Genomic DNA, 57125 nt, shown 5'->3' on the forward strand with positions numbered 1-57125 from the left:
TGCGGGGCGTCTATGCAAATGTCATCCCGAAACAGCTGGTCTTAGACCCGATTCACATGGACATGGAGCGCCGGACCGTATCTGAGGATATGGCGGTCAGCCTGAAAGACATGATCGAAGAGCTGAATATGTTCACAAACACAAGAAATCCCGGCGTCTGACGCCGGGATTGTTTTATGTCAGCATGGCTAATTGATCTTCATAAGCGAGCTCTGTCGCATGATCAATATACCCGAGAAGGGAATACAGCTCTTTTTCAAGCACGGCATGATCATATTCGAAATGATACGCGTGCAGAAAGTGCTCAATACGCTTTGATAATAAATCATCTTTTGTACGAACCATCAAAATTAATAAATTGTCCCATTGAGACCGGTGTGTGTAATACAAGGCTTTATCATAATCGGCATGATCCATCTTACGCTTCTCCTTTCAATGAGAAGTTCTCCGTTAGTTTATGCCGCCGAAGCCCGGATGCAACGGGGGAAAACTTGGTGTCCTTATCACTGCGGCATAGCAATATGAGGGAGACATAAAATAAAACCGCATATCCGTCTCTTCTTTGGACACGCTAAGATTGACAAAAAACGACTCAGGAGAACATAAAGATGAAATCCCTTCCATTTGCGCTTGCCCTCTTGTTTTGCGGCATTCTCATTGCCTCTATCGCTGAAAAAGGGCATACAGAACACCTCGATCCGTCAGTTGAAAAATGGGAACAGCTCGCATGGAACCAGCTTGAACGTGAATACAAAGGGGCCGAGCTTACCGATTATTCGTACATGGGCCGTACAAAAGTGAACAGGGAACAGACGAAAGACGTGTTTCGCGTAACGGTGCAAACCGCAAAAGAAACGTTTTCATCCCGTGCTGAAGTGTATTTCCATCCCGTAACAAAACACGTGATCAGCATCAATATTTTCAGACTGTAAAAAAGCTGCACAGCCTTATGCGGCCGTACAGCTTATCAGGTATCAGAAGAAACGTTTTGCGCCGAGGTAGCGCTGTTTCCAATAGGAATTGTTCATGCTGGAAATAACGACTCCCGAATCGTTGGCATTAATAAACTGGCCGTTCCCGAGATAAATACCGACGTGGGAAGGTCCGGCTTTATAGGTTGAGAAAAAGACAAAGTCACCGACCGCCGGTTGGCTGACTGATGTCATCGTATTCCAGTAGCCTGCGGCTGAAAGTCTGGATACAGAAGTGACCTTATTGAGAACGTAATAAATGAAACCGCTGCAGTCAAAGCCTCTCGGCGTCGTCCCGCCCCATACATACGGTACGCCCAGCTGAGCTTTTGCGGCATCGATCATTACATTAATCTTTGCGCTTGTTGAACCTGTGCCGCCTGTGCTGCCGGACTGATTCGGTGTCGTGTTTGTCTGCTGCCCGGTAATCGTCAGTTTCTGTCCGATTTGAAGAACATCTGTTTTCAGATTGTTTTTCTCGCGGATCTGCTGGGCTGTCACATTGAACTTTTGGGCGATCACCCATAAAGAATCCCCGCTTTTCACGGTATATGTAGTGGTTTTCCCTGTATTTCCGGACTGGTTCGGAGCTGACGGTGAAGACGAAGAGCCGGAAGAAGACGTTTTGGTCAGCTTCAGCACTTGTCCGACCCGCAGCATGTCTGACGTCAGTTTGTTGATGCTTCTGATTTGCTGAACCGTCATATTGTATGCGTTTGCGATTTTCCAGAGTGAGTCTCCGCTTTTTACTGTATAGGAGGACGTTTGCGTCTGGTGTTGATTTTGGTTTGAATTGTCTTTTGACGGCGTGTTTCCCGAAGAAGACGTTCCTTTTGTTTTCAGGACTTGGTTTACGTAGATCGTATCCGTTTTTAAGTTATTTAATACTTTGAGTTCCGCAATGGTCATATTGACGCTGTTTGCGATTTTCCATAGTGAATCGCCGAGTTTGACTTTATAGGTCCCGGAAGATGATGACTGCTTTTTGCTGCTGTTTGAGCTGCTGCCAGGAGCGGTTTTTTTCTGATCGGTGCTTGAGGAAACTTTCCCCGTCACTTGCAGCTTCTGTCCGGCGCGGATTAAGTCGCTTGTCAGACCGTTCAATTTTTTCAGTTCCTGTACGGACATTTTAAAATCAGATGCGATCAGCCACAGCGAGTCTCCGCTTTTCACTGTATAGACGCTTTTAGTCGTGCCGCTGTTCTTTGAAGATGGCTTTTTGCTGCCGGAATCTGATTTGCCGTTAGGAATGTTGAGCGTCTGCCCGATAGAAAGAACGGTGGATTTTAGATGATTCGCTGATGTAATGGCATCCACGCTTGTATTGTAGTTTTGGGCAAGCTTCCATAATGAATCTCCGCTTTTGACCTTAATCGTTTGTGCTTCTGCCGGTGTTACAGCTAACGCAGACCCGACGATCGCAGATGCAGTCAAACCGACCGCTACCTTTTTTTTCATAGTGAATCTCCCTTTTCCTGCGATAATTTTTCTATCCCCATTCGTTGCAGCCGCAAGGTGAGGATATCAGTAATGATAATCTTTATATCGGCACTTGTCTGCAATCGTTTATCATATTAATAGAAATAGTCCTTTTTTCTTATGCCGGCATAAAAAAAGAAGGAATGCGGACATTCCTTCAGCTTCTGAGCAGTCTCATAATCTCCTCTTTGTTTTTGACCAGATCCCTTAACGTATATTTGTCTAAAACGGCCAGGTAAGCTTGCAGGGCTTCATTCAGAAGGTTCTTTAAGTTGCAGGCGGGAGATATGATACAGAGATTTTTTTTGGAGTCAAAGCATTCTACGATGTTAAAGTCGTCTTCTGTATGTCGAACGACTTCTCCAATGTTTATGTCTTCCGGTGTCATTCCTAATCGAATTCCGCCTCCCCGGCCCCGGATCGTTTCGACATATCCGAGCTGGCCGAGACGGTAAATGACTTTCATGAGGTGGTTTTTAGAGATGGAATAAGTATCTGCGATTTCTTTTATGTTGGAAAGTTCGTCGGAATGTCTGGAAGCCAAAAAAATCAAAACGCGTAAAGAGTAATCGGTATAGTTCGTTAATTTCATAGAATGACCTCGAAAAAAGAGATTTTGCTTCTGTTACAGTCTATCATATATGAATCTAAAATGAAAAAAAAGGAATTTGCCCCCTTAACTCAAAAAAAACGTGCGCTCCTTCTGAGCACACGTTTTTTTCGTTAAGACATCGGCGGCTTACGATCGTCAGCCGATTGATGTTTTTCAATTTTGCGATCCAATTTTGCGAGATAACGGGAGGCAAATTCTTTTCCGCCAAGACCGAATGAAAGTCCGAAGGCAAGCGCGAAACCGCCCAGAATCAGAATAAACGCGGCATTTACGATCGTGTCGGCGACACCGAGCTGATCCAGCGCCATAAAGATTGAGAGAGTGATAATGGTATATTTCGCAAGCGGCGCCAGGAATCTGAATTCCTTTCCGCTCAGCATGCCGGCAAGCAGCCTGCTGACAAGCTGTCCGGCCAAAAGTCCGATTCCGAGAATAAATACAGCGGCCAGAACATTAGGCAGGTAAGCGATAATACCGGTTGCGATAACGACGAGAAATTCGAGATGAACAAGCTGCAGCGCCTCTGCCGTAAAGAGCAGGACGATGATGATCTGAACAATCATGCCGACCGTCTGAGAAAGCGTCAGCTTCGGGGTGCCCGCCTGTTCAAAGCCCATTTTACCGAGAAGAGAGTCGAAACCGGCCCGGTGCAGGAGCCCGGATACAATGCTGCTGACCCATTTTCCGACCCAGATGCCGGCGATGATCAGCACAATACCGATGATGATATTAGGGAGCATTGTGAAGACCGTGTGCAGCATGGCTGACGCCGGTTCAGAAATACCCGCCACATCAAGCCGGTCAAGCGCAGAGATGATCACCGGAATGAAAATCAGCACGTAGACAATCGTTCCGATGATTGCCGACAGGCTCGTATCCTTCAGATAAATAGAAAGCCCCATACGTGCGGCGAGCCTTTCCGTTCCGATACTCGCCAGAAAGTTTGTGACGATATCACGGACGAGACGGGCAACAAGCCAGCCGATTAAAACAATCAGCGCCGCGGCGAATAATTTCGGTATAAAGGACAAAACGCTTTGAATCATATTTGTAAACGGCCCTGACACTCCGCTGATCTGGAGAGCGGACAAGACGCCGGGCAGGAACAAGAGCAAGACGAAGTAAAAAACGATTCGTGAAGCGGCCGTAACGGATCTGCTCATCTCCGCTTCTTCAGACACCATTGTCCATTTTCTGAGCCGGCCGTTTTCAGCGAGTTTCATGCCCGCTTTTTTGACGAGATAGCTGAAAAGCGAAGCGGCCGCCCAGCCCACGAGCAGAATCAAGCCGGCTTTTAAAACGCTCGGCACAGCCGCCGTTATCGCCGACAGCATGCTGACAAAAGGCGAAGCCACGGTTGTCAGATGCAGAATGTTAAAGAATAGAATAAAAACGATGATTAATGCGATAAAATAAATGACTTTACTGATGACTTTTTCTGAGGAATAGCGCGCCGGCTTTTTTTCGGCGAACAGCCTGTCGTCGATTTTTGTTTTTTGCAGGCCTTTGTATACGGCTTTTTCAATGATTTTGGCAATGCCCCAGCCGATAAGCAGGACGAGCAGTGCAATGATCAGATTCGGGAGTTTGCTGAGATACGTCGTAAGCATGTCTGCTGTATTCAAGTAGAATCGCTCCTTTTCTTTTTGGGGTATGGTGTGTGTTTTACCCACTTACATATAAAGCAAACAGGGCGGATGTGCCGAAAGTTTTCAGTCGGAAACCGGTCTGTTATTTCATCTTTTGAGAGGAGGGGTCATACATTATAAATAAGTCCAAGTAGGGGGGATTCGCTTGAACGCGGAGGAGACAAAAGGTTTACAGCGGGCAATTGAGGAAATAACCGACATTGCAAAGGGTTTCGGCCTTGATTTCTACCCGATGAGATATGAAATTTGCCCGGCTGAAATTATTTATACATTCGGCGCGTACGGCATGCCGACGAGATTCAGCCACTGGAGTTTCGGCAAACAATTTCATAAGATGAAACTCCATTATGATCTCGGTTTGAGCAAAATTTATGAACTTGTCATTAATTCCAACCCTTGCTACGCTTTTTTGCTGGACAGCAATTCGCTGATCCAAAATAAATTAATTGTAGCCCATGTTCTTGCCCATTGTGATTTTTTCAAAAATAACTGCCGCTTTCAAAATACGAACCGGGACATGGTTGAGAGTATGGCGGCTGCGGCGGAGCGGATTAAGCATTATGAAAGAATTCACGGGATAAAAGAGGTGGAGTCCTTTTTAGATGCCATTCTGGCGATTCAGGAACATATCGATCCGTCGCTCGTCAGGCCGAAGCTGCTGTGGAGCGTCGATGACGAAGAGGAGGACGAAGAAGAAACCGCGCCATCGCCTTACGATGATTTATGGGGAATGGATAAGCCGAAACAGGTGAAAAAGAAAAAAGGGAAAAAACCGTTTCCGCCCCGTCCGGAAAAAGATATTCTGCTGTTTATCGAGGAACATTCGCGGGAGCTTGAACCGTGGCAGCGTGACATTTTAACCATGATGAGAGAAGAAATGCTGTATTTCTGGCCTCAGCTGGAAACGAAAATCATGAACGAAGGCTGGGCATCCTATTGGCATCAGCGGATTATCCGCGAGCTTGACCTGACTTCAGATGAAGCCATCGAATTTGCGAAGCTGAACGCAGGCGTCGTTCAGCCGTCAAAAACGGGAATCAACCCGTATTATTTAGGGCTGAAAATTTTTGAAGACATCGAAGAGCGTTATGACAACCCGACAGATGAAATGAAAAAAACAGGAGTAAAGCCCGGTTCCGGACGCGAGAAAATGTTTGAGGTCAGGGAAATTGAATCGGATATATCATTTATCCGCAATTATTTGACGAAAGATCTCGTGATGCGTGAGGATTTGTATTTATTCCAAAAGCAGGGCAGGGACTATAAAGTGATCGACAAAGAATGGAAGGCCGTGCGCGACCAGCTCGTGAACATGCGGGTCAACGGGGGATTTCCTTATCTGACCGTCAATGACGGGGATTACCTGAAGAATAATGAGCTTTATATTAAACACTGGTATGAGGGAATTGAGCTTGATCTGAAATATTTGGAGAAAGTGCTGCCGTATCTGCACCAGCTGTGGGGCAGGAGCGTGCACATCGAATCTGTTCTTGAAGACAGAGAAGTGATGTTTTCGTATGACGGCAAAGGAGTGCACCGGAGATATCTGTAAAAGAAGAAAGGATGCGGGGAAATCCCCGCATCCTTTTTTATTTTCCGTGTTTCAGGATGTGAAAGATCTTTTTGGCCTGGTCCGTGTTGTTTAAAAGCCCCGTAAATGACTCTCTTCCCGGACCGTATGCGTAAACGGGAACTTCTTCGCCCGTATGATCGCCGGTTGTCCAGCCGCTGTTTGTTTTCGCATTAAAAAGCTTAATGATCGCTTTGTAGACGCTCTTGTCAGCATCCTGTTTTGCGGCCGTTTCGATCTGTTTAATTTCCGCTTTTGACCATTTCAGGTCTGTATAACGCGCAAGCACGGAAGATACGGATTTGCCCGCTTTGATTTGGTCAGCCATAAATGCCGGGGTTTTTTTGGCGGCAAGAATCGGTTCAACATGCCAGTTTTTATCGTCATTCGCGCCGATCGTCAATCCGCCGGTGGTATGATCAGCCGTGGCAACGACAAGCGTATGTTTGTCCTTTTTGGCAAATGCGATCGCTGCTTTATACGCTTTTTCAAAATCCTTCATTTCACTCATTGCGCCGACTATATCATTGTCATGTCCCGCCCAGTCTATTTGGCTTCCTTCGACCATTAAGAAGAACCCTTTTTTATTTTTGTTCAGCCTGTCGATCGCCGCCGTTGTCATGTCTTCTAATGAAGGGACAGCGTTTGACCGGTCGATTGCTTTGTCGAGTCCGCCATCGGCAAACAGGCCGAGAATCTTCTTGTTACGGTCCTTTTTCAGCTCCTGTTTTGATGTCACGTAGCTGTATCCCGCTTTTTTGAAATCCTTTGTTACATTGCGGTCTTTACGGATAAAGTTTGATTTGCCGCCTCCGAGGAGCACATCGACTTTTTGTTTTCCGTTGATGCGGTCATCAAAGTAGCTGCTTGCGATCTCATCCATGTTCTTTCGGGATTTGTTATGGGCTCCGAATGCCGCAGGGGTGGCGTGGGCAATCTCCGAAGTTGCGACAAGTCCGGTGGATTTCCCTCTTTGTTTCGCTTCTTCGAGGACGGATTTGACCCGCTTTCCTTTTTTATCGACTCCGATCGCCGCGTTATACGTTTTCACGCCCGTGGCCATTGCCGTGCCAGCCGCCGCGGAATCGGTAATATTGGAATCAGGATCGTCAGGATAAGTCATCATCATACCGGCGAGATTGGGGTCGAATGCCGTCAGTTTCATACCATCCGAAGGCTTTCCTTTGTTAATGACCGAACGGTAGGCGTTCATATAGGGTGCGCCCATTCCGTCGCCGACCATGAAGATGACGTTTCTGATCTCGTTTTTGTCAGGCTGTTTTTTTGCCGCAGCCTGTTCAGAGTGCTGAAACCCCGCGCCCGCAATCAGACCGGCTGTCAGCACGGATACGGCTGCCGCCGGCAGAAGTTTTGATCGAACCTGTTTAAATAGACTCATTCTCACTCGTCCTCCTTTAATCGTGTCTGCATGTCTAATGGTAGGGGGTGTTTGTAAAGAGCGCCTGTTCCTCCTGTAAATTTCAGGTGAAACATTGTTAGAAATGTAAATTCCGGTGTAACTTATGTTTTCAAGAAAGAGTGAAAACCATTCACTTTTTTGAAAAAGACGAGGATTTTTTTAACAAGGAGTTATTTGGAAAGTAAACTGCTTTGTTTTTCCAAAATACGAGGATCACAGGAAAAAAACATGACAAATTGACTCGTTTTTCGTCACGTTTGAAATCAAATTGAAATATTTAATACCCTTAAAAACTTTTTTCAAAAACGAATTAGTAAGAAATTTGTCACGGGAAGTCAAGTCTATTTCTAGTGGAAATTGAACCTTATAATAGGAAACAGATAAAAACTTTAAAAAAGAGACACATAAAATAGATAGAATCATTCAGGGAGGAAAATATGAAAAAGCAACTTGTTACAGCAACAACGGCAGTGGTTTTGGGGACGACTTTGTTTGCGGGCGCGGCGTCTGCGCAAACGATTAAGGTAAAAAAAGGCGATACATTATGGGGACTTTCAAATCGGTATGGAACGTCAATTAATTCCATTAAATCTGAGAACAAATTAAAATCGGATATCATTTACATCGGTCAGACGCTTTCGATCAACGGTAAATCATCTTCAGGTTCAAATTCGGGCAGCAAGTCATCATCGTCTACATATAAAGTCGTAAAAGGCGACAGCCTTTGGAAAATTGCGAATAAATATAAAATGACGGTAAACCAATTAAAAAGTTTAAACGGTTTAAAAACGGACCTGATCCGCATCGGACAAGTGCTTAAAGTAAAAGGATCAACTTCCGGTTCAGCGTCTTCAGGATCTTCGTCATCAAAGAAGCCTTCATCCAGCCATAATATTGCACAGACGAGCCTGAATGTAAACAAGCTGGTTTCTGATGCGCAATCTTTAATCGGCACGCCGTATGTATGGGGCGGAACAACGACTTCCGGCTTTGACTGCAGCGGATTTATCTGGTACCTGTTAAACAAACAGACGAGTGTCGGCAGAACAAGCACTGCGGGATACTGGAGCTCAATGAAGAGCGTATCCAGCCCGTCAAGAGGAGACTTCGTCTTCTTTACAACATATCAAGCCGGTCCTTCACACATGGGTGTATACATCGGAAACAACAAGTTCATCCATGCCGGTTCTGACGGCGTCACAACAAGTGATCTGAATAACAGCTACTGGAAACCGCGCTACCTGGGCGCGAAAAGATTCTAGCAGTGAGAGAAACCCGTTCATCCGAACGGGTTTTTTATTTAGACGGGGCAGAGCTCCATTTGTTTCACCTAAAAATGAAAATGTGATAAAAAATCTAAAAAGGTTTTCTTTTTTTCATTTTCATAGAGGGCGATGGCGTACGCGCCCGCGCTCGGCATCTGGGCGAATTCGCACGGAATTTCAATCATGCTGCCTGCGGCGAGTTCGGACCGTACCGCTGACAGCGGCAGAAATGAGACGCCCAGCCCCTCTTTAATAAATCGTTTCGTAATATGCGTCTGTGTCACCTTCATTGTCCTGACGAAAGGGAACTGTATTCTGACCTGGCGGAGCAAATCATCCCAATAGTCAGGATGGTTATGGGTCAAAAGCAGATATTGTCCGAACAGGTCTTTCACTTCATCCGCCTTCCCTGTCCCGGGTTTTCGGCCGGGTGGCGCGACGAGGACAACGGGGTCATTGTACAGGGGGAGGCAAGTGAGGGAAGATGATTGCACCTTTAAGCAGCTCAGTCCGATATCGGCTGAGCCGTTTCTGATTTGAGAGGCGATTTCTTCCGATTCGAAAATGGTGACCGTCATTTCGGTTTCTTTATTGTCCTCTGTATAACGCTTCATGACAGACGGGAGAACGGTGTCGGCGATAAGCGGCGAAACAGCGAGTGTCAGCGTGTGCGAGTAGCCCTGGCGCACCCTGTGCAGCTCCGCCATGCTGTTTTCATAGTCTTCCAAAAGTCTCATGGCAAACGGCACGTATGCTTTTCCTTCTTCCGTCAATTGTATTTTCCGGCCGCTCCGCTGAAACAGCTTGCAGCTGATTTCTTTCTCTAATAATTTTATATGAACGGTGACGGTCGGCTGAGATAAAAAAAGCGTTTCCGCCGTTTTTCTGAAATTCTCGTATTTTGCCGCGGTGACGAAGGTGTGAAGCCATTTAAAATCCATAGATGCACTCCTCTGATTAAAAGTTTTAATTAATTCCCTTAAAAATATTCATTATTTTTTAAATATTATATTTACTATAATAACAGAAAGAGGATAAGGGGGAATGAAATTGATTTATCGTGGATTGAAAGGGATTACTTGTGCAGAAACGGCGATCAGCCACATTGACGGAGAAAAGGGGCATTTAATATATCGCGGCTATGACGCGAAGGATATCGCATTGCAATTCAGTTTTGAAGAAGCGGCGTATCTCATTTTGAACGGGGCGCTTCCTGATGAGCGGCAATTGCTTGCGTTTCAGGAAGAACTTGCAGCCGAGCGCGGGCTTCCGAAACATTTGATCGGCTTACTGGAAACGCTTCCGGATGAAATGGACGACATGGCGGTGCTGAGAACGGCTGTTTCAGGTTTGGGCACAGATTCATTTACATATCCGCCCAAGCCGGAAGAAGCGATTAAACTGATTGCCGTCACACCGACGATTATTGCGTACAGATACCGCCGTAAACAAGGGCAGGAAGCGCTGTCACCCGAGGCGCGATACGGACACGTTGAAAACTATTTGTATATGCTGACAGGCAGGCAGCCGTCCGCAGCCCAAAAGAAAGCGCTTGAGACGTATATGATTCTGGCGATGGAACACGGGATGAATGCATCGACTTTTTCAGCGAGAGTCACGGTTTCGACTGAATCGGACTTAGTGTCTGCCGTCACTGCCGCACTGGGTACGATGAAAGGGCCGCTGCACGGAGGCGCGCCTTCAGGCGTCACGAAAATGCTTGAAGACATCGGGGAAAAAGAAAATGCAGAAGCGTATTTGACAGCGAAGCTTATGAGGGGAGAACGCCTGATGGGCTTCGGGCACAGGGTGTACAAAACAAAAGACCCGCGGGCGGAAGCGCTGCGCATAAAGGCTGAAGAAGTGGCGGGAAATGATCCGTCGCTTGACTTGGCGCTTTATGTGGAGAAGGAAGCCATCCGCTTGTTAGAGCAATATAAGCCCGGACGGAAGCTGTATACGAATGTGGAGTTTTACGCAGCGGCTGTGATGCAGGCCATTGATGTCGACAATGATTTATTTACGCCGACCTTTTCAGCAAGCAGAATGGCAGGCTGGTGCGCACATGTGCTTGAACAGTCCGCTGACAACATGATTTACAGACCGTCTGCGAAATACACCGGCGCTTTTCCCGAAACGGCTCAGCAGCTTTAATTACCGGCATATTTGTCCGTTTAACTCCCCGCACTGCGTGGTATCGTCTCAGTAATACCAATTGCAGGAGTGTGAGAATATGAATCCGATAGACAGACAGACGGAAGGACAAAAGCCGCAGGTGCAAAACCGCCAGCCCGGCATTGAGTCAGACATGGAGCCAAAACCGCTCTTGGAGGATCCGGATGTAAAAGGGTCGGGCAGATTAAAAGGAAAAGTCGCCGTTATTACGGGCGGAGACAGCGGCATCGGCGCAGCGGCTGCGATCGCTTACGCGAAGGAAGGGGCGGATCTTGCCATCCTGTACCTAGACGAACATGCCGATGCCGAGAGAACGAAAAAGCGTGCGAGAGAATACCAGGCCGATTGCCTGTTAATTCCGGGAGACGTCGGTGATGAGGCGCATTGTCAGAAGGCGGTCCGGCAAGTCTTAGATCACTACGGAAAAATAGATATTCTCGTTAATAATGCGGCTGAGCAGCATCCGCAAAACGGGATTCTTGATATTACGGCTGAACAGCTGGAGAAGACATTCCGTACAAACATGTTTTCCATGTTTCATATGACAAAAGCCGTGCTGCCTCATCTCAAAAGAGGGAGCGCCATCATTAATACAACGTCGATTACCGCTTATCAGGGAGACACATCATTGATCGACTATTCGTGCACGAAAGGCGGCATCGTTTCCTTTACGCGTTCAATGGCGATGTCATTGGCCGATCAGGGGATCAGAGTAAATGCGGTGGCACCCGGGCCGATCTGGACCGCCCTGATTCCGGCAACGTTTACTGAAGAAAAGGTGGAAAAGCACGGTCTGGACACTCCGATGGGAAGACCGGGACAGCCTGCGGAACACGCAGGAGCTTATGTGCTTCTGGCTTCAGACGAATCTTCCTATATGACTGGGCAGACCATTCACGTAAATGGAGGCAGGTTTATTTCAACATAATACGCAAGTTTTATCCCGCGCTTTTAAAAAGGGCGGGATTTTTATTTGATTACATATGAATACGATTTTTAAAAAATAGAAGCCGCCAGCTGAATTACTAATGTTAATATTTCATAGCGGAGAATCCGCTGATTTCTGTTTTATGAAAACTGAAATAATATATAGAATTTTCAAAAAAAGTTATTTTCATTTTTATATTTTTCGCTATAATATGATGTAGGAGAAAGGAATGATGTGCTGAAACATTTCATGCGAAAAATAAGAATTTAGTCATTATTGCTATTGTTATCTGAATATTCTAACATATATTGATTTACAAGGAGTGAAGCAGATGAAGGGGAGCATATTCAGAAAGAAAAGCATTCAGGACCTGCTTGCCGCAACGGGCGGGGAAAAGTCGCTGAAAAGAGAGTTAGGGGCCTTTGATTTGACCCTTCTGGGGATAGGGGCCATCATCGGAACGGGAATTTTTGTATTAACCGGAACAGGTGCTGTCACGGCGGGGCCGGGGCTGACCGTTTCATTTGTCATCGCCGCTCTTGCGTGTTTATTTGCGGCTTTGTCATATGCCGAATTTGCTTCAAGCGTCCCGGTTTCCGGTTCCGTCTACACGTTTACTTATGCGACACTGGGTGAACTTCTCGCATTTATCATCGGATGGGATTTAATCTTGGAATATATGCTCGCCGTCAGCGCGGTTTCGGTCGGCTGGTCCGGCTATTTTCAATCATTCTTGGCGGGCTTCGGCATTCATCTTCCGACTGCATTAACGGCCGCGCCGGGATCCATTAAAGGCACGGTCACATTCTTTAATCTCCCCGCATTTGTTATCGTGCTTGCGATTACATTCCTCCTCTACTTAGGCATTAAGGAATCGAAGCGGGTCAATAATATTATGGTCATTTTGAAGGTTCTGGTTGTTCTATTGTTTATCGCCGTTGCGGCCGTATATGTCAAACCTCATAACTGGCAGCCGTTTATACCGATGGGGTTCGGCGGTGTTTTCAGTGCCGCGGCGCTCGTTTTCTTCTCTTTTATCGGTTTTGACGCCGTCTCTTCCGCCGCTGAAGAAACGAAAAATCCGGCGAAGGATCTGCCGAAAGGAATTATCTTTTCATTAATCGTCTGCACCGTGCTGTATGTGACCGTATCGGCGATTATGACGGGCGTCGTTCCGTTTGCCCGCTTTGAAGGCGTTGACCATCCCGTGTCTCTCGTCCTGCAGATGGCCGGACAGAATTGGGTGGCCGGGATTATTGATATCGGCGCAGTGTTGGGAATGACAACGGTGATGCTCGTCATGCTGTACGGCCAGACGAGGGTGATGTTTGCCATGTCCCGTGACGGTTTGGTGCCGGGGGCGCTTTCAAAAGTCCATCCGAAGCATAAAACGCCGCACGTGGTGACATGGGTGTTCGGCATCCTGTCGGCATTACTCGGCTCGCTCGTCCCGCTTGATGAGCTGGCGAAGCTGGTGAACATCGGCACGCTTGCCGCGTTTGTCCTGATTTCAGTGGCGGTTATCGTATTGAGAAAGAAACAGCCTGATCTGCCGAGAGCTTTTAAATGTCCGGGGGTTCCCTTTATTCCGATATTGTCCATTCTGTTCTGCGTATTTTTGATTATTAACCTTGGCGCCACCACCATATTCCGTTTCTTTATCTGGCTGATCATCGGTCTGGTGATTTATTTCTTATATTCGAGAAAGCATTCGAAATTAAACGGGGATTTGTAAGGAGCGGCACCCGCCGCTCCTTTTTATTTTTCGGAATAATGAAACATATTGAAATGGGCTTAAGTTATCGCAGTGAATAAGGGATAATATAGGGCGGAAGGGAAGTGGAAAGTCGTGTCTGACCAAAAAAGGGTTCAATGGGCCTCAAAAATAGGATTTATTATGGCCGCTGCCGGTTCGGCGATCGGCCTGGGAGCCATTTGGAAGTTCCCTTACGTAGCGGGTACGAACGGAGGAGGCGCTTTTTTTCTTGTATTCGTCCTCTTTACCGTGCTTTTAGGCTATCCGCTTTTGCTCGGTGAATTTATTTTCGGAAGACGGAGCCAGACAAATGCGATTGATGCCTACAAACAAGCCGCGCCGAAGTCGGTATGGCACCTCACGGGTTATGTGGGTGTGGCGGCCTGTTTTTTAGTTTTGTCTTTTTACAGTGTTGTCGGCGGGTGGATTTTGCTTTATGTGTTAAAAGCTGTTACGGGTTCTTTATCCGGGCTCACTCAGGAGCAGTACGGAACGGTGTTCGGGACGGTCATTGAAAATCCGATCCAGACTCTCGCCGCGCAGCTTGTATTTATGATCTTGACAGTGGCGGTCGTCGCAAAAGGCGTGCAGAAAGGGATTGAACGTGTCAGTGCGGTGCTGATGCCGGTTTTATTCGTGCTGTTTCTATTGCTTGTGCTGCGATCAGTCACGCTCGATCATGCCGTTGAGGGGATTAGATTTTTATTGGTTCCGCACTTTGAAGATTTGACGCCGGAATCCATCCTATATGCTTTAGGACAGGCGTTCTTTACATTAACGCTCGGCGTTTCGGTCATGGTGACATACAGTTCGTATCTGCCGAAAACCCAAAACCTTCCGGGATCGGCAGGTTCCATTGTTGTGATGAATGTGCTCGTCACGCTGTTTGCGGGACTGGCCATTTTTCCGGCGGTTTTTTCGTTCGGATTTAAACCGGATGAAGGGCCTACACTGCTGTTTACCGTACTGCCGGCTGTGTTTGACCGGCTGCCGTTCGGCTCGCTGTTTTTTATCAGCTTTCTGGCGGTCTTTTTCTTTGCCGCGCTGACTTCGGCCTTTTCGATGGTGGAAATTATCGTAGCGACTGTCGGGAAAGGTGATGAAACGAAAAGGAAGAAGCTGTCGTGGACAAGCGGTCTGCTCATTTTCTTAGTCGGAATTCCGTCGTGTTTATCATACGGTGTGCTCGGTGATGTTCATTTGTTCGGAAAAACGTTTTTTGATCTAGCGGATTTCACAGTGAGCAATGTGCTGATTCCGCTCGGCGCTTTATTAATATCAATCTTCATCCCGCTGAAAATACCGAAGCGGGAGCTGCTCGCCGAGATGAAAAGCGGTTCCGCCATCGGCTATCGTTTCTTTCAGGTGTGGTATTTCCTTCTGAAATACCTCGTGCCGCTGGCTATCATCGTCGTATTGCTGCATTTAATCGGCGTTCTTTCATTTTAAAAAAACAGGCCCCCGTAAAAGGGCCTGTTTTTATGTTTAAAAACCGAATTGCAGATTCGTATCAACGGCAACGATCGTATATACACAAACAATGACGAAAAGGTTGAGGATGACACCGAGCAGTCCCGGGCCCGTCCGTCCTTTTTTAATAAACAGCTCAATGATGCCGAACGGCACGGCGGCCATCGCAAACGGCAGCATCTGATAAGAATAGAAAGTCACATTGCTGATGATTGCCACGTTCAAAAGCAGCAGCGACAAAATCGCGGTACCGACTGATATCCAGCCGAAAACATTATGCTCTTTAAAAATTCTTACCAATTCCATAATTCCACCTCACCGATGTTTGCTGCTTTTACTGTTTTGTTTTTCAGCAGACGTTCGATTTCTTTTGTCGGCCCCGTCACGACAGAGCCGTATACGTTCATTCCGTGATGTTCAACATAGTCGATTCGGCTGCCAAGATTCATGTCTTTGCGTTTCGATATTGCATGCGCCCATTTTTTATGGCGGGACATAAATTCAAGGGCATTGATAAATTGTTCACGGTCTGTCTGTCCTTGCGTTTCGAAAGAGGACACCATCTTGGAATCTTTCCCGGGAAATCCTAACGGCTCGGCATAAGGACTGTCTTTCAGATTTTTCTCCGTTTCGACCGCGTTCCATAAAAACTTCACATCGTATTTTTTAAAAGTAGAATATACTTGAGAAGAAGGATAGGCCCGGTCATAAGAAAGATAGACCTCCGCCACGCTTCCTTCAGGCAATTTTTTTAATGTCTGTCCGGCTTTGTCAATCGTGCGTTCCTTTAAGCCGGAAGGATGGGCAAAATAATGCTTTGCCTGTGCCGCGTCTAGATCATAGTAGTTAACGGCAGGCGATTTGACCGTATCTAAAAACATTTCAATCCGTTCTCCGCCGACGGATTTCGTTTTTGTGCCGATCTGCTTTTGCAGCGGAAACTCTGTATTCATCCCAAACAGCTTCACCTGGCTTTTCAGTCCGGAGGTATCGACGAGTACGTTCGGCATGGTGGTCGCCACCGTCACGGCTGCGGTTTCCATTAATTGATTGCCGGTGCTTTCTTTTCCTCCCAAACCGTAATAGAGGTAGCTTCCCAAAGTGCAAAGCGGCAAAATCATCAAGGTGGAGATGACGGCGAGAACTGAAATCCGCAAATACGATTTGCGTTTTCCGTATGACAAAATGGCCTTCTGTTTTTCCGGGCTGATGCCGACGTCCCATTCCCGGTCGTCCTGCATTTCGCTTTCAATCAACTCCTGATAGACTTCAAGCTTTTCCAGCTCTTCTTCAAAGGCGGCCATTTCCCGGTCGCTCATTTCTCCATTTTTGTATTGGTAAAAACGCTTTTTAAATTCTTCATTCATCATTAACACCTCTATTATAAAGTGCTTTCAGCCGCTGTCTGGCACGAAATAAAACACTTTTAAAATTAGCCTCTGAAATATTCATAATATGGGATGCTTCTTTGTAATTCAGTTCTTTTAAATAATACAGTGTTAAGGCCTCCCGATAATTGTCGGGAAGTTCGGACATATACCCTGTCAGCACTTCCTTGATTTCAATCTGATGAGCCGGGCTTTGAACAGCCGTCTGAAAAAGGCTCCCAATTAAGTCATCGGAAATGGTCACTTCCTTTTTATGTTTTCTGACATAATCTATAAACGCATTTCTCGCCACTTGAAAAAGCCATGGCTTTACTTTGCTGTGGTCGTAGGAGTGAATGTGTATGTATGCCCTCATAAAGGTTTCCTGCAGCAAATCTTCAGCGAGATGCTTGTCTTTTGTCATGGAGAGCAGGAACCGGTAAACATCATTCATATACATTTGGTAAATTTCATCGATCGTCACTGCCTTTTCTCCCCTCTATGTTATACACGCATAAGAAAGGTTTAAAGTTGCACGTTCCATGCAAACGGCTTAAATTCATTTTCACCTCATCAAACACCATTTCTCTATAGTACCCAAAATCCGTCATAAAAGATAGAGATCGGCGGAGGAAAAATATATTTATTAGTACCAGGTAATAAAAAATATTGTTATAATAGAGAGAGAACACTTTTGATCATTACAACAAAGGAAGTGCGTTATGTATAAGTTTTGTGCAAATGCCATCAAATTCATTCTTTCTCTGCGCGGAGGAGTCAAAGTATACAATAAAGAGAATCTTCCGTCTGATAAAGGATTCGTTATCGCGTGCACGCATGCGGGCTGGGTGGACGTCCTCACGCTCGGTGTCGGGATATTGCCCCATCAGATTCATTATATGGCGAAAAAAGAGCTGTTTCAGAAAAAGTGGATCGGAAGTTTTTTAAAGAAGATTCACGCGTTTCCGGTTGATCGTGAAAATCCGGGTCCGAGCAGCATTAAAATGCCGATTAAGCTTCTGAAGGAAGGGAAGATTGTCGGGATTTTTCCGAGCGGCACGAGAACTTCTGAAGACGTCCCGCTGAAAAGAGGGGCCGTGACCATCGCCCAAATGGGGAAAGCGCCGCTCGTTCCGGCCGCATATAAAGGGCCGTCTACGGGAAAAGCGCTGTTTAAAAAGGGAAAAATGCGGCTTATCATCGGCGAGCCGATTTTTTTGGAGGACTTTTCCGATCTTGCGCCGAAGGAGAGGCTTGCGGCCATGACAGAAGAGCTGAATGCCAGAATTAAAGAGCTTGAGAAAAAACTTGAACAACTGTAAATGAAAAAAAGCTTGCCGTCTGTATCAGACGCGCAAGCTTTTTTGTTATGCTTCTTTTTGTTCGGCGGTTTCCAGCAGTTCATCAAACGCCAGTTTTTTCACTTCGATATACGCGACGTGGTGGCCGTCAATTTCATTAATGATAAATTCACAGCCTTCTTCGATAATCGAGTCGTATTGTTCGACGTCGTATTTCTGGGTAAGGAACCAGCCGCCGATGGTGTCGACCTCGTCATTTTCCAAATGGATGCCGAGTAGTTCGTTCACTTGATCAATCAGGACCTTGCCGTCAAGCATGTAATGGCCGTCGCCGAGTTTGCGGATTTCATTGATTTCATCGATATCAAATTCATCACGGATTTCCCCGACGATTTCTTCAATAATGTCTTCAACGGTGACAAGCCCCGCGGTTCCGCCGTATTCATCCGACAGAATCGCCATATGAACCCGTTCCTTCTGCATTTTTACAAGCAGATCGTGAATCGGTGCCGACTCAATCACATGGATGATCGGATTGACAAAATCCGTAATCGGCGAGTCGACTGATACTTCGCCGCTGATGCAGGCGGTCAGCACTTCTTTAATGTTAATAACGCCGATAATATTATCTTTGTCACCCTCTTCGACAGGGTACCGGGTATATTTTTCAATCTGAATGATATCCATCATTTCAGAAATTTTGATATCATGCGGCAGACTGACGATTTCCGTACGCGGAATCATGATTTCTTTTGCAAGTCTGTCGTCAAATTCAAAGATTTTGTTCACATATTTAAATTCAGACTGGTTGATTTCACCGCTTTTATAGCTTTCCGATAAAATGATGCGCAGCTCTTCTTCAGAGTGGGCAAGCTCATTTTCAGACACCGTCTCCAGACCGAACGTCTTCGTTAAAAGACGGGCGGAGTTGTTCAGAAGCCAGATAAACGGGAACATGATGCGGTAAAACCAAATGAGCGGTTTCGAAAACAGCATTGAAACGGCTTCCGCTTTCTGGATGGCGACTGTTTTCGGCGCCAATTCTCCCACGACCACGTGTAAGAACGTAATGATCGCGTAGGCGAGAATAAATGAAATAATATGCGATAATGAGCTTGGTACGTTTATCTTTGTGAAAAGCGGGTGAAGCAAGCGTTCAATCGTTGATTCGCCTAAGACACCAAGACCGATGGAAGTCAATGTTATGCCGAGCTGGCACGCCGATAAATACTCATCTAAATGCGTGGTCACTTTTTTGACACCGATTGCGGCTTTATTTCCTTCTGCTATAAGCTGGTCAACCCGTGAGCCTCTGATTCTGATTATCGCAAACTCAGATGCTACGAAAAATGCCGTCAGCGCGATTAAAACCGCAACTAAAATCAAATTCACAATGTCCAATTAGAACCTTCACTCCTTTTGGGAAGATGAAGGTAACACCTCCTGTTAGTAAGATAATGGTTTAACTTAACAGCAGCATAAATGATTGAAGCACTGCAAGCTTTTCAGGAGCCAGCCTTTTTTTCAGTTGGGCGCGCTCCTCTGGTTCAAGCTTTTCAAACCGATTCAAGATCCCGGAGATGTTTTGATTCATGTGATCAATTTCCGATGCCAGATTTCCAACATCGTCAGGCAGGGCTGAAGAGGGAAACTGGTTCTCCAGTCGATCTTTTATATCAGACAGGGCCAATCGCTGCTTTTTACAAGCGACTATAAACTTTAACCGATTAAGTGCAAGTGTATCGTAGTAACGATAGTTCGAACAAGACCTGTCAGGCTTTAAAAGCCCGAGGTTTGTGTAGTAATCCACCGTGCGTTTCGTTACACCGGCAAGCTCTGCTAATTCACTGATGCGATAAGTCTCAGCCCCATCTAAATCCCTCCCCAACCATCACGTTATAGTTATGAGAATAGTTTAATATATGAAGGGGAGTTTGCACAAGTTTATTGTTTTCCGTCTTTCTCCTGAAACGGGGCGGCAGGCTGTCTGAAAAAGCGTTGACTGCGCCATGTAAATCTTTCATAATCATTGTAAATAGAAACGGCAGAAAAAGACAGAAGGGACAGATGACAGTGGCCGGTTTATCAAGGGAAGTGACACAGAACCTGGAGAAAGGTTCATGGATACGCAAACTATTTGATGAAGGCGCTCGGCTGAAAAAAGAGTTCGGCGCCGATAAGGTGTTTGACTTTTCAATAGGAAATCCGGTTGCGGAGCCGCCTGAAACGTTTAAAAAGGCGCTTTGCGAAGCGGCTGAAACAGGGCGGCACGGATACATACAAAACCAAGGGCTTCCGGAGGCGAGAGAAAAGGTTGCCCGCTTTTTGTCAGAGCGGTTTCAGACAGAAATTTCCGCCAGGCATACAGTTATGACGGTCGGAGCCGGCGGGGCGCTGAATGTCGCGCTGAAGAGCATTTTAAACCCGGAGGAAGAAGTCATCCTTCTTTCGCCTTATTTTGCGGAATATAAAGCGTATGTTGAAAATTACCGCGGCAGACCCGTCATCTGCCCGCTGACTGACTCATTTGAGATTGATATTGAAGCGGTTAAAGGTGCGATCACCCCCCGTACGAAAGGACTGATCGTTAATACGCCGCATAATCCGACGGGGACTGTGCTCAGCCAGAAAAACCTTAACGAATTAGGCGCCTTATTAAAAGAAGCCGAAGAGCGGAACGGCCAAAGCATATTTATTTTATTTGATGAACCGTACAGCCAGCTGATCTACGGAGAAGAGCAGGCGAATCCGTTTCAGGCGTATCACCGCGTGATTTTAGTCAGTTCGTTCAGTAAAGATCTCGGCATTGCGGGGGAAAGGCTCGGGTATATCGCGGCGGACGCCCAAATGCCTGAGGGCGATCTTCTGACGGATGCGTTCGTTTTCTGCAACCGGACGCTCGGCTTTGTGAACGCTCCGGTCATGATGCAGCGCGCCGTGGCGAAAATGGATGATCTTTCGATTGACGCTGAACCTTACAGAAAGCGGAGAGACCTTATGGTGGACATCCTCACAGAAGCCGGCTTCGAATTTGAAATGCCGAAAGGAGGCTTTTTCGTCTTTCCGAAATCACCGATTGAAGACGAGGTGGCGTTCTGCATGCATGCCGCACAGAAATACAGACTATTGATCGTACCCGGCAGCGGATTTGGAAAAAGCGGCTATTTCCGATTATCTTTCAGCGTGCCTTCGGAACAGATCAGACAGTCGCGCGATATTTTCAAAGCACTGTATCAAGATTTTTCTTCATAGCTTCCAATACATAAAGATGGGAGAACGGACAAATGTCGAGGAGAAATAATGGCACATCAGACATCAGCATTACAGGAATCGGAGTCTTAACCGCGGTCGGACAAGGCAAGGAGGCGTTTCTCGATGCGCTCATGGAGGGGCGGCACGCCTTTGATGTGATGAAACGTCCCGGCCGGCAGAAAGGCAGTTCGTTTATCGGCGCGGAGCTTAGCGAATTAACGCCGCCGGACGCGCTGTCGAAGCGCTTGTACCGAAGGGCCGCATTATCAGGAAAGACGGCGCTTATCGCTTTATATGAAGCGTGGCATGACGCTCAATTAGACGGCGCTGATCACAGCCGCACCGGTCTGATCATCGGCGGGTCGAATATGACGCAGCGCGAATTGCTGCAGGCCTTTGAGAAAAACGGTGAAACGCCGCAATTTGTAAATCCGACATACGGGCTTTCTTTTATGGATAGTGATTTGTCGGGGCTTTGCACGGAGCAATTCGGGATAAAAGGGCCGGCCTTTACGGTCGGCGGCGCGTCGGCAAGCGGCCAGGCGGCGGTTATCCAGGCTGCTCAAGGAATCATAGGAGGCCTGTTTGACCGGTGCATCGTGATCGGGGCGCTGGCCGATCTGTCGTACATGGAGTGTCACGCTCTCCGTTCTTTGGGAGCGATGGGCACTGATACATACGCTGAACGGCCTGAAGCCGCCTGCCGCCCGTTTGACCGGCATACGGACGGGTTTATATTCGGAGAGGCGTGCGGGGCGATTGTGCTGGAACGCGCTGAATCTGCCGAAGAGAGGGGCGCACGATCGTGGGCCGGCTTAAAGGGCTGGGGGATGGCTTCCGATGCGAACCGCAACCCGAATCCTTCAGCAGAGGGCGAAATGACGGTGATCCGCCAGGCGATGGAGCGGGCCGGTCTTTCAGCGAAAGAGATCGATTACATCAACCCGCACGGCACCGGTTCGCCGATCGGAGATAAGACTGAATGCCGGGCGCTTTCTGAAAGCGGCCTGTCGCACGCGCGGATTAATGCGACAAAATCGATTACCGGACACGGTCTGAGTGCGGCCGGAACGGTGGAAATCATTGCTGTTCTCTTGCAAATGCGGGAAAACAAGCTTCATCCGATCCGAAACTTAACGGAGCCGATTGACGATTCATTTCAGTGGGTGACCGACGGGCCGAGCGTCCATACCGTACACCATGCGTTAAGCTTAAGCATGGGATTCGGGGGGATTAATACGGCGCTTTGTTTAGAAAATCATTTCCGAAGCAGATAACGGCAGCCTTCTTTTTGAAGGCTGTTTTTATATGATGAAAAATCTGAAAATGATGAAAGAATGGAGTTGTGATACAATAAACTATACAAATGACAATCATGCTTTGACTTAGGAGGTGGCAGGATGGGGCCCTCTGTGTAGTCAATCACCCATTTCGTTCCTCTCGCTTAAGAAAAAACGATGAAATCAGGAGGTGACGTCCTTATCCTTCAATTCGGGATAAGGTGAAATGGACGATATTGACAGTTTGATTTTAATCGGTGTGCTCATTGCGTTAACGGCATTTTTCGTGGCGAGTGAATTTGCGATCGTCAGAGTGAGGAGATCCAGAATCGATCAGCTCATCTCAGAAGGAAACAGACGGGCGGTGCTCGCAAAGCGTATCATTACGGATCTTGATGAGTATTTATCCGCCTCGCAGCTTGGCATTACACTCACATCCATCGGGCTCGGCGTACTGGGAGAGCCTGCATTTGAGCGGATGCTTCATCCTGTGTTTCAGGGTATGGGGCTGCCGGATTCAGCCGAGCATGTGATTGCTTTTGCTGCGGCGTACGGGCTGATTACGTTTTTACATGTCGTCGTCGGTGAGCTTGCGCCTAAAACGGTTGCGATTCAAAAAGCGGAAAAGCTGACGTTATGGATTGCCGGACCGCTTCGGTTATTTTACGTGTTCATGTTCCCGTTTATTTGGGTGCTGAACGGCTCCGCGAGAATTCTGACCGGTTTGGCCGGATTAAAGCCGGCATCTGAGCATGAAGGCTCCCACTCTGAAGAAGAGCTGCGGATCCTGCTGTCAGAAAGTTTAAAAAACGGTGAAATCAATCCGTCTGAATATACATTTGTGAATAAAATTTTTGATTTTGATAATCGGATCGCCAAGGAAATCATGATCCCGAGAAAAGAAATCGCGGCTGTTTCCACTGATATGGACGTGCCGGAAATGCTTGATATGATGCTGAAAGACAAATATACGCGCTGGCCCGTAACGGACGGGGACAAAGACAGTGTCATCGGCATGATCAATACGAAGCATCTCTTTTCAGATCTGCTGTTTATGACAGAAGATGAAAAAGCGGAAGTATCCATCATGTCTTACGTCCGCCCGGTGATTGAAGTCATCGAGACGATCCCGATACACGACCTGCTGATAAAAATGCAGAGAGAACGGATTCATTTGGCGATATTGTCTGATGAATACGGCGGAACGTCCGGTCTTGTGACGACCGAAGACATACTTGAAGAAATCGTCGGCGATATCAGAGACGAATTTGATGAGGACGAACAGCCGCAGATTCAAAAGCTGTCCGAACGCCATTATGTGCTGGACGGAAAGGTTCGGATCGATCAGGTGAATCATCTTCTCGGCGCAGAGATTGAAGAGGAAGTCGACACGATCGGCGGTCTTGTGCTGAAACGGAATATTGACATTTGTGCGGGTGAGTCGATACAAATCGGGGGATACACTGCCCTCATATTAGAAATGGACGGCCGGTTTATTAAACAGCTTGAACTCAAAGAAGAACAGGGCCGCCCGGGCGGTCAGGGGACAATAAACCGCCCGCTGCCCGTGCCGGAAACGGTCATGCTTCATAACGCAACCTTGAGCGAAAAATAAGCTCAAGGTTTTTTTAAATGGATATCATAACAAAGCCGCACCAGAACGCCAAAAGGCTTCCGGCTGCTGAAACAGCGATGTAGAGCAGGCTTTCCTTTATGCGGTTGTTCATCATCAGCTGCACGGCTTCAATACTGAAGGTGGAAAAGGTCGTAAACGCACCGAAAAAGCCCGTCGCGATGATGACGCCGGCAGAAGGATTATCCAGACCCAAGCCGGTGAATATGCCGAGGCCGAAGGAGCCGAGCAGGTTGACCGCAGCCATTCCAAGCGGAATCGGAAAACCTTTTGTTCTTTCTGAAATTGTCTTACCCAGCAGAGACCGTAATACCGCTCCGATACCCGCCGCGATAAGCATCAGGACAATCGTCATGGCGTATCATGCCCCCATCCGGCTGCGTGAAGGGCAATCCGCCGTCCCAAAAAAATGCCGGCGTATGCAAGAGCAAGACCAGTGAATAAAGTCGCGGCAGCATAACAAAAAGCCGCTGCGGGAGACGATTGCAGCAGAAAAATGGTTTCTTTTGCGAAGGTTGACATCGTCGTGAAACCTCCGCAAAAACCGGTTCCTAAAAAGGCGTTCAAAAGAGGGCGTTTAGCCCGAATGATGAAATAACCCGTAATAAGACCGAGTAAAAGGCTTCCCGCCGCGTTTTCGAGGAAAGTGGCACCCGGGAAAGTTCCGCTGTGAATGTGCGCGCTCATTTCAAAGCGGAGCAATGCGCCAAGCGCGCCTCCGATAAAAATTGCGATGTATTGTTTCATATCAGCCATCCTTAGAAATAATATCCGGAAAATCAGTTACAATGCCGTCAACTGCCATCATTTGCAGCTTTTCGGCCGTCTTGTGATTTCTGACCGTCCAGGCAAATACTTTCAGGCCGTGTTTGTGAGCGGTGGAAATCAAGAACCGATTCAGGCGGGTATATTTAATATTGACATAATTTGCGGCTGATTTGTAAGCGGCCAGCTGGCTTTTGGAAAACATCCCGAAGCTGGGTCTTGCGATAATTGCAGTCGGAACGGACGGATACATGTCGTGAAAGGTCTGAATCGACTTGAGACTGAATGATTGAACGATAGGGTGAATGGAAAAGGTAAACCTGCTTAACAGCTGGCCGACTGCTTTTTCAAGACCGACTTGAGAAACGTGCCCTTTCAGTTCAATTAAAAATCCGATTTCAGAATGATAACGCTTCAGAACCTCTTCGAGCAGGGGAATCCGCTCCCCTTTAAACTCAGCCCCATACCAGCTGCCGGCGTCCAGAGACTGCAGCTTCTTCAGCGTAAAATCTTTTACAAAACCGGAGCCGTCCGTCGTCCGGTCGACTTTGTCATCATGGATGACGACAATCTGGCCGTCTTTTGTGAGCTGGACGTCAAGCTCAATGAAATCAGCGTTCATTTCGGCAGCGATATCAAATGCCGCAAATGTATTTTCGGGCGCGTAACCGGATGCGCCGCGATGAGCGATGGTATACAAGCTTGTCAGCTCCCCTCATGGGCATTTCTGTTATTATATCAGATTCGTATATGCACAGCGATTCAAACTGGTGAATGTGCAAAACAGTATTTTTTTGGAATAAAGATAGTGCTTTTTTCGGTTTACAATCCGCAGTGATGATTTATAATGGCAAAAAGGAGGCGAGATCATGGGAAAAGGGAGATTGAAAGTGGAAGAAAGAATTAAGGCCGAAACCGATGCTGAAATCCAAAAAGCGACTCTCCTGAAACAGACACAATCAAAGAAGAAATAGTGCCTGACCCTGTTGTATCTGGCTGAAAGATGAACGAATGTGTGAAAAACCCCGGCTGTGCTCTGAGGCCGGGGTTTTTCAGGCTGCCTAAAGACATTAAAACAAGCTGATGTCCGAATGTTTTAGTATAATAGATTTTCGACAAGACAAAGGAGCATATGCCATGATGACACAATTTCAGAGCTTTTTTACTCTTGACCATATTTTGCAGATCAGTATCAGCATCGGAATTTTAGCGGCTTTTCTCGTTTTGAGAAAACTGTTTGTCAAATACTTTTTTCAGCTCATTTACAAATTGGCGAACAAGCCGAAAACCGACATATTCAAACAGATTGCCGTAGCGTTTGACAAGCCGGCCAGATGGTTTTTCGTGGCGCTGGGTCTGTTTTTGGCGATTGAGTATTCGCCGTTTTTAGACGGGCAGATGGACATTGTCAAAAAAATGTACCGCTCTTTGATCATAGCGCTGATCGCCTGGGGGCTTTGCAATCTGACATCGGCGTCTTCGTTTTTATTTCATAAAGTCAATCAGCGCTTTGAGCTTGATATGGATGACATTTTGGCGCCGTTTTTATCCAAGGTGCTGCGCTTTGTCATTCTCGCGCTCAGCGTCAGTGTGATCGCGCAGGAATTCAATTATGATGTAAACGGGTTCGTGGCCGGACTCGGACTTGGCGGCTTGGCCTTCGCGCTTGCGGCTAAAGATACGATCAGCAATTTTTTCGGCGGCATTATCATCATTACGGAAAAGCCGTTTACGATCGGCGACTGGGTCGAGACGTCATCTGTGACGGGGGGCGTTGAAGATATCACATTCCGAAGCACAAGGTTCCGCACGGCGCAGGGGGCGCTTGTTACCGTACCCAATTCAACGCTGTCCATGGAAGCCATCACAAACTGGACGAGGATGACGAAGCGCCAGGTCACGTTTTCAGTTCGTGTTTCTTATGCGACGCCGATTGATCGTTTAGAGCGGTGCATCACAAGGCTCAGGGAAATGCTTCGTGAACATGAAGGCGTGCATGATGATACGATTATGGTTAACTTTGACGTGTTTGCGGACAGCTATTACAATCTGTTTTTCAACTTTTACACAAAGACCATCGTCTGGGCGGAAAGCCTGGACGTGCGGCAGGATATCAACCGCCGGATTATTGATATTTTTGCTGAGGAAGGCGTGGAGTTCGCCTATCCGGGCCAGAATGTATTCGTAAAACAGAAGAGCCACGATGATCCGGTTCATGTGAAGGATCATTCCGGAGAAAAAGAACGGGCATAACAGGCGCCGTTCTTTTTTCATGATATGATAAAAAGAAAAGGCGGTGGAAGAGTGGAAGCGTTTATAACATTGATCAATCAGGCTGAACGTATCCTGGTGCTGACGGGAGCGGGAATGAGCACGGAATCCGGCATTCCCGATTTTCGTTCGGCGGGCGGTATATGGACCGAAGACACCTCCAGAATGGAAGCGATGAGCAGGGAATACTTTGAACGCCGTCCGCGTGAATTCTGGCCTAAATTCAAACAGCTCTTTCAGATGAAAATGAGCGGAAGCTATGAGCCGAATGCCGGCCATACGTATTTGGCGGATCTTGAAAAGCGGGGAAAGCAGGTAGACATTTTCACGCAGAACATTGACGGACTGCATAAGAAAGCGGGAAGCAGCAGTGTCTATGAGCTTCACGGTTCAATTCAGACCGCCGCATGCCCCCGCTGCGGAGCGCGCTACGGGCTTTCTCATCTGCTGAAGGACGAAGTGCCGGAATGTACGGCCGAAATCGGTGATCATGCGGTATGCGGCACCGTATTAAAGACGGATGTCGTGCTGTTCGGCGATCTCGTTCAGCATTTTGAAACCCTTTATGAAAAGCTTGATAAAGCTGATCTTCTTCTTGTGATCGGCACTTCGCTTGAAGTGGCGCCGGCAAGGTTTGTCCCTGAGGATGCGGGCCGGATTCCCGGTTTGAAGCAAGTGATCATTAACCTTGAGCCGACATATTGCGATCATTTATTTGATCTTGTCATCCATGAGAAGATCGGTGAATTTGCAAAACGGATCAGCGCCGCGACATAAAAAAAGCCGGATCCTATACAGATCCGGCTTTTCTTATTCATGGACGGGAATCATTTGATCCGTCAGAACATCAAAGGAGTAGCCCTGGGCTTTCAGTTTTTGGATCAGGCTCGGTAAAGCGTGCACCGTCGCAGGCAGATCGTGCATTAAAATGACATGCGGCCTGCTCGTATGAACGCTTTCCAAATATGCGAGCTGATTCAATACTTCCGGCACGTACCGCGCGTTTTTGTACTTCCAGTCTTCACTGTCTATCGTCCAGTCCCAGTACACGAATCCGTCTTTTTCGAGATTCTTAATCTGGGCATCCGTCAATGACGGTTTACTGCCGTAAGGCGTGCGGACAAGATCCGTTTTTACTCCAGTGATTGTCTCGAGCGTATCGCGTCCCTGCTGCATTTCGTTCAGCGGTGATGTCGGTGTTTGATAAAACAGGTGATTATCGTGCGTCACGCCGTGCAGGCCCAGCGCGATCCCTTCCTGCTTCGCTCTTTGCACGGAATGCTTATAGGCTTTCATCCGCGGTTCAAGCATAAAAAAAGTGGCCTTTGCGCCATTTGCCTTCAATACATTCAACAGCTGTTCAGTATATGGAGACGGCCCGTCGTCGAAGGTTAAATATACCGTTTTTTTCCCTGGGTCACGCTCTTTCTGCAAATGTTTCATTAAGACGTCGGGAGAATCATTTTTCAGCCGCAGGCTTTCTGCTTCATCCCGAAGCTGCCCGTTTGCGGTCACGGTGACCTGTTTGTTTTTTGCGGCGGAAGCGGAATATCCCATTATGACGATTACCAGAAGCAGTCCGCACAAAACTGCTAAACTCGTAAGTTTAAAAGCCAATGAAAACAGAGAAGGGGAAGCACCTTCTTTTGTGTTGCGCATAACAATCTCTCCAGTAGCATAAGTTTCTGCATAATGCCGATAACAGCGGAGGCTTGCGAAGTGCCATAAGTTAACAGCATATGTATGTCGAATCAAGTATACAGGAACAAAACTGGAAAAGACATAGAAAAGATGTCGAATAATAAGATTTTAAGAAAAAAATAAACTCCGCAGCCGGCTCGTTCAGTATGATAGAATAGTTGACAATAACAGCTGAGAATGCACATCACGGCAGATAACGATTAGGAGGGTTTACATGAAGACATTAGTAAACGGCCAGTTGATTGATCGTGAAGAAGCGGCAGTTGATATTGAGGACCGCGGATATCAATTCGGTGACGGTGTGTATGAGGTCATCAGAGTGTATAACGGCGCCTTATTCGGTCTGCGTGAGCATATCGTCCGTCTTTTCAGAAGCGCCGCAGAAATCGGCATCACCCTGCCGTTCTCCGCAGAGGACATAGAATGGGATCTGCAAAAGCTCGTACAGGAAAACAAACTCATTGACGGCGGGGTCTATATACAGACGACGAGAGGGAAGGCGCCGCGGAAGCACCAGTATGACGAAGGATTGGAGCCGCAGACGACGGCATACACCTTTTCAGTGAAAAAACCGGAAAATGAACAAAAAGCCGGAGCGCAGGCCATCACGGCGGAAGACAAACGCTGGCTGAGGTGTGACATTAAGAGTCTGAATTTACTGTATAATGTGATGATAAAACAAAAAGCCTATGAAGCAGGCGCTTATGAAGCCGTGCTGATAAGGGACGGGGCGGTCACGGAAGGAACCTCATCCAATGTATACGCCGTCATAAACGGCACCGTCCGGACGCATCCTGCAAATGAGCTGATTTTAAACGGCATTACGCGGATGAAACTATTAGAGCTGATGAAAGAAAACGGGATTGAGGTGCGGGAGAAGGCTCTTACCGAAGAGGAACTCAGAGATGCGGATGAAATTTTCATCTCGTCAACCACGTCTGAATTAATCCCGATCGTAACCCTTGACGGAAAACCGGTCGGAAGCGGATCGCCGGGACCTGTAGCCAAAACGATTCAGGAGGCTTTTCAGTCGCACATTCAGCAGGAGCTCGGCGTTCAGTCATAAGCTGAAAAAAAGGCCGGAACACATCCGGCCTTTTTGCTCCAGTCAGATAAAAAGAGATTCGATATGCTGAACGAGTACACGGGAGATCTTCTCTTTTGAAAGACGATCAGGTTCAAGCATGGCATGCAGCGCCAATCCGTCGGCGATAGCGTACATTTTCTCCGCTTCGGTTTCTTTATCAAGATTCGGTTTCAGAAGCTTATTTTCATCCAGCCAGTCAATCAGGCCGCGGATATATGCCAAGATCCCGTCCTGCTGGGGTTGAAACTCTTCTCCCTTATGTCTGGCATAAGCTGTGAAAGCGAACCACACCTCCATTTCAGCCATCGTTTCTTCATCTGTCGGGATAATTTCAAGCATCAGACGCACCGCTTTTTCTTTCGGCGGCAGATCTTTCATGGCAACTTCGTTAATTCTGGCGGCCGCTTTTTCTTTTACGAGTGTCATCGCATACCCTAAAAGCTCATCCTGGGTGGTGAAATAGTGCCTCAGCGCGCCTAAAGAAAGACCCGCTTCTTGGGCGATGTTTCTCACTGTCGCTCCTTCCATTCCCCGCTCCAAAATCGTCCGCCAAGTGGCTTCGGCTATTTGTTTTCTTCTTTTTTCATGATCGATTATTTTAGGCATGGTTCCAGTGTAACAGGAAATATTTTTTCTTGCAATTTTGTAATACAGTTGTATTAAATAAAAAGCAGTGATACAATGCATTTTAGAAAACGATAAGGGGGAACCGGATTGAACGCGATTGCTTGGTTGATTGTCATTTGTGAGGCTGCTTTTTGGGCGGCTGTCATCTTCGGATTGGCTGCGCGCTATATATTCAGGCGGCAAAAGCTCGGAATGTTTTTTTTCGCTCTCATTCCTATATTGGATGCCGTACTGTTTCTGGCGGCCGCAGCTGATTTATACAGAGGGGCGGCGGCGACTATGGCGCATGCAGTGGCGGCCGTTTATATCGGAGTGTCTGTCGCCTTCGGAAAAAGCATGATTCAGTGGGCGGATGAGCGGTTCCGCTATTATGTGGTAAAGGAAGGGGCAAAACCGGTCAAGCGGTACGGACTGGATTATGCCAAACATTATGCAAAAGGATGGGGAAGACATGTATTAGCATTTGTCATCGGCGGCGTTCTTTTAGCCGGAACGGTATTTCTCATTCAGGACGCTTCCCGCACCGAAGCGCTCAGCGGACTGTTAAAGGGCTGGTCTGTCGTATTGTGCATCGATTTTTTGATCATGGCGAGTTTTTTTGTAATGCCGAAAAAAAGAAGAAACAGCCGGGAGCTGTAAAAAAAGCAGCTTTTGATTAAGCTGCTTTACAGAAAGAATTATTTTACGATCAGCACGGGAATATCGGATTTCGATGACAGTTTTTCACTGACGCTTCCGAATAAAAGTTTTTTCAGCCTGTTCTGGTCCCGGCTCCCCATGACGATCAAATCCGCCGATATACGGTCGGCATGCTCGATAATGGCATCAGCGGGATCACCTTCTAAAATGTCGATATCCCCGTCAATCTGGCTGTCGTTCATCAGCATTCTCGCTTCCGCAACGATTTTTTCCGTACGGTCTTCATAAATCATCGGATCAGGGGAGATTCTTTCCGCCTGGAGCGGGTCAGGAACGCTTGCAATCCCGCCGCCGATATACGTTGCCCCGGCTCCCGGCCTCGGGGGATCAACAATCGTCTGGGTATCTTTTGCATTGTGGGAATGTACGACCGTTAAATCCGCGTGGAACGTCTTTGAAAGGTCTATGGCTTTTTGAAGCGCTTTTTTACTATCATCACTTCCGTCAAAAGCTGCTATCAACCGGTCTGCGTGAAACATCAGCCTCATCCTTTCAGTAAAAAAGGTTTGTTTTACAATACCCGTGCGGCAGAAATGTAAAACCCGCATTGACAAAAAAAGGATTTATTTATATGATGAAGGAACAATATAGGAAAAAGGAGGTATGGATCATGTCAAAACTAAAGCTTGTCAACTCATCTTCAGCTGAATACCGGCGTGACTTCCATACAGCTTCCGTTTTCTGAACATTTGCTTAAAAACGGGGCAGTCGCGCATAAACGGCGGGTCTGTACCTTATTTATAATAATAAGAGGCATGGAGCTGAGGCTTCATGTCTTTTTTTATACAAAAAAATGAAAGAAAGACAGGTGTGATGCATGTGGCGGCATTAGCGAAAACAATGAAAAACAATCCGGAAAAGCTTGAGGGCGGCTGATTGATGAAAGGGGATGACGGTATTTGTTTACTGTATTAAAAAAGCTCGCGTGGTTTTTTAAAGCCTATTGGCTGCGCTATACGACAGCGATTGTTCTGTTATTGATTGTGAATGTCATTGAGATGTTTCCGCCTAAACTTCTCGGTAATGCGATAGACGATATGAAGGCGGGCGTGTTTACGAAAAGCGGGATGCTGTTTTACATATGTGTTTTTCTCGCATTAACGGCAGCCGTCTATTTACTGTCTTATTTTTGGATGTATCAGCTTTTCGGCGGGGCGAATGTCATGGAGAAAATTCTCCGGTCAAAGCTGATGGGAAGGCTTCTTCAAATGTCACCGCCGTTTTACGAGAAATACAGAACGGGCGATTTAATGGCGCGGGGGACAAATGACCTGCAGGCCGTCAGTATGACGACGGGCTTCGGGGTCTTAACGCTCGTTGATTCGACGATGTATATGCTGACGATATTTTTGACAATGGGGCTTCTCATCAGCTGGAAGCTGACATTTGCCGCGATTATTCCGCTGCCGATAATGGCGGCTGCGGTCAGCCTGTACGGAAAAAAGATCCATGAGCGGTTTACGGAAGCGCAGGATGCTTTCGGATCATTAAATGACAAGGTGCTGGAGTCGGTATCCGGCGTCCGGGTCATCCGGGCATTTGTGCAGGAAAAAAATGATGTCAGCCGGTTCGGTGATATGACGGCGGATGTATATGAGAAAAATATGAAAGTGGCGTTTATCGATTCACTTTTTGAACCGACTGTGAAACTTCTCGTCGGCCTCAGCTATCTCATAGGTCTCGGCTACGGCGCTTATCTCGTTTTTCAAAACCGGCTGACGCTGGGAGAGCTGGTATCGTTTAACGTGTACCTCGGAATGATGATCTGGCCGATGTTTGCGATCGGAGAATTAATCAATATCATGCAGCGCGGCAATGCCTCCTTGGATCGTGTCAATGAGACGCTTTCCTATGAGCCGGACGTGATCGGGCCCAAGCGCCCCGCCGGCATCAAGGAGCCCGGGCGTCTTGTTTTTGAACAAGTGACTTTCACGTATCCGAGCGGAGCGGGACCGGCGGTTTCCGATGTATCTTTTTCCGTAGAAAAAGGGCAGACACTCGGCATCGTCGGGAAGACGGGAAGCGGAAAGACGACGATCATTAAGCAGCTGCTGCGTGAATATCCGCCCGGTGCGGGAGAGGTCACGTTTACAGGCGTTCCGATTCAGGAGATCCCGCTTGAGGAGCTCCGCGGGTGGATCGGCTATGTGCCGCAGGATCATATTTTATTTTCTAAGACTGTAAAGGAGAATCTGCTTTACGGACGGCAGGATGCAAACGAAGAGGAAATCGGCGGCGCGCTGAAAGATGCGCATTTTGAAAACGATATCGGCATGCTTTCCGACGGGCTTGAGACGCTTGTCGGCGAGAAGGGCGTAGCGCTCTCGGGCGGACAAAAGCAGCGCATCTCAATTGCGAGAGCGCTTTTGACCGATCCTGATATTCTCATATTAGATGATTCGCTTTCTGCCGTAGACGCGAAAACGGAAGCCGCAATCATTGACAGCATCCGTAAAAAACGGCGGCATAAAACAACGATTATCACCACCCACCGGCTCTCGGCAGTTGAACACGCAGATCTCATTCTCGTCATGGACGAAGGCCGGGTGTCTGAAAGAGGCACGCACCGGGAGCTATTGGCGCAGAACGGCTGGTATCGAAAACAATATGAGAGGCAGCAGCTGTCCTCTCTTGAAGAAGGGGGGACGGGCGCATGAAGACCGGGAGAAGATTATGGAATTACGCGCTTCAATATAAGAAGCTGCTGATATGGGCGGTCGTCCTGCTCATTATTGCGGTCGGCACTGAGCTGACCGGCCCGTTTATCGGAAAAAAAATGATTGATGACCACATTCTCGGCATTGAAAAAACATGGGTTAAAGCCTCTGCGGACGATCCGGGCGCCGTCAGGTTCCGGGGGCATGATTATGTCAGGGAGGACCGGCTCAAACCGGGGGCGGATAAAACCGGAGAGGCGCACATTTATCAAGTCGGTGCGGGCTACTATTTTGTTGACCGTCCCGTCAGTTTTGACGGAAACCGTTCGGTGTCTGACGGCCGGCTGACAATATCAAACGGTAAAGAAAGCAGGTCATATCCCGCCATTACGTTATCGAGACAGGAGATTTTTGGATTTTACCGTCCGGAAATTAAAGGATTGCTGACGTTGACCGCCATTTATGCGGGATTGCTCATGTTTTCCGTATGTTTTCATTACGGTCAGCATTATCTGCTGCAGATGGGAGCGAACCGGATCATACAGCGCATGAGGCAGGATGTATTTTCACACATTCAGAAAATGCCGATCCGCTACTTTGATAATCTGCCTGCCGGAAAAGTCGTGGCCCGTATTACGAATGACACAGAAGCGGTGAGGGATTTATATGTAACGGTGCTGTCGACATTTATCACAAGCGGCGTTTATATGCTCGGCATTTTTACGGCGCTGTTTATGCTTGACGTCAGGCTGGCCGCCGTTTGCCTTCTGATTATTCCGATTTTAATGATCTGGTCGGTTGTGTACCGCAAATACGCATCCGTCTTCAATCAAAAAATCCGTTCCATTAACAGTGACATCAATGCGAAAATGAATGAGTCCATTCAAGGAATGCCGATTATTCAGGCGTTCCGCCGCGAGAAGGAAACGATGAAGGAATTTGAAGAATTGAATGAAGCTCATTTCCGCTACAAAAACAAAATGCTGTCCTTAAATTCCCTCATGTCCCACAGTCTTGTCAATGTGTTGCGCAATCTGGCGTTTGTCGGGCTGATCTGGTATTTCGGAGGCGCGAGTCTGAGTGCGGCCGGAATTGTTTCGATCGGTGTTTTATATGCATTTGTTGATTATTTAAACCGTTTGTTCCAGCCGGTTACGGGGATTGTCAACCAATTTTCGAAGCTTGAATTGGCCCGTGTCTCTGCCGCCAGAGTATTCGAGCTTTTACAGGAGGAGGAAACGGAAGAAGAAGGCGCTCCCGCAGACAGAAAGGCGGAAGGGACAGTGGAATTCCGCGATGTTTCTTTTGGATATCGAAAGGGAGAAGAGGTGCTGAAACACATCAGCTTTACAGCTGAAAAAGGGGAGACGGTCGCCCTCGTCGGCCATACGGGGTCCGGCAAAAGCTCCATCCTGAATCTTCTGTTCCGTTTTTATGATGCCCAAAAAGGGGATATCCTGCTGGACGGTAAAAGCATATACAGCATGTCAAGGCAGGAGCTGAGGTCGCATATGGGCATTGTGCTGCAAGACCCGTATCTTTTCTCGGGCACGATCGGCTCCAATGTGACACTCGATGATCAGCGTATTTCTCTGGAGCAGGCGGAAGAAGCGCTTCGCCAAGTCGGCGCCGCAAGCCTTCTGCAATCTTTGCCGAAGGGCATCAGAGAGCCCGTCACCGAAAAAGGCGGCACACTGTCCTCAGGCCAGCGTCAGCTGATTTCTTTTGCAAGAGCGCTTGTGTTTGATCCGGCCATTTTAATTTTGGATGAGGCGACGGCGCACATTGATACCGAAACAGAAGCAGTCATTCAAAAAGCGCTGCAAGTGGTTCAAGAAGGGCGCACGACATTTATTATCGCCCATCGGCTTTCCACGATCAGACACGCAGACCAGATTCTCGTGCTGGAAAAGGGCCGCATCATTGAAAAGGGAAGCCATGACGAATTAATGGCGCAAAAGGGGCAGTACCATCAAATGTATGAATTACAGAAAGGAACGGCGAAATCCGCGGTGTAATCGGAAAGGGTGAATCAAAAGATTCGCCCTTTTTTCATTCAGTAAGCCAGTCCTACCCGTTTTCTGACAAACTGCGGGCTGATCAACTCGCGGTACAGAAAATGCGCCGTGTCTCCGACTGTGATTTCGGCGCCGTCTTCAGGAAGGCGATCCTGTTCGAACCGGTAAACTCCGGCAGCGTCTCCGTCAGGAAGGTAGGTAGGGCAGATGATCGTCCAGTCAAGATCCTCTGCCAGCAGCATCTCGTATACGCGGGCGTGTTCCTTTGCGGCTCTTGTTGATTTTCGTTTTGATTCTGCCGATTCAAAACGGTATTGATCAGGCATAAGCCGTGATTGAAGGATACCCGCGGTGCCGATCGTAATCAGACGCTGAACATGATGCCGTTTCATGCCGTCTATTATATGGGTCATAGCGGCTGAAAGGGTATCGTCACCGTCCGTGCCGAGACAGCTCACGACTGTGTCCGCTTTGGAAATCAATCGGCTGACATCTTCCCGCCGCCTCGCATTCCCTGTTATGATCTGTTTTTCAGGAATGGGAAGGACTGTTCCGGCTGATCTGACAAGAGCGAATATTTCCATGTGTCCATGTTTCTGCGCTTCTTTTATAAAAGCCTGTCCGACTCTTCCCGTTGCTCCGAGTAAAGCGATGTTCATGTAAAAAACCTCCTCGCCGCTCATTATATCATTCAAAGCAGCGGGGAAAAGAATGCCTGTGAATAAACGGGAAATGGTGGGCAACATATTCATTGACCAAAGAAACACTTACGAACTGAAACAGCTCCCAATTGACTGAGGCAATGAATGACATGTTTTCCCTCCTTTTTTCCTAGGGTATGTGGAATAGGAAAAAAGGGTGACGGCATAAAAGAAGACGCGGTATCCCGCGCCTTCTGTAAGCCATTTATTGAGTTATTGTACGCCTTGGCCGCCCATGTTCTGCTGTGCGAAAGATACTAAACGTTTCGTGATTTCTCCTCCGACAGAACCGTTTGCACGAGAAGTTGTTTCTCCGCCAAGGTTTACGCCGAACTCAGAAGCAATTTCGTATTTCATTTGGTCGATTGCTTGAGCAGCGCCGGGTACTAATAGTTGGTTTGAAGAGTTGTTGTTTGCCATTTGTATGATCTCCTTTATTAAGTAGTATGGTTGGGTTTGCTGGAATTGCACCAGCCGATGATTTTCGGAATGAAAACCATTGCCAGCTCGGCTTCACCCAATGCTGTTTGCCGCTTTGTACTACGTATTATGGTGAATCAAACGGCATCTCATTCGGAAAACCGGGTGGTAAATAGCGGAAGGAAAAAGAAAAGCCCAGCCTGATGCGGCTGAGCTTTTAGCTTTCAGTCATATATGTGATAAAGCATTAATTCGTGCAGCTCTTTTACGAGAGCCGGCTCTTCTTTTCCCGGATGTGTGTGTCCCCATTCAATGTCACCGGACTTATGGTAAACCCCTTCGTAATGCGTACCCTGCCAGTAAAATGAAATCCGCCATCCGGGCAGTTTCTCTTTTTTGAATAACGGTTTCCAGCTGAAGTGCGAAATCATGACGTTCACGCTTCTTGTAGGAAATGTTGATCTTGTTCATTGTAGCTCATCATTCTGTGCCTGTCCCGGGTAAAACCAAAAAAAGACAGCCTCACCGCCAAAGTTTTTCCGGGGCGGTGATGGACCGTTCTGATAAATAGGACGCGTATTCAAAATTTCTCCGTTTTGTCAGGTAATCGACCGATCTCAGCTTCGGATGGGAAAAAATGCTGCGCCCGGGGCGGGAATTGGCTTCAAACATCCAAACTTTCCCTGAATGATCGACGCCGAGGTCAAAACCGATTTCGCCGATAAAACCTTCAATGTGCTCATTTAACACGCGGCTGACCGCCAAGGCGGCTTTTGAAAGTTTCCGCATCATGCCGACTCTCTCTCGCGGATCGCCGTATAATTCAGCTAACGTCCTGACTTCTCCGCCGGTTGCCAGATGCGTCGTGATGCTGTTTTCACCGGAAATTTTTGCTGCAATGGCCGTCACTGTCCATTTCCCCTCGGCGTTTTTATTCGTGTGCACCCTGAAATCGACGGGGCGTCCATCCAGCCGGATCAGGTCAATGCCTTGCTGAATTAAAAATGCGGACGGGTCATTGTTTTCTTTAAATGATTTCATGAAGGATGCCGCATCTGAATACTCTGCCGTCACCACCGTTTTTTCCTCATTCGTGTGTTTGACAGATAAGCCGGCATCTGTTTTTTCCACCCTGTAAATCCCCGTTCCGAGTGCGCCGTCTGCAGGTTTGATATAGACGGTGTCAAATGTGTTGCATAACGTCTCTAACGCCTCTGCATTCGGGTGCAGGACAGATTTTGGCAGGAGTGAAGCGGTGAGGCTGTTTTTTTCCAGAAGCTTATGAATGTCCCATTTATTAAAGAATTGCGGATTAAACCACGGAATCTGATAGTCATTCATCAGCCTCTGTTTTGTCTGCTGTAAAAGCGGAACTCCTTCCGTTTTTCGGCTCGGGAGCCTGTCATATACGACATTCGGAAGCGGGACGGACGTCCGTTTCCAGCTGTTTTCTTTATAAATCAGCGCTTGGACGGTGCCTTCTTCCCAGTTGATCTGATGAGCTCCGAAAACGAAACAATATCCGTTCGCCTGTTCATGAAGTGAGAGCATCTTGGAAAAGAAGGCTGTACGGTCTCTTAACGGGCGGGACGGCGATGATGTGAAACCGGCTGTGAAAACGCCGATCAGCGGTCCGATGTGCACCGTCTGGCCGTGTATGAGAAAGTCAGCCCGGCTTTTATACGGTATCAACAGCTCCTCAAACAAATCTTCAGAAAGGAGCGCGCTTTTTTCAAGTGATTGAGAAAAGGCTACACGGCATTTGACAACCTTGGTCCCGAAGGCAGCGGATAAAAGCCCTTCCCGTTTCATGGAGGAGGGGAGAAACAGCGTATTTTTGCTTTTTTTATCGATGCCGACAATCATCCCTTTATGATTCACGCGGTAATACTCCCTTCCTGCTGTCCTGTGACTGAAGTTCGCGGAAGCGTCTCAGCGGACCCGTATACAAATCCTCTTTTGCCTCCGGAGCCACGCTTAAAATAGCTTTCCGTCCCGGCTTTGAATTGACATCCAAAAGCCAGATGCGTCCGTCTTTGGCATAACAAATATCGAGCCCCAGCTCAAACAGCGGTCCGAACCGTTCATCAAGGAAATAAGGAACGGATTGGGTGATCGAAAAGACATCATCCAATAAAACGGCCTGCTGCTTTCTCGGAATTTCCTCAAACCATGTGTCAAACTTAATCGGTTCTGATCCTCCGGGCAAATGAGATAAAAGACCGTTCTGATAACCCCTTCTGACCGCTTTTCCGACCGTTTCCCAAACGCCTGACTCCGTTTTGCGCATGAAAATGCGGATGTCGCACGGATGCCGTTCTTTATCCTGGATATTTAAGTAGGATTGAAGCAAATAGCGGTGCTGCAGCACTTTTTTGCACCAAGACTTAAAAGACACGTGATTGGAAAATGATTTTGTTTGTTTGTTTTTTCCGATATAGTAAGTGGCGGTAATTGATTTTTTGCCTGTTTCAAGCAGGATGATGCCTCTGCCTCCCGCGCCGAAAGCGGGCTTAAGTATACATGCTTTTTCCTTGGCTAAGTATAATTGCACCTGTTCATAGCGGCTGACTTCGGCCGTTTCAGGAATATAGGGACTGATCAGATGATGCTTTTGGAGCGCATCTGTAACCGTCCATTTATCAGGAAGCCCCCGCCCGATAAATTCCGTTTTCGGATATTTTTTCAGCCATTCGACGATCGGTTTGGCTTTTTGCGCTTCAGCGGATTTTCCGTAAAAACAGCGGTCGTAAATATATTCGGGAATATCGATTTCCGTTTCGTTCCACTTTCCGCTTTGCGGGTGATAGACGAGCGCTTTCACGCGCAAAGAATCCGGAAATATATCAAACGGTGTAAAGCGGGCTAAGCGCACATTATATTGAGGCGCTCTTTCAGCCAATTCCCCGGCGTAATCTTCTTCGTGCCGGCGGGATACAGACATAAAACCGAGTGTTGTCATATTACTACTCCCCCTTTATTCAAAAAGCCGCTGATGGAACGGCCCTTCCATCCAATAAATATGCTAAGCGCATCATAAAAGATGATCTACTGTAAAGAGTACGAAACAGCATCTTGCCTTATTCCTCACAAACAACAATTCAGGTTCTTCATTTGCCCGCATGCCCGCCAGCCTCTATAATACGAATAGATATATCATCAAGAAAATTGAACATAAGATGGAGGCAGAAGAAAAGGAATGGGCATAGCAGGAACGTTTCTATTTATGATTGTGATCGGGGCCGCGATCGGCGCGGTGACGAATCATCTTGCCATTCAGATGTTATTTCGTCCGTACCGGCCGTATTACCTGTTCGGAAAACGGGTTCCGTTTACGCCGGGGCTGATCCCGAAAAGACGGGATGAATTGGCAAAACAAATGGGGCTCATGGTGACGAACCACCTTTTAACCCCGGAAGGAATAAAAAAGCGGCTTTTATCAGATAACGTTAAAAACCAGGCGCTTCTTTTCGCCGAACAATTCACGCAAAAAATGGCCGCTTCCGAGATGACGGTGCACGAAGCTTTGGCCGCCGCGGGCATTCGGAATCCGCAGGAAAAGACGGATGCCTGGATTGACCGTTTTACCGATGAAAAGCTTTCGGACCTGTACCGGAAATATGAGCACCGCGCCATCAAAGACTGGCTTCCTGATGAGCTGCAGGAAAAGCTGGATGAAAAAATCCCGCTGGCCGCAGATTATATCCTGAAGCGTAGCATTGATTATTTTGAGAGCGAAGAAGGGAAAGACAGACTCGGAAATATGATTGACGACTTTTTGAATTCCCGGGGGATGCTCGGCGGCATGGTGCAGATGTTCCTCGGCAATTCAAGCTTGGCAGACCGTGTGCTGCCTGAGCTGTTAAAGTTTTTGCGCAATGAGGAAACGAAAAAGCTTCTGGCTGATCTGCTTTCTCAAGAATGGGGCAAGCTCAAATCTTATACACTTTATGAGGCCGATGAAAAGTGGAATGCGAAAGATCTGCTGTTCAGCATGAAAAAGCGGGCTTTGGCCGCACTTCAAACCGCGCCCTTTTTCGAATGCCGGCTCGGTGACATCATCTCCCGTTATGAAGGGGAGATTACGGGGACGTACGCGCCGAAGCTGCTTGATGCGGCACTCGGCAGTATTGCCGCTCATTTGGAGGATGTGCTGAAACGGCTGCGTCTTGAGGAAGTGGTCAAAGAGCAGGTTGATCAGTTTCCCGTTGAACGGCTGGAAGAAATGGTGCTGTCGATTTCCAAGAGAGAATTTAAGATGATAACGTATTTAGGCGGTCTGCTCGGCGGGATAATCGGAGCAATTCAGGCTTTGTTTGTCATTCTTTTCTAAGGAAAACATACGCCGATGATGAAAGTCGCTCCGCAGTCTGTTATAGTGGAGTGGTATGTCCGAAAGGAAGAAAGGAGCGGTTACTATGGCAGTTCATTTTTATGATGCAGCATATGATCTTGAAAAAGCTTTGCGAAACAGTGATGAATACAGCCGTCTGAGAGGGCTTTATGATCAAGTAAACGCAGATGAATCCGCAAAACGCATGTTTGATAACTTCCGCAATGTACAGATGCAGCTGCAGCAGAAACAGATGTCAGGTGAAGAAATCACTCAGGAAGAGGTAGAGCAGGCACAAAAAACGGTTGCTCTCGTACAGCAGCATGAATTGATTTCTCAGCTGATGGAAGCGGAACAGCGCATGAGCATGCTGATCGGCGAGTTAAACAAAATCATTATGAAACCTCTTGAAGAGCTTTACGGCAGCCCGCAATAAGCTCCAAACCCCTCCATCTATGAAATGGAGGGGTTTTTTTATTCAACAGAAAAATCAAGCGAACCTTTTACCGTTCCGTTAATGATGACAGACAGAGTGTGAATTCCCCGATAATGCTTGCGGGTGGTTAAATCTTTAAGGGAATGACGTTTGCTGAAGGCTTTTACGTTTCCGTTATCCATGGCGGACTCCGACATCTTAAACACCTTGCGGCTGCGGTGCCCCCTTTTCTTTACAAAATCAATCGCGTATTCAACCCTGACTTTTTGCCGGGCGGCTGAGCGGATCTGAAAAGAAAAATGTATGCTTGTTCCGATGGCGGCCGTTTCCGAATTCAGTGTAAAACGTTCCAATGAAATCCGGGAGGCGTCTTCAAACCCGAAAATCGCAAGCGCCTGTTTGTCTCCTCTTTTTAACAGTGTCCTGCAGGCGTGCTTCAAAATCCAATCCGTGTGCGGACAGCTTCCGAACCGCTCGGCTGCGGTCTGTGCCAGAAGATCCGGATGGGTTTTGGAGATGTCATTCAGGTTATTCGCCACGCTTTTTCTGACATATAACGAGTCATCCTGCATCAAGCGGTCCAGAACAGGGAGAATCGGAGAAGGATCTTCAAGAAGAGCCGGAATGGAGATTCCCCACGGCAGGCGCGGTCTTGAGCCCTCGCTGGCAAGCCTTCTGACATGTTCGTCCGGATGCTCCGTCCAGGAAAGGAACTCTTTGAACATCCGCTCCCGGTCAAGCCTGATATACGGGCGGACCGCAAATTCGGAAGTGGAAAAACGAGTGAAAAACTGAAGCGCCTTCATTGATTCTTCCCAGTGATCCGTTCCGTACTGTTGGACATAATCGGGAAAAATAATCCCGGCGAGCCCTGTGAAATGGGGAGCTGTCTCATATAAGACGTCAAGCGCCCGTATGTAATCCTTCGGCAGTGTTTCATATAAAGAGTCTGTGATCCGGCGCATCCGCTGTTTTAACGTCAGTCCGGGCCAATCTTCCTGAAATATCAGCGCCCGGCACTTGTCCCGCTCAAAAGCCGGATACGCCGATTTGACTCTGTGCAGAAGTGCTTCTGCAAATTCTTCGTTATAAATATCTTTTAATAGAGACATGACAGTCACCGCTTTTTTTCTTTTATTATATGCGAATATACGTTCCCTTTCAACTTTATCATACATTCAGCACAGATATTCCCCCTGATTTTTTTAGTTAAAAAAACCCTTGTTTTTTAACAATATTATTGAGATAATAACTCTGAAAGCGCCTACACTTACAGATGATCTAAGGATACGGTCGCCTATACTGCCTGGTATGTTAAGGGGTAGCAACAGAGAGTAAGTGAAACGAGCGCATCAACGGTCAAATAAGGGGTTCCTGATATATTTCGTTAATAGAAATGCACATTGGGGAGAAGGCAGCAAATCGATCGTATCCCAACAAAACGACAGTTCAAAGTCTGCTTGAGGCAGGCTTTTTTGCTGCGGAGAAAAGGTTGTTCTAAACAAAGAGACAGGGTCATATCCTAATGACAAGTACAGTCATCAAGGAGGGGGACTTCTCTGTGTCAAAACAAATGCTGGCGTTAAATATAGACGGAGCGCTTCTTCGCTCCAACGGCAAACTTCATCAGACGACAAAGGATGCCATCGAATACGTCAAGAAAAAAGGGATTTACGTCACACTGGTCACAAACCGCCATTTTCGCTCCGCTCAAAAAGTGGCGAAAATATTAAAGCTGAATGCAAAATTGATTACCCACAGCGGCGCATACATTTCTGAAAAAATAGATGAGCCGTTTTTTGAAAAGAAAATATCAGAAGATCACACGTTTAATATCGTTCAGGTGCTGGAAAGCTATCAATGCAATATCCGGCTTCTTCACGAAAAATATTCGATCGGTAACAAGAAGAAAGTGAACTCCAATCTGGTCGGGAAAACGATGATTCATCCGTCTGACCCGATCTTTTATCCGGTGCAGTTTGTCGAATCATTAAGTGACCTGCTCCTTGATGAGCCGGTTTCAGCGCCCGTCATTGAAGTGCATGCTGAAGATGGCCTGCAGGCTGATATAACGGATACGATAATGAAAGCATTCCCGGCCGTCGATGTGATCCGCGTCAACGGAGAAAAACTGAACATCGTGCCTAAAGGGGTTTCAAAAGAAAGCGGACTTTCGATGGTCGCCGCTGATCTCGGGCTTTCAATGGAAGAGGTTGTGGCTATCGGCCATCAGGAAGATGATCTGCCGATGATCGAGCTGGCCGGTCTCGGCGTCGCGATGGGGAATGCTTCAAATGAATTAAAAAGAAAAGCGGACTGGGTGACAAGGTCAAATGATGAACAGGGAGTGGCTTATATGATTAAGGAATATTTCCGCATGCAGCACCGCAAAGGCTTTCTCGATAAGTTCCATATGAAACGGCCGTAATCAAGAGCCGCAGACGCGAAACGCCGGTCTGCGGCTTTTTCGCGGATTGATTTTAGCCTGTTCTTTCTGTACACTAAAGAAAGTTTTGAATCTGAAAAATAAGGTGATCACATTGCAAATAAAAATAGACGGCATATCGGATGACAGGCTGCATCGTCCGCTGCAAAACATCGCGAATTTATTTTTTGAAGAGTGTGTTCTTGCGTACGGCGAAACGGAGGAACCCTCTGATCTCGTCATCTCACTTGCCATTTCTCAAGATGCAGACAGCGTGTCGGTATCCGGAGAAATCAAAGGAACCGGCGAAAAGGAACATCACACGAAACCGCTTCTTGCCGGATGGAGCGAAAAAGAAGTATTTAAACAGGTGAAAAACACGCTGTCATATGTCTACTTAAATCTTCTTCAATCGCATACGGGCATGACACAAAAATGGGGAATCTTAACCGGCATCAGGCCTACTAAACTTCTTCATAAAAAGCTGCAGAGCGGCCTGACAAAAGAAGAGGCGCATGCCGATCTGAAAAAAGATTATCTGATCCATGATGAAAAAATCAATCTGATGCAGGAGATTGTCGACCGTCAGCTCGCTGCGGTTCCCGATCTGTACCGGGTCAAAGATGAAGTCAGCATATATATCGGCATCCCGTTCTGCCCGACAAAATGCGCCTACTGCACGTTTCCGGCTTATGCCATTCAAGGACAGGCGGGAAGAGTCGGCTCCTTTTTATGGGGGCTTCACTATGAAATGCAGAAAATCGGAGAATGGCTGAAGCGGCATGATATCAAAGTGACGACCATTTATTTCGGCGGCGGCACGCCGACAAGCATTACCGCTGAAGAAATGGATCTTTTATATGAAGAAATGGTCCGCTCTTTCCCGGATGTCGCAAATATCAGGGAGATTACCGTTGAAGCGGGCCGTCCCGACACGATTACGGAGGAAAAGCTTGCCGTTTTAAATAAGTATAAGATTGACAGAATCAGCATCAACCCGCAATCTTATGAAAACGAAACGCTTAAGGCCATCGGCAGACACCATACCGTTGAAGAAACCATCGAAAAATACCATCTTTCCCGCAAACACGGCATGAATAATATCAACATGGACCTGATCATCGGTCTGCCGGGAGAAGGGACGGCTGAGTTCAGGCACAGTCTTGAAGAAACGGAAAAGCTGATGCCTGAATCTTTGACCGTTCATACGCTTTCTTTTAAACGGGCGTCAGAAATGACGAGAAACAAGCATAAGTATAAAGTTGCCGACAGACAGGAAGTGTCCCGCATGATGGATGACGCCGTCCGCTGGACAAAAGAGCACGGCTATACGCCGTACTACTTGTACCGGCAGAAAAACATTCTCGGAAACCTTGAAAATGTCGGCTACTCCTTCCCGGGTCAGGAAAGCATCTACAACATTATGATTATGGAAGAAGTGCAGACGATTATCGGTATCGGCTGCGGCGCGGCAAGCAAATTCATTCATCCGGAAACCGGAAAAATCACGCACTTCGCCAATCCGAAAGACCCGAAATCATATAATGACCGATTCGAGCATTATACAGAAGAGAAAATCAAATACTTAGATGAGATGTTCGTCAAATCTGCATTATAATATCAAAAACGGCACGGAATCAGCGTGCCGTTTTTTTATGTTTAACCGTCTGTAAAAACGGGAAAAGATCATCAGACTGTTATTCGCAAGAGGTGCATAATATGTATGATGTCATAGGAGCGGGAATCGGGCCGTTTAATTTAGGGCTTGCCGCATTGTTAGAGGATATACCCGGAACAGACGCTCTTTTTTTCGATAAAAAGAAAGAATTTGCGTGGCATCCCGGTCTATTAATTAAAGGAACGGATTTACAGGTGGCGTTTCTGGCGGACCTGGTCACGCTCGCCGATCCGAAAAGCCGCTACACGTTTTTAAACTTTCTCCATGAACATGACCGGCTGTACCGGTTTTATACGTTTAATGAATTTGATATTCCGAGACGGGAATTTAACGACTATTTGAGCTGGGCGGCTTCAGAAATCAAATCATGCCGTTTCGGCTCAGAGGTAATCGGCGTGAAAAATGCCGGCGGACATTATGAAGTCAGCGTCAAGAACATTGAGGACGGAAGCATCAGTGTCTATCAGACGAAGCATTTCGTCATGGGGACGGGGTCTGAACCGCTTATTCCCGCAGAGATTGATGACGGGGCGCGTCAGGACACGATGGTCAGCACGGAATATTTGTTCCGGAAAGACGAGCTCGCCGGCGCCGAATCAATTACGGTGGTCGGCTCCGGACAGAGCGCCGCGGAGATCTTTTCTGACTTATTGCATGATGAACAATACCGCCGCAGCCGGCTGCAATGGGTGACACGCTCCGCCGGATTTCGAGAATTGGAAACCGCCAAGCTCGGGCAGGAAATGTTTACACCTGATTATGTGGAATATTTTAACCGCCTGCCTTTTAAAGAACGGCTGAACACACTCCCTGAGCTGGACGGACTGCGCCACGGCATTGATTCTGACACACTTGCCGCCATTTACGACGCCCTGTATCACAGATCGATCAGCGGAGGTTCGCCTGACGTGTATATTCAGCCGATGGCGGAGCTTGAAAAAATTGAAAAGCAAAACGGGCGCTGTGTACTGAGCTTTCATCAATGGCAGATGGATGAAACTTTTACGGCCGATTCAGAAAAAGTGATATTGGCGACCGGCTTTAAACCTCATATTCCGGAATGGTTTACGGCAATCGCCCCCGATATCGAATGGGAGGATGAGAAACGGTTTAAAGTGACGGCCGATTCCCGTCTTGTCTTTAAGGACGACAGACGGCATCATTTTTTCACATTAACGAATCTTGATCATGCTCACGGAACGGGCGCTACGAATTTGAAGCTGTCTGTTTACAGAAACCAAAAAATCATCAATACCATTCTGGGAAAAGAGCATTTCTCCATTAATAAAAAAACGGCTTTTCAGCAATTTCTTCCCGCTCAAAAAAACTGACCTCTTATGAAGAGGTCAGTTTTTTTTATGATTTCTGCGGCTTCTTTTCAGGCGTCTTCCATTTGAATACGCTGTTCAGCAGGAGATATATCCGCTTCGATTCTTTCGTGAGCAAAGGGCCGAAGATGGCCAGTATCAAAACATATAAGGCGGCGAAAGGTTTAAGTGAAGCGGACAGGCCGCCGGCGATGCCGAGATTTGCGACGATAATGGAGAATTCGCCGCGGGACACAATGGTCAGCCCGATATTGGACGATGCTTTATGAGAAAGCCCCGCCCGGCGCCCGGCGATCATGCCGGCGATAAAGTTTCCGGCAATCGTCAGCAGAACGGCGCCGAGGGCAAGCCATACCGCATCTCCGAGTGAAAACGGATCAATGCTGAGGCCGAAGCTGAAGAAAAACATGGCGCCGAAAAAGTCACGGAACGGCACGACAAGATGCTCAATCCTGTCAGAATGGGCTGTCTCCGAAAACACGAGCCCGAGCAAGAGCGCGCCGATCGCTTCAGCGACATGAATCGTTTCGGAAAAGCCGGCAATGAAAAAGAGCGCGGCGAAAATGACGATGACAAATACCTCGTTTGATCGGATATCAAGCAGCTTGTTCAGCAGAGGCGGCAATTTCCGGGCGGCAATGAAAAACAGCAGCATATAGCCGAAAGCGATCACGATTGACATCAGCGCGCCCCCGACAGACGTCGCGTCTCCCAGAACAAGCCCGGAAACGACGGACAAGTAAACCGCCAGAAAGATATCCTCAAACATAATGATGCCGAGAATCAGCTCCGTTTCCGGATTGGCCGTGCGCTTTAAGTCGACAAGCACCTTTGCGACAATGGCGCTTGATGATATCGTGATGACGCCCGCCAATACAAGCACTTCCAAAAAGGAAAAGCCCGTGATAAAGCCGTAGATCAGCCCTAAACTGAAATTAATCAGAATATAAATCGTTCCGCCGGCGGCGATTGAACGTCCGGATTTGACTAATTTTCCGACCGAGAATTCAAGCCCGAGGTAAAAGAGGAGGAACAGGACGCCCATCCGTCCGAAAAATTCAATCACTTCCCGGCTTTCGATAAACGTCAGGTCAATGATGCCCGCCTGGGGCGCGTGCGGCCCGACAAGCATTCCTAAAATGATCAGGAAGGGGATGATCGAGAATTTAATTTTATTGGCGATGACACTCGCAATGGCCACAAGAACTAACGCCGTACCGACTTCAAATACGAGATGGTCCATAAACAGATCACACTCCGTCTCTGGAGAGGAAGTCTTGGATCAGTTTTTTCAGATGCTTTCTTTCACCTGAGAGGACGAGTGTATCGTTTGCTTCAAGGAGCGAATCAGCCCCCGGGTTTAAAAACTTTTTCTGGTCATGCTTTATGATGGCGATAACCGTCACGTCATAGTTTTGGCGCACATCCAGTTCGCCGAGCGTCCGCCCTGCCGCTTTTGCCCCTTTTTCAACTTTAAACCATTCGATAATCAGATCGCTGAACGCCATTTCAATCGATTCAAGCGCCTGCGGTTTGTACACCATCCCGCCGATAATCGCGGCAATCTGTCTTGCTTCCGCATCATCAAGTGAAATGCTTGCCAGAAGCTCATCAGGGTCGCGGTCATCAAATCTGTAAATTTCCCGCCTGCCGTCATCATGAATGATGATCGTCATTTTTTCATGATTTCTCGTTTCGATTTCGAATTTTTTCCCGATGCCGGGCAGATCGTTTTCTTTAATATTCATAAAAAATCCCTCCGGAATATACTGTTTTTACACCGTAAGTACAGATTGGTAATGAGAAATGGTCTGATGCCGGAGGTAATTTGACTGGTATTGTATCGGAATGGCGCATGTCCTTTCCAGTGTGGAATCAATGAATTGATCAAGAGGTTTGACAGATAACAGGGAGATCATCCGGGATAACGCACCGTATCCTTTTGACAGGCCTTGCGGAGCGGTTTTGGTTTGAACCGGCGTCTTTGCCGATTCCGTTTCCTGCGGGTAGACCGAAATTTGTACATGGCTGTCTGTTTCTGTCACCAATTGGGAAGGAAGAGCGACATCCGAAGGGGGGAACAGCACCATAAAAAAGCTCAGTAACAAGCTGAGTATCACATATTTCATTATCGGTGTTTTTCCCCCCTTTTTGTTTTGTATATCAATTTCACTATATAAAAATGTATGTTCAGTTTCAAATGATATGCATTTTTCGGTATCTGTTGACCTTGAAAAATAAAGGAGTTTCGCTTCGGGGGAAGGAATATATCATTTGAACAAAATATGTAAGCGGATTCGAGGAGGGAGTAAACATGCAGTATATTCGTTATGAAGAAAAGGGAAAGATCGCAGAGATTGTGCTGAACCGTCCTGACAGTTACAACGCGCTGAATGAACAAATGCTCCGGGAATTGGAAAATGCATGCGTTATGGCAGCCGACAGCGAAGCGCTTATCGTCCTCTTGCGGGGGGAAGGCCGGGGATTTTCCGCGGGCGGTGATATCCAGATGATGACGTCGGATCATGATTCGGGAGAATATGAACGGCTCATGAAAATGATTGAATCCATTACGCTGACGCTCTATGATATGAAAAAAATTGTGATAGCCGCCATCCACGGAGCCGCGGCGGGGCTCGGGCTGAGTTTCGCGCTGTGCGCCGATGTGGTGCTCGCCGAAGAAAACGCCCGACTCGCGATGAATTTCATCGGCATCGGATTGGTTCCCGACGGAGGAGGCCATTATTTATTAATGAGACGCGTCGGTGAGATCGAAGCGAAAAAACTGATTTGGAGCGGTGAAAAATTGCCGGCTGAAAAAGCGGTGCGGCTCAAGCTTGCCGACGGGCTGTTCAGCGGCGGCCCTGCGGAGGGGGCACAACCGTATATCGACCGATTGCTGCATGCGCCGCTGTCAGCGATGATTGAAACGAAGGCTATTTATCAGAGCCTCCATATCAGCCGGTTAAAAGACGTTTTATCTCTTGAACGAAAGGCCCAGGAAAATATGAGAAAAACGGATGATCATAAAGAGGGCATCCGCGCCTTTTTAGAAAAACGGACGCCGCAATTTAACCGGTAAAATACAGAAGCCGGAAAGCTTCTGTTATCTGTGGAATAAAATCAGCTTTCCGGCTTCATTTACCAAGCGGTGAGTACTGTTCTCAAGCTTTTTTTCCTTTAACAAAGCCTCTCCGGCGGCCTTCGCCTCCGCCTCATTATCTGCTTCGATCCGTTCATCCAGCAGCGTTTCTCCCGACGCATGGAATGCGGTCAATACATATTGTCCCATCATGTCACCCCCTTTATAGAATGATATTCGGATAAAGAATTTAAAATCCTCCATTAATTTTTACCCATTATTAGTATATAATGGGTCAAGGAAGGAGTTGGATTCGTGCTTACAATTGAAAATGTAACGAAAACATTCGGCAGCTTTACCGCTGTTGACAATTTGAACCTGCAAATACCTGAAAGGGAAATGTTCGGGCTGCTCGGCGCAAACGGCGCGGGAAAAACGACGACCTTTCGGATGATTTTAGGTCTTTTAAGCCTGACTGACGGGCATATCACCTGGAAAGGGAAGCCGGTCAATTATTCCATCAGTGAAAAAATCGGCTATCTCCCGGAAGAACGGGGGCTGTATCCGAAAGTGAAGGTGAGTGACCAGCTTGTCTATCTGGCGAGATTAAAAGGAATGAGCAAAAAAGAGGCGGAAAAAGAGCTCATGACATGGCTCGAACGCTTCGGCATTACAGATTACAAGAATAAGAAAGTCGAAGAGCTGTCAAAAGGAAACCAGCAGAAAATCCAGTTCATTTCGGCCGTCCTGCATAAGCCTGAACTGCTGATTCTCGATGAACCTTTCAGCGGTCTTGATCCGGTGAATGTCGAGCTGCTGAAAGAAGCGGTTATTTCTTTGAAAAACAGCGGCGTTTCCATCGTTTTTTCAAGCCACCGAATGGAGCATGTGGAAGAACTTTGCGAGAATTTGTGCATTCTCCAGAAGGGAAAACCCGTCGTTCAAGGCAATCTGAAAGACATTAAGCGGTCTTTCGGCAAAAAAAATGTCACCGTTCATTCAGATGATGACCTCAGCTTTTTAAAAACGCATGAAGGTGTCGTGAAATGGAAGGAAACAAATGACGGAATCAGACTGCAGGTCGCGAATGAACCGGTTTCGCAGGATATTTTCCGGGCGCTGCAAGGGAAAGGTTTTATACGGAAGTTCGAATTGGAAGAGCCGTCACTGCATGATATTTTTATAGAAAAGGTGGGGGCCGTATATGAATAAATTTTGGATTATGCTGTTTCATACATATAAAAACAAAATCGCAACAAAGTCATTCATTATTTCGACCGCCATTACCGTTTTATTAGTATTAGCGGTGACCAACCTGCAATCGATTATTTCCGTGTTTCAATCGGATGACGGCAAGCAGCAAATCGCGGTGATTGATGAAACGGGCGGGCTGTACCCGGCGTTTGCAAAACAGCTTAAAGCGGCGGATACAGACAATGATCTGCAGGCAATGGAGACGAAGGAGTCCGAAAAAGATGCCGTAAAGCGTGTCAAAGACGGTGAATGGGACGGACTGTTTATCATCAGACAGGATCAAAAAGGAACGATAACGGGAGCATACAAGGCGCTGACCATTTCTGATGAATCAGCGTATAAACTGCTCAAGCAGGCTTTAACCCAGACGAAAACCGCTGTCGAAACCGCCAAGCTCGGCATTTCGGCAGAAAAAGTCAGCAGCCTCTACACTCCGCCGGAAGTCAGCAAAGACGCGCTGGAAAAAGGGGCGAAATCTGAGGAAGAGCTCGGTCAGGTAATGGGGCTTGTATACATCATGCTGTTTGTCATCTACTTCTCAGTTATCATGTACGCAAGCATGATTGCGATGGAAGTGGCGACGGAAAAATCGTCCCGCGTCATGGAAATTTTAATTTCAAGCATGCCGCCGATTCAGCAGATGTTTGCCAAACTGTTCGGTATCGCGCTCGTGGGGATCACACAGTTTGCGGTGCTGATTGCAGCGGGTTATCTCTCACTGAAGCTGAACCCTCAAAATGATGCGTCGTCGCCGATCAGTGCATTCCTCAATTTTACGGATGTTCCCGTCTCGACGATAGTCTATGCCGTCATTTTCTATTTGCTCGGCTATTTTCTTTACGCGACGCTTGCCGCGTTTCTCGGCAGTGTTGTCAGCCGGATAGAGGACGTACAGCAGACGATTCAGCCGATGGTTTTTTTGGTCGTGGCAGGTTTTATGATCGCCATGTTCGGCATCGGCAATCCTGACGCCGGTTTTATTACCGTTACATCTTACATTCCGTTTTTCACGCCGATGATTATGTTTTTACGCGTCGGGATGCTCGATATCCCGTTTTGGCAGGCTGCGGCCGGAATCACCCTGACACTGGTCACTATTGTGATCTTTGCGGCGGTCGGCGCGAAAATTTACAAAGGCGGCGTATTGATTTACGGAAACGCCAGCGGATTCAAAGCGATCAAACAAGCGCTGCGCATCTCCAAAAAATAAATGAAACAGCCCGGAACAGCCGGGCTGTTTTTTTATTTTACAGAACGTGCATTCGTATAAAAACGGTGCTAAAATAAGGGTAATTCAATCTGCAGAAAGGGGAGGGCGAGATGGCTGATCTGACGTTTATTCATGCCGCTGACCTGCATCTGGACAGCCCGTTTTACGGCATTTCGAATCTGCCTGAACCGGTATATGCGCGTATTAAAGAAAGCACATTTCACAGCGTCCGCCGTCTGACGGACGGGGCACTCCGGGAGCAGGCAGATTTCGTGCTGCTTTCGGGGGATCTGTTTGACGAAGCCAACAGAAGTTTAAAAGCCCAGCTGTTTTTGAGAAAACAGTTTACGAGATTACAGGAAGCGGGTATCCAAGTGTTCGTCATATTCGGCAACCATGATCATTTGGGCGGTAAGTGGACGCCGATTGAATGGCCGGAAAATGTACATATATTCACCTCGGGTACACCGGAGGAAAAATCTTTCTTTAAAAACGGAGAGCTTGCGGCAAGCATATACGGATGCAGCTATCAGGAAAGAAGCGTAACGGTCAATCAGGCGGCCCGTTACCGGAAAATGACCGGCGCGCCTTATCATATCGGCATGCTCCACGGCATGTTATCAGGAGCGGAAGGGCATGACCCGTACTGCCCGTTTACGAAAGAAGACCTTGAAAAAAGCGGCATGGATTACTGGGCGCTCGGACACATTCATAAACGGCAGGTTCTGTCCGCCCAGCATCCCGCCGCTATTTACCCCGGGAATATTCAAGCCCGGCATTTAAAAGAAACCGGGCCTAAGGGATATTATCTCGTCCGGGCGGCAAACGGTGAGATGTCTTGGGAATTCAAAGAAGCGCATGATGTGTTATGGGAGGAAATTGATCTTGATATCTCCGGAGCTGAACATATGACTTCACTTCTGAAAGCCGCATCGGATACATTCTCCGGCTTGCGCGCGGCGGGTCGCCCGGCATGTGTCAGGCTGGTGCTTCGCGGCGCGGCGCCCCGTTTTTGGACGGAAGCGCCCGCAGGCATCGCAGAGGAGTTTCTTTCCGCTTTACAGGAGGAAGAGGCCGAAGAGGAATGTTTCGTCTGGCCGCTAGCGCTTGAGGATCGGACGGATGAAACAGACAGCGTGCCGCCCGATCCGTTTTTTAAAGGGCTGCTTCAGGACATAGAACAATGCGCGGACATGAGCGGTGTATTTGAAGCCCTTGAGCGTCATCCCGTATATCGGCGTCAGATGGCTTCATTTACAGATGAAGAGATACTGGATATTAAGCGGCAGGCTCAAGCCGTTTTAAGACGCCAGATGAAGGAGCTTCAGCGATGAAAATAACGGCAATGCATATTTACCAATACGGAAAATTTTCCGACCGAAGTTTTCAGCTGTCAGATTCTCCCGTGCAAGTGATCTACGGATTAAATGAAGCGGGCAAAACAACATTGATGTCCTTCATCAAAAGCGTGCTGTTCGGTTTTCCGAAATCAAAAAAATACGAACCGAAAAACGGCGGGGTTTACGGCGGCACTGTGGAATTGAAGCATGGCGATCACGGTGCCGTCAAAATCGAACGGACAAAAGGCGCTGCCGAAAAAGTCAGAGTGTATACGGCTTCAGGCGAAATCAAGGACGGAGAATGGCTCAAACAGCTTCTTTCCGATACAGATCGGGCGCTGTACGAGGCGATCTATTCGTTCGATGTATTCGGACTGCAGGAGATTCAAGCTTTTAACCGGGACAAAATCGGCGAGTTTCTCCTGTATTCGAGCTTATTCGGGTCGGAAGCGGCGGCAAAGCTTGACGGGCGGCTGGCAAAAGAACTTGACAGGATGTATAAGCCGAACGGGCGGAACCCCCGCTTAAATCAGGAGTTGGATACATTAAAGCGGCTCAGCGCTCAGCTGAAACAGGCGGAAGCTGCGGAAGCGGGCTATCACAGCCTTCTGGAAGAGAAAAAAAGCGCCGGCGGCCGTTTGCAGGATGCCGAAGCACGATTGAAAGACATAACTGAAGAAATCAAAACAGTAAAATCGGCGATAGAAGCAAAGCCGCTCGCAGACAAAAAAACAGCCTTGGAAAGCGAACTTTCTTCTTATCCGGATGCATTGAAGCAATTCCCGAAGGACGGGATGCATCAGCTTGAAAAATACGAATCGCATCTCCATCCGAAAGCTGCCCGTCTTGAGGGACTTCGGGCAAAAGCGGCTGAACTCAGGCGGCAGGCTGAGCTGCTCGCTCCAAATGAGGACTTGCTGCAAACAGAGCGGCAGCTGCAGGAGCTTTCCGGCGAGCAGCATATGTACGAATCGCGCGGCGAACAGCTTGCCGCCATCCAATCACAGATCCGGCAGACATCTGCCCGCGTTTCGTCAGGATTACAGCAGCTCGGAAGACATGAGGAAGACGGCATTCTTTCACTGAACACCGATTATGAATATGAATGGCGGCTGCAGGAAGCCGTGCAGAGCGCCGGACAGGCAAGAGAAAGAAAGACACAGCTTGATGCGATTTTCGAACAAGCGCGGCTGGAGCTGGAAGAAGCCGAACGAAAACATGCCTTGACGTCGGAAAACATTTTGGACCCCGCTGTCAGGAAAGAAAAAGAAGCCGCTTTACAATCATATAAGCAAACGGCTGATACAGAAGGAAACGAATGGCAGGCACATGTACAGCAGCTGGAAAAACAGCGCGCCAAACAAAAAAAGCTCTTTCTCGGTGCGGGCATTCTGTTCATTGCGATTTTCGCTATGTTAAAGGAATGGCTGCCCGCCGCCCTTTTTACCGGCGCTCTGCTGCTGTATATGCTGTCCGGCATGCAAAAGCCGCTGCCGTCAGAAAGAGGAGGGGCCGGTCACAAGAAAAAGAAGCCGACGATCTCCAAAGAAGCGGCTGACCTTCTGCAGGAAGAGCTTTGGCGTGACGGCCGGCACCGGCAGCAGCTGATTGCGGATCAAGCCGTGCTTGAACAGAAAGAAGCGGCATATGAAAGAGTCATCCGCCAATATGAAGAATGGGAGGCGGAAATGGCGCCGTCTGAAAAACAGGCGGAACTTTTTATGAAGGAACTGGGTTTTTCAGGAAGTTCTTCCCATCTTCTTGACGCATATCATGTGATGAAAGATGTCAAAAAAGAAATCCTTAATAAGCATGAGCTGACCATTGAAGCGGGCCGGCTGCAAAAGTTGCAAAGAGCATTTGAGGACCGGGTCAAAAAGCTGAGTCCTTCAGACGGAAGGGAGCTGTCCGTAAAAGAAAGACTGCGCGTTTTGCTGGCGCAGGCGGAACGGGCCCGTGAGGAAGCAAAACGAAAGCAGGCGCTCGAAACGGATCTGCTGCATGCACAAGAGCAAATGCGTGAATTAAATGAAGAAGTTCATTACTACGAACAGCAGGTCAAACAGCTTTTCATGGCGGCAGGCGCAAAAAATCGCGAACACTTTTGTGAACTCGCCAGACTGAATGAAAGCCGCCGGGAAACAGAGCGGCAGCTGCGCGAAATCAAAACGCACTTGTCCGGCATAGGCGGAAAACAGCTTGAGCCGTATATGAGCCGCACAGTGTCCGAACTTGAACATACAGTCGTTCAGAAGGAAACAGAGAAAAAAACGCTTGAGGAAAAAAGCGCGCAGCTCCGTGAGAAAACCGCTTTATTAACGGTGAAACAAGAGCAGCTGGAGTCCTCGGGGCTTGTATCCGATTTAAAACAGCAGACAGAAATGCAGAAGGAGCGCGTGAAAAAAACCGCTAAAGAGTGGGCCGCATTACAGACGGTCAGACACATCATCAGGGAAAAAATGGAGCGGCATAAAAAAGTGACGCTTCCCCGTCTGTTAGAAACCGCCGGTGCATTATACGGACCGCTTACGGACGGACGTTACCATAAATTGTATTTCTCCGAGGCGGATGATTCCATTATGGTCATGCGGAAAGACGGAACTGTGTTTTCAGCAGGCGAACTGTCACAGGCGGCATGCGAGCAGCTTTATGCGGCGATCCGTTTTGCCCTTGCGTCAGAGAGGGAATCTGCGGTATCACTTCCGTTTTTACTTGATGACAGTTTTGTCCATTTTGACAGGCAGCGGCTGGAGCGGCTGTTTGATGTGCTGAATCAGCTTTCAGAAGGCGGGCGGCAGATACTTTATTTCACCTGCCATGAGCATGTCAGCCGGTCTTTTCACAGCGGACAAGTCATGCGGCTCCTGTCATAAAAGAGTTTATTTTCAAAAAAGAGGTATGTGCTATACTGGTATTATGTAAGATATGGAGGGAGCTTTTAATAGAATGGCAAAAGGTATTATG

At 47.6% G+C, this 57125-nt stretch carries 58 protein-coding genes (2 of these 58 only partly in view); 30 read left to right on the forward strand and 28 right to left on the reverse strand.

The genetic code is table 11. From position 1 onward, the window contains the following. Positions 1-161 carry the 3' portion of an NADPH-dependent FMN reductase gene (locus tag L3V45_RS04685; RefSeq protein ID WP_236837272.1) on the forward strand. Its footprint begins 364 nt before the window's first position, so 161 of the gene's 525 nt are visible here — the last part of the coding sequence; the start codon falls outside the window, past its left edge; it ends in the stop codon at positions 159-161. A 13-nt stretch (positions 162-174) separates the two neighbouring features. On the opposite strand, the gene L3V45_RS04690 is transcribed toward L3V45_RS04685, so the two are convergent. Continuing rightward, a complete protein-coding gene (locus L3V45_RS04690) occupies positions 175-417 on the reverse strand; it encodes a YhdB family protein (protein ID WP_003155335.1) in 243 nt (80 codons plus the stop codon). Positions 418-608: 191 nt separating this feature from the next. On the opposite strand from L3V45_RS04690, the gene L3V45_RS04695 reads away from it, so the two are divergent. Then, on the forward strand, positions 609-932 hold the full coding sequence (locus tag L3V45_RS04695) for a DUF3889 domain-containing protein (RefSeq protein WP_003155332.1): 324 nt from the start codon (positions 609-611) through the stop codon (positions 930-932). Between the two features lie 42 nt (positions 933-974). On the opposite strand, the gene L3V45_RS04700 is transcribed toward L3V45_RS04695, so the two are convergent. The 3 genes from L3V45_RS04700 to L3V45_RS04710 all read right to left on the reverse strand — a co-directional run bounded on the left by L3V45_RS04700 (position 975) and on the right by L3V45_RS04710 (position 4688). Then, positions 975-2429, reverse strand: coding sequence for a peptidoglycan endopeptidase LytF (locus L3V45_RS04700; protein ID WP_069448631.1), 1455 nt, complete (start codon positions 2427-2429; stop codon positions 975-977). 178 nt (positions 2430-2607) lie between these two features. Then, positions 2608-3042, reverse strand: coding sequence for a nitric oxide-sensing transcriptional repressor NsrR (nsrR, locus tag L3V45_RS04705; protein ID WP_003155328.1), 435 nt, complete (start codon positions 3040-3042; stop codon positions 2608-2610). Between the two features lie 131 nt (positions 3043-3173). Then, positions 3174-4688 carry a mechanosensitive ion channel gene (locus tag L3V45_RS04710; RefSeq protein WP_003155326.1) on the reverse strand — a complete coding sequence of 505 codons (1515 nt, stop codon included), beginning with the start codon at positions 4686-4688 and terminating at the stop codon, positions 3174-3176. Positions 4689-4857: 169 nt separating this feature from the next. Between L3V45_RS04710 and L3V45_RS04715 the strand changes: the two genes are divergently transcribed. After that, positions 4858-6264 (forward strand): SpoVR family protein, encoded by a 1407-nt coding sequence (locus L3V45_RS04715; RefSeq protein ID WP_015388494.1) that lies wholly within the window; start codon positions 4858-4860, stop codon positions 6262-6264. A 37-nt stretch (positions 6265-6301) separates the two neighbouring features. Here the strand turns inward: L3V45_RS04715 and L3V45_RS04720 are convergent, their stop codons facing one another. Next, positions 6302-7681 (reverse strand): alkaline phosphatase PhoA, encoded by a 1380-nt coding sequence (locus tag L3V45_RS04720; protein WP_003155322.1) that lies wholly within the window; start codon positions 7679-7681, stop codon positions 6302-6304. Positions 7682-8139: 458 nt separating this feature from the next. Between L3V45_RS04720 and L3V45_RS04725 the strand changes: the two genes are divergently transcribed. Beyond that, positions 8140-8964: a C40 family peptidase gene (locus tag L3V45_RS04725; protein WP_003155321.1), complete on the forward strand. Its 825-nt coding sequence runs from the start codon at positions 8140-8142 to the stop codon at positions 8962-8964. Positions 8965-9032: 68 nt separating this feature from the next. Here the strand turns inward: L3V45_RS04725 and L3V45_RS04730 are convergent, their stop codons facing one another. Continuing rightward, positions 9033-9908, reverse strand: a complete 876-nt coding sequence (locus tag L3V45_RS04730) for a transcriptional regulator CitR (protein ID WP_003155320.1) — start codon at positions 9906-9908, stop codon at positions 9033-9035. A 109-nt stretch (positions 9909-10017) separates the two neighbouring features. On the opposite strand from L3V45_RS04730, the gene L3V45_RS04735 reads away from it, so the two are divergent. From L3V45_RS04735 to L3V45_RS04750, 4 genes are all read left to right on the forward strand, one after another. Further along, positions 10018-11121: a citrate synthase/methylcitrate synthase gene (locus tag L3V45_RS04735; RefSeq protein ID WP_024085068.1), complete on the forward strand. Its 1104-nt coding sequence runs from the start codon at positions 10018-10020 to the stop codon at positions 11119-11121. A gap of 79 nt (positions 11122-11200) precedes the next feature. Next, entirely contained in the window at positions 11201-12070 is an 870-nt protein-coding gene (locus L3V45_RS04740) for an SDR family oxidoreductase (RefSeq protein ID WP_003155318.1), read from the forward strand. Positions 12071-12401: 331 nt separating this feature from the next. Next, entirely contained in the window at positions 12402-13805 is a 1404-nt protein-coding gene (locus tag L3V45_RS04745) for a branched-chain amino acid transporter BcaP (protein ID WP_014304702.1), read from the forward strand. Between the two features lie 114 nt (positions 13806-13919). After that, positions 13920-15275 (forward strand): sodium-dependent transporter, encoded by a 1356-nt coding sequence (locus tag L3V45_RS04750; RefSeq protein ID WP_236837273.1) that lies wholly within the window; start codon positions 13920-13922, stop codon positions 15273-15275. Positions 15276-15311: 36 nt separating this feature from the next. Here the strand turns inward: L3V45_RS04750 and L3V45_RS04755 are convergent, their stop codons facing one another. The 3 genes from L3V45_RS04755 to sigM are packed head-to-tail and all read right to left on the reverse strand — an operon-like array spanning position 15312 to position 17147. Continuing rightward, the gene (locus L3V45_RS04755) at positions 15312-15602 is read right to left on the reverse strand and encodes an anti-sigma-M factor (protein ID WP_003155315.1); all 291 of its coding nucleotides are present in this window, start codon (positions 15600-15602) and stop codon (positions 15312-15314) included. Further along, positions 15590-16666 (reverse strand): anti-sigma factor, encoded by a 1077-nt coding sequence (locus L3V45_RS04760; RefSeq protein WP_088005355.1) that lies wholly within the window; start codon positions 16664-16666, stop codon positions 15590-15592. Before L3V45_RS04760 ends, L3V45_RS04755 begins: the two co-directional genes overlap by 13 nt. Continuing rightward, a complete protein-coding gene (sigM, locus tag L3V45_RS04765; protein ID WP_003155312.1) occupies positions 16656-17147 on the reverse strand; it encodes an RNA polymerase sigma factor SigM in 492 nt (163 codons plus the stop codon). Before sigM ends, L3V45_RS04760 begins: the two co-directional genes overlap by 11 nt. A gap of 238 nt (positions 17148-17385) precedes the next feature. Here sigM and L3V45_RS04770 point away from each other — a divergent pair, with 238 nt between their 5' ends. Continuing rightward, positions 17386-17985 carry a lysophospholipid acyltransferase family protein gene (locus L3V45_RS04770; protein WP_236837274.1) on the forward strand — a complete coding sequence of 200 codons (600 nt, stop codon included), beginning with the start codon at positions 17386-17388 and terminating at the stop codon, positions 17983-17985. 45 nt (positions 17986-18030) lie between these two features. On the opposite strand, the gene L3V45_RS04775 is transcribed toward L3V45_RS04770, so the two are convergent. Both L3V45_RS04775 and L3V45_RS04780 read right to left on the reverse strand, forming a co-directional pair. After that, positions 18031-19365 (reverse strand): hemolysin family protein, encoded by a 1335-nt coding sequence (locus tag L3V45_RS04775; protein WP_003155308.1) that lies wholly within the window; start codon positions 19363-19365, stop codon positions 18031-18033. Positions 19366-19426: 61 nt separating this feature from the next. Further along, entirely contained in the window at positions 19427-19852 is a 426-nt protein-coding gene (locus L3V45_RS04780; protein WP_014304704.1) for a Cu(I)-responsive transcriptional regulator, read from the reverse strand. Positions 19853-20031: 179 nt separating this feature from the next. On the opposite strand from L3V45_RS04780, the gene L3V45_RS04785 reads away from it, so the two are divergent. From L3V45_RS04785 to L3V45_RS04795, 3 genes are all read left to right on the forward strand, one after another. Further along, positions 20032-21216 carry a pyridoxal phosphate-dependent aminotransferase gene (locus L3V45_RS04785; RefSeq protein WP_003155305.1) on the forward strand — a complete coding sequence of 395 codons (1185 nt, stop codon included), beginning with the start codon at positions 20032-20034 and terminating at the stop codon, positions 21214-21216. Positions 21217-21248: 32 nt separating this feature from the next. After that, positions 21249-22493, forward strand: coding sequence for a beta-ketoacyl synthase N-terminal-like domain-containing protein (locus L3V45_RS04790; protein ID WP_165625585.1), 1245 nt, complete (start codon positions 21249-21251; stop codon positions 22491-22493). Between the two features lie 229 nt (positions 22494-22722). Further along, positions 22723-24111, forward strand: a complete 1389-nt coding sequence (locus tag L3V45_RS04795) for a hemolysin family protein (protein WP_003155303.1) — start codon at positions 22723-22725, stop codon at positions 24109-24111. A gap of 13 nt (positions 24112-24124) precedes the next feature. Here L3V45_RS04795 and crcB read toward each other — a convergent pair whose 3' ends face one another. From crcB to L3V45_RS04810, 3 genes are read right to left on the reverse strand one after another with little or no spacing between them, the layout of a single operon-like run. Continuing rightward, positions 24125-24484, reverse strand: a complete 360-nt coding sequence (gene crcB, locus L3V45_RS04800) for a fluoride efflux transporter CrcB (RefSeq protein ID WP_046341233.1) — start codon at positions 24482-24484, stop codon at positions 24125-24127. Continuing rightward, a complete protein-coding gene (locus L3V45_RS04805; RefSeq protein ID WP_236837275.1) occupies positions 24481-24876 on the reverse strand; it encodes a fluoride efflux transporter FluC in 396 nt (131 codons plus the stop codon). The genes crcB and L3V45_RS04805 overlap by 4 nt, the downstream gene beginning before the upstream one ends. A 1-nt stretch (position 24877) precedes the next feature. Further along, entirely contained in the window at positions 24878-25594 is a 717-nt protein-coding gene (locus L3V45_RS04810; protein ID WP_003155300.1) for a glycerophosphodiester phosphodiesterase, read from the reverse strand. A gap of 169 nt (positions 25595-25763) precedes the next feature. Here L3V45_RS04810 and L3V45_RS04815 point away from each other — a divergent pair, with 169 nt between their 5' ends. From L3V45_RS04815 to L3V45_RS04825, 3 genes are all read left to right on the forward strand, one after another. Beyond that, positions 25764-25868 (forward strand): YhdX family protein, encoded by a 105-nt coding sequence (locus L3V45_RS04815; RefSeq protein WP_003155299.1) that lies wholly within the window; start codon positions 25764-25766, stop codon positions 25866-25868. A gap of 163 nt (positions 25869-26031) precedes the next feature. After that, on the forward strand, positions 26032-27147 hold the full coding sequence (locus tag L3V45_RS04820; protein WP_003155296.1) for a mechanosensitive ion channel family protein: 1116 nt from the start codon (positions 26032-26034) through the stop codon (positions 27145-27147). A 24-nt stretch (positions 27148-27171) separates the two neighbouring features. Beyond that, positions 27172-27942, forward strand: coding sequence for an NAD-dependent protein deacylase (locus L3V45_RS04825; protein WP_178091922.1), 771 nt, complete (start codon positions 27172-27174; stop codon positions 27940-27942). 33 nt (positions 27943-27975) lie between these two features. Here L3V45_RS04825 and L3V45_RS04830 read toward each other — a convergent pair whose 3' ends face one another. Then, entirely contained in the window at positions 27976-28824 is an 849-nt protein-coding gene (locus L3V45_RS04830; RefSeq protein WP_014304711.1) for a polysaccharide deacetylase family protein, read from the reverse strand. A 256-nt stretch (positions 28825-29080) separates the two neighbouring features. Here L3V45_RS04830 and dat point away from each other — a divergent pair, with 256 nt between their 5' ends. Beyond that, positions 29081-29932, forward strand: a complete 852-nt coding sequence (dat, locus tag L3V45_RS04835) for a D-amino-acid transaminase (RefSeq protein ID WP_015388490.1) — start codon at positions 29081-29083, stop codon at positions 29930-29932. 42 nt (positions 29933-29974) lie between these two features. Here dat and L3V45_RS04840 read toward each other — a convergent pair whose 3' ends face one another. Beyond that, positions 29975-30559, reverse strand: coding sequence for a TetR/AcrR family transcriptional regulator (locus tag L3V45_RS04840; RefSeq protein WP_015388489.1), 585 nt, complete (start codon positions 30557-30559; stop codon positions 29975-29977). Positions 30560-30667: 108 nt separating this feature from the next. Here L3V45_RS04840 and L3V45_RS04845 point away from each other — a divergent pair, with 108 nt between their 5' ends. Beyond that, complete coding sequence (locus L3V45_RS04845; RefSeq protein ID WP_003155290.1) at positions 30668-31219, forward strand: hypothetical protein; 552 nt, start codon at positions 30668-30670, stop codon at positions 31217-31219. 38 nt (positions 31220-31257) lie between these two features. Here the strand turns inward: L3V45_RS04845 and L3V45_RS04850 are convergent, their stop codons facing one another. Continuing rightward, positions 31258-31758: a universal stress protein gene (locus L3V45_RS04850; protein ID WP_025852134.1), complete on the reverse strand. Its 501-nt coding sequence runs from the start codon at positions 31756-31758 to the stop codon at positions 31258-31260. Positions 31759-32178: 420 nt separating this feature from the next. Here L3V45_RS04850 and L3V45_RS04855 point away from each other — a divergent pair, with 420 nt between their 5' ends. After that, complete coding sequence (locus tag L3V45_RS04855) at positions 32179-33936, forward strand: multidrug ABC transporter ATP-binding protein BmrC (RefSeq protein ID WP_003155288.1); 1758 nt, start codon at positions 32179-32181, stop codon at positions 33934-33936. Further along, positions 33933-35954 (forward strand): multidrug resistance ABC transporter ATP-binding protein/permease BmrD, encoded by a 2022-nt coding sequence (locus tag L3V45_RS04860; RefSeq protein ID WP_236837276.1) that lies wholly within the window; start codon positions 33933-33935, stop codon positions 35952-35954. Before L3V45_RS04855 ends, L3V45_RS04860 begins: the two co-directional genes overlap by 4 nt. Before the next feature lie 38 nt (positions 35955-35992). Here the strand turns inward: L3V45_RS04860 and L3V45_RS04865 are convergent, their stop codons facing one another. The 6 genes from L3V45_RS04865 to L3V45_RS04890 form a co-directional block, all read right to left on the reverse strand. Then, positions 35993-36613, reverse strand: coding sequence for an NAD(P)-dependent oxidoreductase (locus L3V45_RS04865; RefSeq protein WP_003155285.1), 621 nt, complete (start codon positions 36611-36613; stop codon positions 35993-35995). Positions 36614-36641: 28 nt separating this feature from the next. Beyond that, on the reverse strand, positions 36642-36767 hold the full coding sequence (locus tag L3V45_RS04870) for a hypothetical protein (RefSeq protein WP_003155283.1): 126 nt from the start codon (positions 36765-36767) through the stop codon (positions 36642-36644). Positions 36768-36868: 101 nt separating this feature from the next. After that, positions 36869-37075: an alpha/beta-type small acid-soluble spore protein gene (locus L3V45_RS04875; RefSeq protein WP_003155280.1), complete on the reverse strand. Its 207-nt coding sequence runs from the start codon at positions 37073-37075 to the stop codon at positions 36869-36871. A 224-nt stretch (positions 37076-37299) separates the two neighbouring features. Continuing rightward, entirely contained in the window at positions 37300-37515 is a 216-nt protein-coding gene (locus L3V45_RS04880; protein ID WP_088005359.1) for a YheE family protein, read from the reverse strand. 82 nt (positions 37516-37597) lie between these two features. After that, positions 37598-38956 (reverse strand): YheC/YheD family endospore coat-associated protein, encoded by a 1359-nt coding sequence (locus L3V45_RS04885; protein WP_003155277.1) that lies wholly within the window; start codon positions 38954-38956, stop codon positions 37598-37600. After that, a complete protein-coding gene (locus tag L3V45_RS04890; RefSeq protein WP_014304716.1) occupies positions 38946-40037 on the reverse strand; it encodes a YheC/YheD family endospore coat-associated protein in 1092 nt (363 codons plus the stop codon). The genes L3V45_RS04885 and L3V45_RS04890 overlap by 11 nt, the downstream gene beginning before the upstream one ends. A 237-nt stretch (positions 40038-40274) precedes the next feature. On the opposite strand from L3V45_RS04890, the gene L3V45_RS04895 reads away from it, so the two are divergent. Next, positions 40275-41408: a DUF445 domain-containing protein gene (locus tag L3V45_RS04895; RefSeq protein WP_003155272.1), complete on the forward strand. Its 1134-nt coding sequence runs from the start codon at positions 40275-40277 to the stop codon at positions 41406-41408. An 85-nt stretch (positions 41409-41493) separates the two neighbouring features. Further along, complete coding sequence (locus tag L3V45_RS04900; protein ID WP_003155271.1) at positions 41494-41844, forward strand: YlbF/YmcA family competence regulator; 351 nt, start codon at positions 41494-41496, stop codon at positions 41842-41844. Positions 41845-41882: 38 nt separating this feature from the next. Here the strand turns inward: L3V45_RS04900 and L3V45_RS04905 are convergent, their stop codons facing one another. Then, the gene (locus L3V45_RS04905) at positions 41883-43022 is read right to left on the reverse strand and encodes a DNA alkylation repair protein (protein ID WP_079892051.1); all 1140 of its coding nucleotides are present in this window, start codon (positions 43020-43022) and stop codon (positions 41883-41885) included. Positions 43023-43405: 383 nt separating this feature from the next. On the opposite strand from L3V45_RS04905, the gene L3V45_RS04910 reads away from it, so the two are divergent. The 3 genes from L3V45_RS04910 (at position 43406) to L3V45_RS04920 (ending at position 47278) form a co-directional block, all read left to right on the forward strand. After that, complete coding sequence (locus L3V45_RS04910) at positions 43406-44272, forward strand: Cof-type HAD-IIB family hydrolase (RefSeq protein ID WP_003155269.1); 867 nt, start codon at positions 43406-43408, stop codon at positions 44270-44272. A 112-nt stretch (positions 44273-44384) separates the two neighbouring features. Beyond that, the gene (locus L3V45_RS04915; RefSeq protein ID WP_014304720.1) at positions 44385-45887 is read left to right on the forward strand and encodes a coproporphyrinogen III oxidase; all 1503 of its coding nucleotides are present in this window, start codon (positions 44385-44387) and stop codon (positions 45885-45887) included. A 101-nt stretch (positions 45888-45988) separates the two neighbouring features. After that, positions 45989-47278 carry a lysine N(6)-hydroxylase/L-ornithine N(5)-oxygenase family protein gene (locus tag L3V45_RS04920; protein WP_003155267.1) on the forward strand — a complete coding sequence of 430 codons (1290 nt, stop codon included), beginning with the start codon at positions 45989-45991 and terminating at the stop codon, positions 47276-47278. 25 nt (positions 47279-47303) lie between these two features. Here L3V45_RS04920 and L3V45_RS04925 read toward each other — a convergent pair whose 3' ends face one another. From L3V45_RS04925 to L3V45_RS04935, 3 genes are read right to left on the reverse strand one after another with little or no spacing between them, the layout of a single operon-like run. Beyond that, positions 47304-48518: a cation:proton antiporter gene (locus L3V45_RS04925; RefSeq protein ID WP_003155266.1), complete on the reverse strand. Its 1215-nt coding sequence runs from the start codon at positions 48516-48518 to the stop codon at positions 47304-47306. A gap of 7 nt (positions 48519-48525) precedes the next feature. After that, positions 48526-49023 (reverse strand): cation:proton antiporter regulatory subunit, encoded by a 498-nt coding sequence (locus tag L3V45_RS04930; protein ID WP_003155265.1) that lies wholly within the window; start codon positions 49021-49023, stop codon positions 48526-48528. A gap of 27 nt (positions 49024-49050) precedes the next feature. Continuing rightward, complete coding sequence (locus tag L3V45_RS04935; RefSeq protein ID WP_015388483.1) at positions 49051-49404, reverse strand: hypothetical protein; 354 nt, start codon at positions 49402-49404, stop codon at positions 49051-49053. A gap of 185 nt (positions 49405-49589) precedes the next feature. Here L3V45_RS04935 and L3V45_RS04940 point away from each other — a divergent pair, with 185 nt between their 5' ends. Then, positions 49590-50357, forward strand: a complete 768-nt coding sequence (locus tag L3V45_RS04940) for an enoyl-CoA hydratase (RefSeq protein ID WP_007409232.1) — start codon at positions 49590-49592, stop codon at positions 50355-50357. Between the two features lie 24 nt (positions 50358-50381). Here L3V45_RS04940 and L3V45_RS04945 read toward each other — a convergent pair whose 3' ends face one another. Beyond that, on the reverse strand, positions 50382-50567 hold the full coding sequence (locus tag L3V45_RS04945; RefSeq protein ID WP_003155259.1) for a YhzD family protein: 186 nt from the start codon (positions 50565-50567) through the stop codon (positions 50382-50384). A 105-nt stretch (positions 50568-50672) separates the two neighbouring features. Here L3V45_RS04945 and L3V45_RS04950 point away from each other — a divergent pair, with 105 nt between their 5' ends. The 5 genes from L3V45_RS04950 to yhaM all read left to right on the forward strand — a co-directional run. Next, positions 50673-51569: an ABC transporter ATP-binding protein gene (locus L3V45_RS04950; protein WP_003155257.1), complete on the forward strand. Its 897-nt coding sequence runs from the start codon at positions 50673-50675 to the stop codon at positions 51567-51569. Next, positions 51562-52821 (forward strand): ABC transporter permease, encoded by a 1260-nt coding sequence (locus tag L3V45_RS04955; protein WP_020955581.1) that lies wholly within the window; start codon positions 51562-51564, stop codon positions 52819-52821. The genes L3V45_RS04950 and L3V45_RS04955 overlap by 8 nt, the downstream gene beginning before the upstream one ends. A 110-nt stretch (positions 52822-52931) precedes the next feature. Next, on the forward strand, positions 52932-54155 hold the full coding sequence (locus tag L3V45_RS04960) for a metallophosphoesterase family protein (protein WP_003155255.1): 1224 nt from the start codon (positions 52932-52934) through the stop codon (positions 54153-54155). Then, positions 54152-57034, forward strand: a complete 2883-nt coding sequence (locus L3V45_RS04965; protein WP_236837277.1) for an ATP-binding protein — start codon at positions 54152-54154, stop codon at positions 57032-57034. The genes L3V45_RS04960 and L3V45_RS04965 overlap by 4 nt, the downstream gene beginning before the upstream one ends. A 73-nt stretch (positions 57035-57107) precedes the next feature. Beyond that, positions 57108-57125: the start of a 3'-5' exoribonuclease YhaM gene (gene yhaM / locus L3V45_RS04970; RefSeq protein WP_003155251.1), read on the forward strand. The gene runs 927 nt beyond the window's last position; only the first 18 of its 945 coding nucleotides appear in the window; it begins with the start codon at positions 57108-57110; its stop codon lies off the right edge, out of view.

Origin of the sequence: Bacillus sp. R45 (genome assembly GCF_021729365.1) — a bacterium.
GTDB lineage: Bacteria > Bacillota > Bacilli > Bacillales > Bacillaceae > Bacillus > Bacillus velezensis.

What these genes read in the sequence shown, in the direction of transcription:
- L3V45_RS04690 (WP_003155335.1), bottom strand. Translation starts at nt 417, where the DNA reads ATGGATCATGCCGATTATGATAAAGCCTTGTATTACACACACCGGTCT.
- L3V45_RS04695 (WP_003155332.1), top strand. Translation starts at nt 609, where the DNA reads ATGAAATCCCTTCCATTTGCGCTTGCCCTCTTGTTTTGCGGCATTCTC.
- L3V45_RS04700 (WP_069448631.1), bottom strand. Translation starts at nt 2,429, where the DNA reads ATGAAAAAAAAGGTAGCGGTCGGTTTGACTGCATCTGCGATCGTCGGG.
- nsrR (WP_003155328.1), bottom strand. Translation starts at nt 3,042, where the DNA reads ATGAAATTAACGAACTATACCGATTACTCTTTACGCGTTTTGATTTTT.
- L3V45_RS04720 (WP_003155322.1), bottom strand. Translation starts at nt 7,681, where the DNA reads ATGAGTCTATTTAAACAGGTTCGATCAAAACTTCTGCCGGCGGCAGCC.
- L3V45_RS04725 (WP_003155321.1), top strand. Translation starts at nt 8,140, where the DNA reads ATGAAAAAGCAACTTGTTACAGCAACAACGGCAGTGGTTTTGGGGACG.
- L3V45_RS04730 (WP_003155320.1), bottom strand. Translation starts at nt 9,908, where the DNA reads ATGGATTTTAAATGGCTTCACACCTTCGTCACCGCGGCAAAATACGAG.
- L3V45_RS04740 (WP_003155318.1), top strand. Translation starts at nt 11,201, where the DNA reads ATGAATCCGATAGACAGACAGACGGAAGGACAAAAGCCGCAGGTGCAA.
- L3V45_RS04745 (WP_014304702.1), top strand. Translation starts at nt 12,402, where the DNA reads ATGAAGGGGAGCATATTCAGAAAGAAAAGCATTCAGGACCTGCTTGCC.
- L3V45_RS04755 (WP_003155315.1), bottom strand. Translation starts at nt 15,602, where the DNA reads ATGGAATTGGTAAGAATTTTTAAAGAGCATAATGTTTTCGGCTGGATA.
- L3V45_RS04760 (WP_088005355.1), bottom strand. Translation starts at nt 16,666, where the DNA reads ATGATGAATGAAGAATTTAAAAAGCGTTTTTACCAATACAAAAATGGA.
- L3V45_RS04770 (WP_236837274.1), top strand. Translation starts at nt 17,386, where the DNA reads ATGTATAAGTTTTGTGCAAATGCCATCAAATTCATTCTTTCTCTGCGC.
- L3V45_RS04785 (WP_003155305.1), top strand. Translation starts at nt 20,032, where the DNA reads ATGACAGTGGCCGGTTTATCAAGGGAAGTGACACAGAACCTGGAGAAA.
- L3V45_RS04790 (WP_165625585.1), top strand. Translation starts at nt 21,249, where the DNA reads ATGTCGAGGAGAAATAATGGCACATCAGACATCAGCATTACAGGAATC.
- L3V45_RS04795 (WP_003155303.1), top strand. Translation starts at nt 22,723, where the DNA reads ATGGACGATATTGACAGTTTGATTTTAATCGGTGTGCTCATTGCGTTA.
- crcB (WP_046341233.1), bottom strand. Translation starts at nt 24,484, where the DNA reads ATGACGATTGTCCTGATGCTTATCGCGGCGGGTATCGGAGCGGTATTA.
- L3V45_RS04805 (WP_236837275.1), bottom strand. Translation starts at nt 24,876, where the DNA reads ATGAAACAATACATCGCAATTTTTATCGGAGGCGCGCTTGGCGCATTG.
- L3V45_RS04815 (WP_003155299.1), top strand. Translation starts at nt 25,764, where the DNA reads ATGGGAAAAGGGAGATTGAAAGTGGAAGAAAGAATTAAGGCCGAAACC.
- L3V45_RS04820 (WP_003155296.1), top strand. Translation starts at nt 26,032, where the DNA reads ATGATGACACAATTTCAGAGCTTTTTTACTCTTGACCATATTTTGCAG.
- L3V45_RS04825 (WP_178091922.1), top strand. Translation starts at nt 27,172, where the DNA reads ATGATAAAAAGAAAAGGCGGTGGAAGAGTGGAAGCGTTTATAACATTG.
- L3V45_RS04830 (WP_014304711.1), bottom strand. Translation starts at nt 28,824, where the DNA reads ATGCGCAACACAAAAGAAGGTGCTTCCCCTTCTCTGTTTTCATTGGCT.
- dat (WP_015388490.1), top strand. Translation starts at nt 29,081, where the DNA reads ATGAAGACATTAGTAAACGGCCAGTTGATTGATCGTGAAGAAGCGGCA.
- L3V45_RS04840 (WP_015388489.1), bottom strand. Translation starts at nt 30,559, where the DNA reads ATGCCTAAAATAATCGATCATGAAAAAAGAAGAAAACAAATAGCCGAA.
- L3V45_RS04850 (WP_025852134.1), bottom strand. Translation starts at nt 31,758, where the DNA reads ATGTTTCACGCAGACCGGTTGATAGCAGCTTTTGACGGAAGTGATGAT.
- L3V45_RS04860 (WP_236837276.1), top strand. Translation starts at nt 33,933, where the DNA reads ATGAAGACCGGGAGAAGATTATGGAATTACGCGCTTCAATATAAGAAG.
- L3V45_RS04865 (WP_003155285.1), bottom strand. Translation starts at nt 36,613, where the DNA reads ATGAACATCGCTTTACTCGGAGCAACGGGAAGAGTCGGACAGGCTTTT.
- L3V45_RS04870 (WP_003155283.1), bottom strand. Translation starts at nt 36,767, where the DNA reads ATGTCATTCATTGCCTCAGTCAATTGGGAGCTGTTTCAGTTCGTAAGT.
- L3V45_RS04875 (WP_003155280.1), bottom strand. Translation starts at nt 37,075, where the DNA reads ATGGCAAACAACAACTCTTCAAACCAACTATTAGTACCCGGCGCTGCT.
- L3V45_RS04890 (WP_014304716.1), bottom strand. Translation starts at nt 40,037, where the DNA reads ATGACAACACTCGGTTTTATGTCTGTATCCCGCCGGCACGAAGAAGAT.
- L3V45_RS04895 (WP_003155272.1), top strand. Translation starts at nt 40,275, where the DNA reads ATGGGCATAGCAGGAACGTTTCTATTTATGATTGTGATCGGGGCCGCG.
- L3V45_RS04900 (WP_003155271.1), top strand. Translation starts at nt 41,494, where the DNA reads ATGGCAGTTCATTTTTATGATGCAGCATATGATCTTGAAAAAGCTTTG.
- L3V45_RS04905 (WP_079892051.1), bottom strand. Translation starts at nt 43,022, where the DNA reads ATGTATGATAAAGTTGAAAGGGAACGTATATTCGCATATAATAAAAGA.
- L3V45_RS04920 (WP_003155267.1), top strand. Translation starts at nt 45,989, where the DNA reads ATGTATGATGTCATAGGAGCGGGAATCGGGCCGTTTAATTTAGGGCTT.
- L3V45_RS04925 (WP_003155266.1), bottom strand. Translation starts at nt 48,518, where the DNA reads ATGGACCATCTCGTATTTGAAGTCGGTACGGCGTTAGTTCTTGTGGCC.
- L3V45_RS04930 (WP_003155265.1), bottom strand. Translation starts at nt 49,023, where the DNA reads ATGAATATTAAAGAAAACGATCTGCCCGGCATCGGGAAAAAATTCGAA.
- L3V45_RS04935 (WP_015388483.1), bottom strand. Translation starts at nt 49,404, where the DNA reads ATGAAATATGTGATACTCAGCTTGTTACTGAGCTTTTTTATGGTGCTG.
- L3V45_RS04940 (WP_007409232.1), top strand. Translation starts at nt 49,590, where the DNA reads ATGCAGTATATTCGTTATGAAGAAAAGGGAAAGATCGCAGAGATTGTG.
- L3V45_RS04945 (WP_003155259.1), bottom strand. Translation starts at nt 50,567, where the DNA reads ATGGGACAATATGTATTGACCGCATTCCATGCGTCGGGAGAAACGCTG.
- L3V45_RS04955 (WP_020955581.1), top strand. Translation starts at nt 51,562, where the DNA reads ATGAATAAATTTTGGATTATGCTGTTTCATACATATAAAAACAAAATC.
- L3V45_RS04960 (WP_003155255.1), top strand. Translation starts at nt 52,932, where the DNA reads ATGGCTGATCTGACGTTTATTCATGCCGCTGACCTGCATCTGGACAGC.
- L3V45_RS04965 (WP_236837277.1), top strand. Translation starts at nt 54,152, where the DNA reads ATGAAAATAACGGCAATGCATATTTACCAATACGGAAAATTTTCCGAC.